Genomic DNA, 57,671 nt, shown 5'->3' on the forward strand with positions numbered 1-57,671 from the left:
TGACTCGAGAGGCTTAACCATACAACCCAGATGGGTTTTACGGACTTGAAGAAGTCGATACTTGATTGAAGTTTGAACTCAGGCTCTGAAGAAGAGCACAGCTTTCCAGATTACCAAATATGTCTGGTGACAATAGCATTGTGGTCCCACCTGATCCCATCCCGAACTCAGAAGTGAAACGCAATCGCGCCGATGGTAGTGTGGGGTCTCCCCATGTGAGAGTAGGTCATCGCCAGACGCCCAATTTTATTTTCACTTTTTAAAAAAAGTGGAGACAAAACAGTAACAAAAAAGCCCTAGCTAAATGCTAGGGCTTTTTTGTTTGTCTCGCTTCCAGCGAGAACGACTTAACATGCAGCCCCAAGCTGCTTACGCAGTGAGGGCCCCTCAGCTCGCAGCCAAGCTGCTTCGCGCTACAGCCATCTATCAAGCTGTGCTTGATGAGCAGATGTCTTTCGCCCCCATGTGAGATGGTGCTGTGGAGATATTGAGAATGGCTCGACCCGTTTGTTTGGTCAGATTTATCCAGTCTCTGGAGCACAAAGATTTCACCCAACCGGTATCCTCAATAAAGGTACTCGTGGCTTCTTTGGGTTTGGAACCTATGGATTTTGCTTAGCCCCACCCCATTGATCCTGCTCGTGATATCTACTACCCCTTATTCAGGCGAAAGCCGCTTTGGATTGTTTGCCCTTAGCATTCCCTGGTTGTTTAAGCTTCCTACCTGCATTACCTGGCAGCGTCTTTGAGCACGAAAACAATTTTGAAGTTAGACTCTTTGCCTGTAAGTTAATTTGCCGTTAGCATTAAGCGTTATGTGTGCCTTCTTGTCATGAGCATCAAGGATTTCATTTGTGAAGATGCCAAGGCCTGCCATGGCCTATGTTGTTCCTTTTTGTGTATTTTTTATTTATCTCTGTCTTGTTGCCGGGGAGTATTTCTATGAGCGTCAGTCGCTGGAGTCTGAGGCTGCTTCGGTTCAGATAGAACAGCTCAAGAAAGAGCTGTTCAGGATGCAGCATCTTGTTGAGAAGGCTGTAGGTAACCACAACCTGGATAGCGTGGCTGAAGAAATATCTCTGGCGGCAACCGACTTCAATATAATGGTGTATATCCTGCTTGATGACACCAGCCTTATTCGCCACGCCAATCATGTAGTCTGGCGCGACAGCCGGGCTTTGCAGGTTATCGATGGCTATTCTATGGAACTGCAGCGGCAAGTGGTCAACTCAGGTAAACCCTTGATATTTGCCAATCCGGATCGACTATCGATACAAGCCTATTACCCTATAGCTGCAGAAGCCCCCGTGGGCTTTGGTGAAAAGGTCGAGCTAATCTACCTGGAATATGATTTGTCACCGGCAATGGCTAAGGTGACAGATGCTCTTAATGTACGGTTTATGCGGGTTTGGGGCTTGGGAGCCTTGTTCGTTTTGGGCTTTATGCTGGTGTTGCACTTTATGCTGATCCGCCCTTTAAGAAGCTTGGTTTGGCAGGCCCGGAAAGGTGAGAGCAGCTCTTTTCATATAGATAGTCCGTGGCTTTTCAGCGAAGTACGGGTGCTGCAGGATTATTTACATCAGAGTCAACAGAAGTTGCAGCGAACCCTGAAACAATTGAGAGACAATGAGCAACGCTGGTTATTTGCGGTGGAAGGAACCCGCAATGGGATCTGGGATTGGAACATCGCCAGCGGCGAAGTTTTTCTGTCGGACCGCTGGAAAGAGATGATAGGTTATGGCCCTCATGAGCTTGAAGGGCTTTATTCTACTTGGGAAAGTCGACTTCATCCCGATGATAGAGAGGCGGTGCTGTCGTCTCTACAGGCCTACCTCAATGGTGAAACCGAGGCGTTTGAAAGTGTTCACCGTCTGCGCCATAAAGAGGGGCACTATATCTGGGTGCTGGACAGGGGAATGCTGGTTGAATGGGATGAGCAGGGGCGCCCTTGCAGGATTATCGGTACCCATGCTGATGTGTCGGATGATGTACGTAATCAGCAAGCTCTGGCCCATTTAGCCAATCATGATGCATTGACTAACTTGGCTAACCGTCGCGCCTTGATGGACGCCTTGTATGAGCAGCAAAAGCACTGTCACAACAGCTTGCAGTGTGCAGCGCTGTTTCTTATCGACTTGGATAATTTCAAAACCATTAATGACACTCTAGGACATCACTTGGGAGATCGGCTGTTGATACAACTGGCCGCTCGTTTCTCGGGCTATTTTACTGCCAATACTTTGGTTGCCAGGTTAGGGGGAGATGAGTTTGTTATCCTGGCAAAAGACCTGACCCAAGACAAAACCACTGCGGCAAGGCGGGCCTTGGCGTTGGCCAGTGAGATCAGACAGTTGGTTGCCAGACCCTTTAATATCAGTGACAAGCAGCTGCATGTGTCTGCCAGCATCGGTGTCTGCCTGTTCGATGATCAGGATGATATTGATGCCGAGGAGCTTTTGAAGCGAGCCGATATGGCTATGTTCCAGGCCAAGGAAGGCGGAAGAGATAACTGCATGATCTACAACTCCGAGATGGAGGTTAAGGCTCACCAGAATCTGCTGATCCAGAATGAGCTGCGCTATGCCATCGAGCGGCAACAACTCTCTTTGGTTTATCAGCCAATAGTTGATAGTCAGGGGCAATTGACAGGGGCAGAGGCGTTATTACGCTGGCAACATCCGCAGCAGGGGAATATTTCGCCGGCGGACTTCATTCCCATTGCTGAAGGCAGCGGCCTTATCAGTGAGATTGGCCATTGGGTCATTCTTGAAGTTTGTCGCTTCATTCGTGAGCAGCAGGCCAAAGGCATAAAAGTGCCTAAAATTGCCATTAACCTCAGTGCCAGGCAGTTTAACCAGCCTGAGTTTGTGGAACGCCTGATCGCCTTGTTGAAGGCCCAGGGGATTGCTACGGATGCATTGGAGCTGGAGTTGACTGAGTACGCCCTGTTGACCAACTTGTGCATCATGAATACCCGAATCGATCTGTTGAAGAAGGCCGGGATATCTGTGGCGATAGATGACTTTGGTACAGGTTACAGCTCGTTGAGTTATTTACAGAATCTGCCCCTATCCAGACTAAAGATAGATGCCTCTTTTGTGCAGAAGATAGGCTCGGGGCGTAGTGCCGATGCTATAGTCAGGGCCATAGTCGAAATGGCCCACAGCCTGGAGCTGAAAGTGGTTGCCGAAGGGGTTGAAACGGCTCAGCAAAGAGCCTTTTTGAACCAGCTCGGCTGTGACAGCTTCCAGGGATATCTGTTCAGTCAGCCTCTGTCTGAGACTGAGTTCGCGACTCTGTTGCATGCGCCGAAGCATGAGTTATTGTGTGCTGCGCCAGGAAGTTGAAAATAGTACTCAGCACCTGCTCGCGTATTGCATCGATTTCAATAAAGAGTTCATGCCTGGCTCCCGTGATCTTTTCCAGTATTACCTCGGGGCCAAGGGCTGCGATTTGCGCCTGGTTATCGACGATAGTGTCCTGCTCAGCTTGTAGAATGAGGATCGGGACCTTGGACTCTCTGGCTGCGGTGATAGTCTTCTCGCAAGCATCCAATGCTTCTATCAACCACTGATTGGTGGGCGAGCCCAGTTGGATCTCCGGACGTTGCCGGCATAAATCCAGTAAGGCCTGATACCGGCTTTCGCTGTGGGTCAATTGATTATCTTTAAACTCGAGTGGACGATAATCATGGCCGGATAACACGTAGTTGGGCTCGGTATGCGGGCCATAACTATTGAGTTTCCCCGCCAACCAACGTACGAAGTTGCGCGGCATTGGCAAACGGATCCCATACATGGGGGCAGAGAAGGCCGCGGCAGTAAATCTCTGGGGATATTGCTGCAAGTACAGAGTACCTATTGCCCCTCCCATGGAGTGGCCTACCAGAAAATACTGTTCATATTGGTTTGAAACTACTACTTGCTCAACGAAACAGTGCAAGTGATCAACATAGTCCTGAAACTTATCTATGTGCCCTTGGTGGGGATTGGCGGTTAGCCTGCTGGATAGCCCTTGTCCAATATGATCCAAGGCGTAGACACTAAAACCTTGCTGATAGAAGTCATGGATCAGCTCCCGATACTTGAGATAACTCTCAACCCGGCCATTGCTGATGACGACGGCCTGTTTCGCCTTTGGGTGGCAAATATAACCGTAGGCCAGCTCTTTACCGAATCCCACTGCCAGCTTGGCATGGGTGACACCTTGCCAGAAAGTCTCCAATTGAGACTGGGCTGAAGCGGGTTCTGCGTTGCGGGCCTGGGTCGTTACCATCCAATATTTCCTGATCTAAAAAAGCCAGTGCTCAAAGGCACTGGCCGAGTGTATCAGAAACAGGGCTTCATTGCTGTGAGGCGATAAAATCGGCTATCTGTTGTTCCAGCACAGACATGGGCACTGAGCCCTGTGCCAAAACTGCATCGTGGAATTGGCGGATATCGAACTTTTCCCCCAGGGCGTCTTCTGCTTGCTTTCGCAGACGTTTGATAGTCAGCTCGCCAATCTTGTAGGCCAGCGCCTGCCCAGGCCAGGAGATATATCTGTCTATCTCTGTGGTGACATTGTGCAGCGACAGAGCCGTATTACCGGCCATAAAGTCTATTGCCTGCTGACGGCTCCAGCCTTGGGTGTGCATACCTGTATCGACTACCAAGCGAGCGGCGCGCCACATCTCGTAAGTCAGGCGTCCAAAGTTGCTGTAGGGATCCTGATAAAAACCCCCTTCCAGCCCCAAATATTCACTGTATAGTCCCCATCCCTCGCCAAAGGCCGAGATATAGCTGTAGCGGCGAAAATCGGGCAGTTGCTCCAACTCCTGATTGAGGGAAATCTGCAGGTGGTGACCCGGAACAGCTTCATGCAGGGTGAGTGCTTCCAACTCATAGAGAGGGCGCTTATCCAAGGCATATGTGTTCACCCAATAAAAACCCGCCACAGTCTCCGAGTTGGAGCCGGAATAGCGCCCGGTTGTATATTTGGGGGCAATTTCTGCCGGTACAGGGGCTACGCCATAGGGTTTGCGTGGCAGCTTGCCAAAATAGCGTGGCAACATGGCGTCGGCTTTTTTGGCAATATAGGAGGCCTCTTTGAGCAGTTGCTCCGGCGTGTTCACATAAAAGCGTTTGTCGGTGCGCATAAAATGCAGAAACTCGGCAAAGCTGCCTTTAAAACCGGTTTGTTTGATGATCTGTTCCATCTCGGCGCGGATCCGTTTTACTTCACTCAGCCCCAGTTGATGGACTTGCTCAGGCGTCATGTCCAGAGTGGTGTAGTACTTGACCCTGTTTTCATAAAAGGCCCGACCATTGGGCAGAGCTGATGCGGCAATGCTCTGACGGGCGCCGGGGATATATTCCTCGGTCATAAAGTCGTAGAAGGCTTGATAACTCGGTAACACATGCTGCTCGACACTGACGTACCCGGCATGGCTCAGTTCCTGTTTAAGATTGGCAGAAAAGTGTTCTGGAAACGTCTCAAACGGCTTGAAATAGCTGCTTTGCTGCACTGGTACCATATAGGCCTGAATACTCTGTTCAAACCCTCTCAGCACAGATTGCGGCTGAGTGATGCCCTCGGCAAGCCCTTGGCGCATCCAGTGTATCTGTTGCTGGAAATAGCGCGGCAGAGATCGCAGCTTCTGCAGGTAATGACGGTAATCGGCTTCTGTCTTGAATGGCCCGGAGGCCATAGAAGCAATGTAAGCGTGGAAGCCACTCTCTGAGGTAATCGGCAGGTAATGGGCCTTGAACCTGAAGCTATCCACGCTCTCCTGCAATTGGTATTCGAGAATACTGGCATTGATGGCGGCTTCTTTGCTCAGCTGTTCTCTGGGTATGGCCTTTAGCCGTTGCAAAAGTGCTGAATTGGCCGCAGCATCGGCCGCCAGAGCTTCAGCTGACAAGTCTGCTAACTTACCCGCGGCCGAGTCATCGCCAAACTGGAAGGCCATCTGTGGGCTTTCTGCCAGCCTTTGCTGCCAGGCATCGGCTATTAACTGCTGGAGTTGGCTATCGGCTTGGGATAGTTGCTTGCCTATTTCTGGCGTGTTGGCTTCATGAGTAGGGTGTTGGCAGGCGCCCAAGAGTCCGGTGAGCAATAGGGGTAGCAGGAGTTTTTTCATTTGATTTTGTTCCTTTTTTATCCTTGAGAACGGATTATGCCTCAAGCTTGGTGGCAGCCCCAGCCATTCGAGCTCACCTTTTGGTAACAAAGCCTGTCTGCAGACTAAGAGGTGTTAACAAAAGGCGTGTTACACTTAAGCGTCCCCAGACCAAAAAATAACTAAATTGGCGGGGTAGTTCATACAGGGGTTATTTTTATGATTGATACTTCAATTCCGTTGGTCGATTTACATCGCCATCTGGACGGTAATGTTAGGGTTGAGACCATATGGGAACTGGGTCACCAACATGGCATTGCCTTGCCGGCGGCCTCGCTTGATGCCTTGGCACCTTATGTACAGATCCAGGGCAAAGAATCCAGCCTGGTGGCTTTCTTGAAAAAGCTGGACTGGATGGTTGCCGTGCTGGCCGATTTGGATGCGGTAAAGCGGGTGGCCTATGAAAATGTCGCCGATGCGGCATTGTCCGGGTTGGACTATGCCGAATTAAGGTTCAGCCCTTACTACATGGCAATGAATCACAAGCTGCCGATAGAAGGCGTGGTGGAAGCCGTTGTTGATGGCGTAAAAGCCGGGCTCAAGGACTATCAGGTTAAGATAAAACTGATAGGTATTCTGTCTCGCTCGTTTGGTCAGCAGGCTTGTACTCAGGAGTTGGATGGCTTGCTCGCGCACAGGGAGTCTCTGGTCGCGGTTGATTTGGCCGGTGATGAATTGGGTTTCCCCGGTGAGTTGTTTAACGAGCATTTCAAGCGGGTGCGTGATGCCGGACTTCAGATAACGGCTCACGCCGGAGAAGCCGCCGGTGCCCAAAGCATGTGGCAAGCCATCAAGGAGTTGGGGGCGACTCGCATAGGCCATGGGGTCAATGCTATTCATGATCCCAAATTGATGGAGTATCTGGTGGAACACAAGATAGGTATCGAGTCCTGTCCCACCAGTAATCTACATACTTCCACTGTGAGCAGCTATCAAGAGCATCCGCTGCGAACCTTTATGGAAGCCGGTGTGCTGGTTGGCTTGAATACCGATGATCCAGGCGTCAGTGCCATAGATATCAAGCATGAATATCGTGTGGTTAAGCAGGAGATGGGCTTCACCGACGCTGAGTTGGCCAAGCTGCAGCGTAATGGCGTGGAGATGGCCTTCCTCTCAGACAGCGAGCGCCGGGAACTTTACGCCGCTAAAGCATAAAAGTTTGGTTAAGACACAAAAAAAAGCCGATGAATGATTCATCGGCTTTTTTATTCTAGTCAGGGTTAAATTACCCGGGAGAACTGTTGCTGACGTGCCTTTTCTCGGAAGTAGACATCGAAACAGATACAGATATTACGGATCAACAGGCGCCCGGTTGGGCTGATGCTGATCTGACGGTTTTCAATGTTAACCAGTTTATCGTCGATAAAGGTTTGCAGCAGCTTGAGATCTTCGGCGAAGTACTCTTCAAACTGGATCCCCAGTTGTTGCTCCATCTTGGCCATATCAAGCTCAAAGTGGCAGATAAGCTGCTTGATCACCGCACGACGGATTTCATCATCACGATTGAGTTTACAGCCTTTCCACAGAGCGTGGCCCTGCTCATCTATGGCTTCATAGTAAGGGCGAATATCTTTTTGGTTCTGCGCATAACAGTCACCAATCTGACTGATGGATGACACCCCTAGTCCAAGGAGGTCACACTCTTCCTGGGTGGTATAACCTTGGAAGTTACGGTGCAATCGGCCTTCTCTTTGCAGCTTGGCCAGCTCGTCATCGGGTTTGGCGAAGTGATCCATGCCTATGTATTGATAGCCGGCGCCGGTCAGGGTCTCAATAGTCTGATGCAGCATGTCCAGCTTCTGTTGTGGGCTGGGCAGGTGCTCATCTTTGATTTTTCGCTGGGCCGCGAAGCGGGCCGGCAGGTGGGCATAGTTGAATACAGACAGACGGTCTGGAGACAGATCCAGAATTCGCTGAATGGTTTCGGCAAAGGTTTCCGGTGTTTGATGAGGCAAGCCGTAAATCAAATCGACATTGGTAGAGACAAAGCCCATCTCTTTGGCCTTTTTGATCAGCGCAAAGATGAAGTCTTCATCCTGTTCACGGTTAACTGCTACCTGAACCTCTTTATTGAAGTCCTGCACCCCAATGGATATACGGTTGAACCCTGCCTCTTTGAGGGCATCTAGCATAGACAGTTCGATTTCTCTAGGGTCGACTTCGATAGAGTATTCACCCTGTTCGGCAAAGTTGAAGTGACTCTTCAATAGTGACGATAACTTGATGATTTGCTCTGGGTTAAGGAAAGTCGGTGTGCCACCGCCCCAGTGCATCTGAGTCACAGTGTAGTGCTTGAACAGAGGCGCCCGCTTGACGATCTCGGCTGCCAGGTACTCTATGTACTGATCGGCTTTGTGCTGATGCCGGGTGATTACCTTGTTACAGCCGCAGTAGTAGCACAGCTTGGCGCAGAAAGGGATATGGATATACAGAGACAGTTTGTCGCTTTTGCTGCCGGCTATGGCCGACAATAGATCGCCTTCGGTGAATGAGTCGTCAAACTCCAGCGCCGTTGGGTAGGAAGTATAACGGGGACCGCTGTAGTTATATTTCTCGATCATTGATTGATCCCAGCTGATATGAGTGGGCTGCTTCAAGGCGTGTCCTCCGACAGTAAATTAGCAATGAGCGAAGTATGCAGGGTTATAGCTCAAATAACCTTGATCCAGGTTGTAAAAATTACATGTACACAACTGGACGTTAGGGAATATCCATGAAAACGCTTTCGATGTCTGTTGTCTTATTGAGGTTTTGTGCACCGACTCACGCCGGGGAAGGGATTCAGCGGGTGCGATAGCTACTCGGCTGAATAGATAGAGGGTTATTAACCCACTATCTATTAAACTGACATGTTTGGGCCAAGAAGGCCATATGGGCAGACGGTTTGAAGAGCGTTAGTGTAGAAAGCGCTGCCGACTGCTGAGAAGTAAGCCGGCAGTTGAAACCTTAGTGGGTTGGCTTTAGCTGAAACTCGGAGAGTTTCTTGGCATCGGCCAATATGCCTTGTTCCAGCTCGGCTTCAGACTTCATTCTGGCCAGGTCGAGCCGCATCCGTTCTTGCTTGGGTAACTGAGCCCTGGCCTCCAGAATTGGATGATCCTTGATGCGCTCAAAATGCATAAACACATCCGGGTAATCACCACTGACTCTCTCTGTCAGCGACAGCAGATCGAACAGTTTAACGATTCTGACCACTCCTTCAGACAACTCACAACGCTCTTCTGTCATTGCGGCAGCAATATAGCGAATATCGGCAAGCAGGGATGCCTGTTTAGCTTCCATAACCGCCTTTTGCTCAGCCATCGCCTGTTCTCTGGCTTGAGTTTGTTTCCTCAGACGCAGCAGCAACACTGTGGCATAGGCGCTGAGGCCTATGATGATCAACATGGCTAAGGTGATAAGGATAAACTGCATCCCGGCCTCCGTTAGTTGTCTTGGTATTGTTTCAGAAGCTCAGCACCGGATTCGAATTTCTCCAGCAATTCGTCATCGCTATGACTCTTGCTTGGGGCTTCATCGGCCTGATCCAAATCGGTAATGCCAAGTTTTTCCATCAACTTCTCTATCTTGGCCAATTGCCGCTCCAGCCATTGCTGGTCATCGGCGGCCAGTTCCCGTCCTTCTTCCAGCTGATCCAGCAGCTTATTCAGGCGCGGATCTTCCTCCAGTTGCAGCAGCAACTGTTCATCGGTCAGTTTGGGTTGTTTGGGCTGTGCAACCTTTTCTTTGATTATATCCAGAGCGACAGGCTTTTTACTGCCAAGGCGGATATCTTGTTTGTCAGAGCCTGCCCGCTTTTGCCCCTTTGGAGCAGCAGGGTTTTGGCGGCTGCCCGCCTTATTGCCTGAATCCTGTTTCTTACGGGCCGGAGCGCGCTCAGATTTCTTGGTTCTGGGGGCTAGTTTGGGGTTGTTCTCGCCGACTTTACGGGTCTTTTTACTACGGGACATAATTCTCTCGATAAAAAGTAGTTGGTTGCGTCCGAACCGTGCCGGGTTCAGTCTACAAGCGGCGGTTCTGCATCAAGGTCGCGTGTTATAGCAGATCCTGATGTTTTTTGCATCAAGATGAAGTCCTGCGCTGCAAATATTAGCTTAAATTTACCCAGAGATGCCAAGTAAGCAAAAGTCTGCTGCTGGTAGAAGCTGACATGAGTCGGATTGTTCTTGTAATGCCATTTGGCAAACGCCGTCAAAGATGTCAGTAGCGGAGTGGATATGGCCAGCCAACCCCCTGGTTTCAGCAGCGTTTCGATTAAGCTCCACTCTTTGGCTGGGGTTCTGAAGTGCTCGAACACCCGAAAACAACAGATAAAATCATATTGGTGGTGTAGTAGCTGGTGGTCTGCCGCAAAAAAGGGATCGAATTGTTGTAAATGGTGGCCGGCGTTGCTGATCTGCTGCAGTCCTTCTTCGCTTAGCACCCGGCCGAAGTTGAGACCAAATAGCGGCGCGGGTTGCAAAGATTGAAGTTGTTCCAACAATGGGTGGATAAAGCGTGCCAACTGCTTTTGCTTTCCTGCTTGGCGGGCTCTGCCGTAACGCTGTTTCTCGGCATCGGGTAACAAATAACTGCTGGAATCTGCAAACAACAGCCGACATTCGGGACAGAGATAAAAACCTCGTTTCTTATCCTGAAAGCTGAGTTCAGCATGATCGTTATGACACAGTGGGCAACGACGCATGGACTAATTAATATCTGCTCAACGGTGGTTAATAAATTATGCCATAAAAAAAGGCGGCAGTATGGCTGCCGCCTTATGATGGTGCTAACTAACACCTGATTCTGATTTCAAGTTTCCTTACTTGCTATGCGACTTTCCCGGTCGATATCCTTCTTTTTTTGACAGCTTTCCCTGCAGCTTTTCTCGTTATCGGTCTTCCAGACACTTTCTTGGGTTTCCTGCAAATAGCGATAGCCAAATTGGCTCATCATTATCCAGTCGTCTTCTGTGACGCCTAACAGACCATCCTTGTCTACTAAGTACCTTCCAGTGATAACAAGCTTCCAGCCAGTGCATCCAAAGCGCGTTGCTTCCTGTGCCAATGTTTGAGTCCTGCAAACATCTTCCTGTTGGAGCAAGTTCCCCTGTTAATTCGTAAGGACAATGCTAAAAAGCGGTTTGGCAAAATCGCCGGTTCCTTACTTTTATTGACCTGGATTTCAAACTGAAATCTCGACTCGTTATTATTATTTGCGAGTGGTCTTAGTAGTCTTATTGTTATTGGATTGCTTTATTCTTATATCTTGAATGTAAATCATACCGAAACCTGAATGTTGTTGGTAAAGTTTTTATACAAACAGATGGGTTTATCTCGGTACGGGCACATTAAACCTAAATCTGTGATCTGTGTCAAGCATTAATATTTTCAGTTTACGTAAACGTAAACTTTATGGCTTAAGAAAAGGGTGAAACGTCACCCCTTTCCAAGCTACAGCAAAAATTACTTCAGGCTGGAGATGTACTTGGCCAGCGCTTCAATGTCTGCATCATTCAGCTTTTTAGCTGTGTCCTGCATCATTCCGTTTAAGTCGTTATGACGGCTCTGATCACGGAACTTATTCAACTGGATCTTGATGTAGTTGGCGTGCTGCCCAGCAACTGCCGGGAAACCGGCCAGTTCACTGCCTTTGCCTTCAGGACCGTGACAAGCGGAACAAGCGGCTATGCCACGAGACATATCACCACCCTTGAACAGCTTCTCGCCGGCATCAGGAACATCCTTAACTTCAGCAACCTGCAATGTTTGGCTGGCAAAATAAGCTGCAACATCGGCAATATCCTGATCGCTCAAGGCTACCGCCATGCCGCCCATGATAGGATCCATACGGCCATCTTTGCCACCGGTTTGGGCTGCACTACGAAACTCCCGCAGCTGTTTTTGCAGATAGGTTGTGTGCTGACCAGCCAACTTGGGATACATGTCGATCATGCTGTTGCCATCAAGGCCATGGCAGGCAGAGCAGACAATGGCTTTGGTTTTTCCCGCTTCAGCATTACCTTCAGCAATCGCAGGTGAAGATATGGCGGCGACTACAGACAGCGCAAGGGCTAACTTTTTCATGGCGTTCCAACTTCTTTCGTTAAATTATTGTCCTGAGCTTACTAGGGTGACCCGCAAGCGTGGTAAAATACAAATAATGTGATCGGGCTAATATTTTACACGAAAACGTGGAAAAGTAAGCAAGTCTTCAATATTTATGCTATCACCCAGCAAAATTCCGGAGTCAGAAGTGACAGCAACTCGTATCGATTTTCGCAAGACAAAATTCCTTATCAGTGCGCCTGATATTGCCCATTTGGACAAGCACTTACCGGGCGACACCGGCGTGGAAATCGCCTTTGCCGGTCGCTCAAATGCCGGTAAATCAAGCGCTTTGAATGCTTTGACCGAGCAGAAAAACCTTGCAAGAACCAGTAAAACTCCAGGTCGTACTCAACTGATCAACGTGTTTGAGCTCGATGAGCAGCGCCGTTTGGTGGATTTACCCGGCTATGGTTTTGCTCAGGTACCACTGGCCATGAAGCTCAAATGGCAAGAGTCGCTGGGTGAGTATTTACAAAAGCGTGCTTGCCTGAGTGGTGTGGTGGTGCTGATGGATATTCGCCATCCGTTGAAAGACTTGGACTTGCAGATGATTGAATGGGCTGTTGCCAGTGAGATCCCTGTGCTGGCACTGCTGACCAAGGCTGATAAGCTGCCACAGAGTGCCAAGATGAAGACGGTCAATGAGGTACGTAAAGCGCTGGCTGACTTTGGTGATTGGGTCAGAGTCGAGCCTTTCTCATCACTTAAGGGAACCGGGAAACCTAAGGTTCTGGCGATTCTGGATGAGTGGTGCCATCCAGCCTGGTTGGAGCAAGAAGAGAACGAACAAGAGTGATGGACTCAAACTATGCAAACGGCAGCCATATAGGCTGCCGTTTTTGTATCTGCTGTGTGTGCCGGGAGAATTCAGGACAAAAAAAACCGGCGACTCAGTCACCGGTTAAATTAGCTCTTTTGGGGAGAAGCTAAAATTTCAACAAGACTCAAGTACCATCAAACTTGGACTTCGATGGCTCTCAATGGCGGTAGCATAACGCGAACTGAATCAGTTTTAAAGTAATTACTCTAAAAAATATTGCAGACGAAAAAAAGCCCCAGCAAATGATTGCTGGGGCGCCAGAATTTGGCTGATCACTAAAAGTGAAATAAAGGTCTGAAAGATAGAACATCTTAACCTCTGTACCCTACGCCGAGAATAATACTGTATTTATCTCTAATGGGAAAACTGTTTTTTCAAAAAGACGACAATAATGTGGAGTCGATCACAAGAATCGTTGGCTAGAAAAGCGCCTTTTGATCTTTAAATTACAAAAATGAGCTTAAAAAGCAGGCTTTTAGCGCTGGTTTGTCGATTTTTTGCCAAAAATTGTTGTTTTTAGTTCAGGTAGGGTAGCTAATGACGGGAGCAGATGCGGATAATCATAGCCTTGTGTTCAAAACACAAAAAAGCCATCCCGAAGGATGGCTCTTGATGGAATAGATAGATTATCAGTGAGCCTGATCCCAGCTGTCACCCAAGCCGGCTTCAGCCAGCAAAGGTACATCCAGGGTAGCGGCTTCAGCCATGAGTTTGCAGATCTGGTGTTGTAGCTCTTCGGCTTTCGCTTCATTGACTTCAAACACCAATTCATCGTGAACCTGCATGATCATGGTGATTTCCCCCTTGGTATCAGAGGCTATCCAGTCGGCAACTTTGATCATCGCCTTCTTGATGATGTCGGCTGCTGTTCCCTGCATAGGAGCGTTGATTGCAGCCCGTTCTGCGGCTTGACGCCGCATGGCATTGCGATCACGGATTTCCGGTAGATACAGGCGCCGACCAAAGAGTGTGGAGACATAACCTTGCTCGGCAGCGAGTGCCCTGGTCTCTTCCATATACTTGAGCACGCCGGGATAACGCTTGAAGTAGGTATCCATATAGCTTTGTGCTTCAGTGCGGGGAATATCCAGTTGGCGTGCCAAGCCAAAGGCGGACATGCCATAGATAAGACCGAAGTTAACCGCCTTGGCCCGTCGGCGCTGCTCTGGAGTGACAGTTTCAAAAGCCACATCAAAGACTTCAGCCGCCGTTGCTCTGTGAATATCTTTACCCTCGGCGAATGCCGCCAGCAGGCCGGCATCCTGGGACAGGTGAGCCATGATCCTGAGTTCAATCTGTGAGTAGTCGGCGGCCAGAATCTTGCGTCCTGAAGGTGCGATAAAGGCCTGACGAATTCTGCGCCCCTCTTCGGTGCGGATAGGAATATTCTGCAGGTTAGGGTCGCTGGACGACAAGCGGCCGGTGGCAGCGTTGGCTTGATGATAGCTGGTATGCACCCGGCCGGTTTTGCCATTGATCATCAGCGGTAACTTATCTGTATAAGTGCTCTTGAGCTTGGTCAGGCTGCGATGCTCGAGAATGATCTTTGGCAATGGATAATCCAGCGCCAACTCTATCAATACCTCCTCGGCGGTGGATGGCGCGCCTTTCGGCGTTTTCTTGATCACCGGATAACCCAGCTTTTCGAAGAATAGTGCCTGCAGCTGTTTGGGAGAACCCAGATTGAACTTCTCTCCGGCTATCTCATAGGCTTTTTGCTCCAGCGCATCTATCTTTTGTGCCAGCTCATCACTCTGCTGCGACAGTTGCATACTGTCGATCAACACTCCGTCGCGCTCCATCTGTGAGAGCACCTGAATAAGCGGCAACTCAAGTTCGGTGAAAACGTTGGCTAACTCTTGCTCCCGCTCAAGCCTTGGCCACAGGTGTTGGTGTAGCCTGAGTGTGATATCGGCATCTTCGGCGGCGTAAGGCGCCGCTGTTTCCAAAGGGATCTGGTTGAATGTCAGCTGCTTGGCGCCTTTACCGGCAATATCTTCGAAGCTGACACATTTGTGCCCCAGATACTTGAGCGCCAGGCCATCCATGTCGTGTCTGGATGCTACAGAATTGAATACATAGGATTCGAGCATGGTATCGAAGGCGACACCGGCCAGTTTGATACCGGCATTGGCCAGAATACTGATGTCATATTTTAGATTTTGACCGACTTTCTTTATCTCGGGATCTTCGAGAATAGGCTTGAGTTTGGCCAATACCCCTTCTCTAGGCAGCTGCTCGGGGGCATCCAAGTAATCGTGTCCCAGTGGCAGATAGGCGGCTTCTCCAGCCTTGACGGCAAAGGACAAACCCACCAGTTTGGCGTCCATATAGTTGAGGCTGGTGGTTTCAGTATCTACCGCCATCAGTTCGGCATCGGCCAGCTTTTTCAGCCATTTTTCCAGTGCGGCTTCTGTCAGTATGGTTTCGTATTCTGTCTCTATAGTGACTTGAGATGGGGGTTCTTCCTGAGTCTCTGGCGCTGCTGTGTTGGCCGCCTTGGGGTGCGGCATCTTGTTGTCCAGAACTTCTGCCAACCAACGCTTGAACTCCATCTCGCCGTAAAGCTGTGTCAGTTGGTCTTTATTGGGCTCGGTAATATTGAGTTGATGCCAATCCAGATCCAGCTCGCAATCTGTTTTGATAGTTGCCAGATCGTAGGATAGTTGCAGCATCTCGGCATTGTCGGTGATTTTCTTGGCCATGGTCTTGGCACCACGGAAGCCAAGTTCCGTGACACAATCCGGTTGCTGCAGTAGCTTGGCGACACCACCGGCCCCTGTCAGCATGGCCAACGCGGTTTTCTCACCCACACCAGGCAGTCCCGGGATGTTATCGGCCTTGTCGCCCATTAGGGCCAACAGGTCGATGATAAGCTCGGGGCCGACACCAAATTTACTGGTGACCTCTTCCGGTCCCATTATGGTGTCTGTCATTGTGTTGATCAGGGTGACATTGTCATCCACCAGTTGCGCCATATCCTTATCGCCTGTGCTGATCAGAATGGCACGGCCTTCCTTACTGGCCCTGGAGGCAAGAGTGCCTATCACGTCATCGGCTTCAACCCCGGGAATACAAAGGAGTGGCAGGCCAAGAGCCTCGATGATGGCATGCAGGGGGGCTATCTGACTTCGCAGATCATCAGGCATTGGTGGCCTGTGGGCCTTATACTCGGCGTACATCTCGTTACGAAACGTGGGACCCTTGGCATCAAAAACAACCGCCATCTGTTGTGGCTTGTATTTGCCCAGCAAGCTGCGCAACATATTGACTACGCCATAAACAGCCCCGGTAGCTTCACCCTTGGAATTGGTCAGGTGAGGTGGTGCATAGTAGGCCCGATAGAGGTAGGAAGAACCATCCACAAGGACGAGGGGGTTTTCTGCTATTGTTGGCATAGTTTTGTTTCAATCTAAGCTGTCTTAAGTGCTGCTAAGCATGCCATATCAAGGCATTTTCGGCCATGACAAAATCACCCACAGCCTGTGGATAAGTCTGTGAGTGAAAAAATCAACATAGAGAAAGGCGGTAGAGAACAACATAAAGTTGTTTTTATAACTTGTTGATATTTATTTGTTATTTGTTTTTTTGTGAGTCAGGTAAAAGTTTTACTAAATCTTATCGGTTGTGGATTTTTTAAATTCCTTTTCCTGATTCGCACCTTGGTAGCGGTAAAAATCGCCTCTTAGCAGAGACGATGAATTAAGTTAGCATGATTTTTAATCAGATCAACCAGTTTGTAACTGGTTTGTTAAACCCAAATGACATAAGAGGGAGTTTTTAATGAAAAAAATCGCAGTTCTTCTCAGTGGTTGCGGTGTCTTCGATGGCAGTGAAATCCATGAGGCGGTGTTGACCCTGCTGTCCCTGTCTCGTTCGGGCGCGGCTTACCAGTGTTTTGCCCCTGATATTCCTCAAATGCATGTGGTCAATCATCTCAAGGGTGAAGTCGTGGAGACTGAGCAGCGCAATGTGTTGGTGGAGGCTGCTCGAATTGCCAGGGGTGATATCAAGGCGACTTCTGAACTGAATGTGGCTGACTTCGACGGCCTGATCATTCCCGGAGGCTTCGGGGCCGCCAAAAACCTCTGTAACTTTGCCGTAAATGGCAGCAATAGTGAGATTGCCGCTCCGGTACGTGAATTTATCAGCCGTTTTATCAGTGCAGACAAGGTGGTGGGTTTTATCTGTATCGCGCCTGTGATGATCCCGAGCCTCTATGGTGAAGGGGCCAGAGGCACCATAGGGACGGACGCCGAAACCGCAGCGGCCTTTGTAGCCATGGGCGGTGAACATCAAAATGCCAAGGTAGATGAAATTGTGGTCGACAGTGAGCGCAAGATAGTCAGCACCCCGGCTTACATGCTGGCAGGTTCCATTGCCGAGGCCAATAGTGGCATTGAAAAGCTGGTGGCCAAGGTGTTGGAGCTGGCCTAAGCCCTGTCCAAGTTACTTTGAACCTATTCAAGAGGGAGCCTGAGCTCCCTCTTTTTACTGTTGCCGGCTGTGCAGAGTGACTTTGGCGTGTACAAACCTGAGCCACATAGGATTATTTTTTCCCGCGGTTGTCGAGCCAGCCTTGGGCCAGCCCGACCAAGAGTCCACCCAGATGCGCGCCGTTGGCTATCGAAAGGCCAAACACATCCATAAAGCCAAGTACCAGCCACAACAGCATAAAACCCATCAAGGCCGGTGGCAGACCTATGCCTTTCTCTGGGCTCATACGGCCGCTGACCCAGGTATAACCTACCAGGCCATACACAACCCCGGAAAGACCGCCGAAGTTGGGGCCACTGAGATAGAACTGCACTATATTGGGCAAAGTACCGGCGACCAACAGCAGAGTCAGTAAAGGAGCAAGACCGATACGGTTTTCTATTTTGCCACCCAAGACCCACCACCAGAGTAGGTTAAAGGTGATATGCAGCGCCGAGAAGTGCAGCAGGCTCGGGGTAAACAGGCGCCAGAATTGGCTGAAACCGGCATCCGAAGTGGCGCCGAAGAAGGCCAGGGCTTCGAATACCTGATTGCCGTAGCCCAGGTTCATGGCTGCGAAGATAGCTATGCAGACCAGTAGAATGATCAGCGTCAGCGGTCCGGCGCCGGTAATAAATTGACTCAGCAGTTGCAGCGATGGCGCGCCATAGTCAAAGCGGATTCGGTTGTCGCCATGCTCCCAAGAGGCCTGCAAGTACTTGGGGTTTAACGGATCTTGGACAAAGTCGAGAAATGCTTTGCGCCCCTTGGCTTGGTCTGTGTCCTCAATAACATGGATGGCCACCCCCTGTTCCAGATGTGTGATGCGACAGGGGATCCCTTCACCCTTGAGGTAGTCTACCAGCGCCTGGGCAGCACGTTCATTGGGGAGGCGGCCGATTTCCATGCCTCAGTCCCTCGGCCAGGCAGCGAAACCGCCATCCAGGCTGTAGACCTCATCGAATCCTTGATGTTGCAAATATTCCGCTGCGCTTTGGCTGCTGATGCCATGATAACAGCAGACAACCAAGGGCTTATCCATATCGGCGTCCCTTAGATAGTCGGCCAGATTGTCATTGCCGAGGCGGACGGCTCCTGGAATATGGGCCGTCTCGAAACTGGCAGGGTCGCGAATATCGACTATCTGCAGCTCGGCATCTTCGGCCATCATTTGCTGGAGTTGAACGACAGAAAGGTGTTGGTAACTGGACATACTTTGCCTGTAAAAGAGGTGATGCTTGTTAACAGTGTGCATCAGGGCGCTGCATGAGTACAGCGCCCTGTTTGATGATCAATCCCAGCTGAGAATGACCTTGCCGGATTGACCCGAACGCATGGCATCGAAGCCCTGCTGGAAGTCATCCACCTTGTAATGGTGGGTGATAATAGGTGCAATATCCAATCCTGACTGGATCAAACTGGCCATCTTGTACCAGGTTTCAAACATTTCCCGGCCATAGATGCCCTTTATCACCAACCCCTTGAAGATGACCTTGCTCCAGTCTATGGCCATATCGCCACCCGGGATCCCCAACATGGCAATTTTGCCACCGTGGTTCATGGTATCCAACATGGAGTGGAAGGCCGATGGCACACCGGACATTTCCAGGCCGACATCGAAGCCCTCTGTCATGCCGAGCTCACTCATCACATCTTCGAGTTTTTCCTTGGCCACATTGACGGCTCGGGTTGCTCCCAGCTTGCGCGCCAGTTCCAGACGGTATTCGTTGACATCTGTGACAACTACGTGGCGGGCACCGACATGGCGGCAAACCGCGGCGGCCATAATGCCTATGGGGCCGGCTCCGGTGATCAGCACATCTTCACCGACGAGATCAAACGACAGCGCAGTGTGTACCGCGTTGCCAAAGGGGTCGAAGATAGCGGCCAGATCGTCGCTGATATCATCGGGGATCTTGAAGGCGTTGAAGGCCGGGATCACCAGATATTCGGCGAAGGCGCCTTCGCGGTTAACCCCAACCCCCACTGTGTTACGGCACAAATGAGTGCGGCCACCACGGCAATTACGGCAGTGACCACAGGTGATATGACCTTCGCCTGACACTCGGTCACCAATATTAAAGCCACGAACTTCCTGACCCATATCTACCACTTCGCCGACATATTCATGGCCGACAACCATAGGAACCGGGATGGTCTTTTGTGACCACTCATCCCAGTTGTAGATATGCACATCGGTACCACAAATGGCGGTCTTGCGAATCTTGATCAGCAGATCGTTATGGCCCATTTCAGGTTTGGGCGCGTCTACCATCCAGATGCCTTGTTCAGGCTTGAGTTTACTCAGTGCTTTCATCATGTTACTCCATGGGATAGGTATCAGATGATACCCATCTCCTTACCGATTCGGGTGAAGGCTTCGATGGCCTTGTCCAGCTGTTCACGGCTGTGAGCCGCCGACATCTGGGTACGGATACGGGCCTGTCCCTTGGGTACTACCGGGAAGGAGAAGCCGATGACATAGATATTTTCCTGCAGCAGGCGGTTGGCGAAGTCACTGGCCAACTTGGCATCACCCAGCATGACCGGCACTATGGCGTGATCGGCACCGGCCAGGGTGAATCCGGCTGCAGCCATTTTTTCACGGAAATAACGGCTGTTTTCCCATACCGCTTCGCGCAGTTCCTGGCCCTCTTTGAGCATCTCCAGCACCCGAATCGAAGCGCTGACGATGGAAGGCGCCAGTGAGTTGGAGAACAGGTAAGGGCGTGAACGCTGACGCAGCCAATCGACAACTTCTTTGCGGGCCGCGGTGAAGCCGCCGGAAGCGCCGCCCAGCGCCTTACCCAGGGTGCCTGTGATGATGTCGATACGCCCCATCACATCGCAATATTCGTGGGTGCCGCGGCCGTTCTGGCCGATAAAGCCAACGGCGTGGGAGTCATCGACCATTACCATAGCGCCGTATTGGTCGGCGAGGTCACAGATACCCTTGAGGTTGGCAATAACCCCATCCATGGAAAACACCCCATCTGTCGCTATCAAGATATGGCGGGCACCGGCATCGCGGGCGGCGATCAGTTGGGTTTCCAGGTCGGCCATATCATTGTTGGCGTAGCGGAAACGCTTGGCCTTACACAGGCGGACACCGTCAATGATAGAAGCGTGGTTCAGGGCATCCGACACTATGGCATCTTCCGGGCCAAGCAGGGTTTCAAACAGACCGGCGTTGGCATCGAAGCAGGAGGAGTAGAGGATGGTATCTTCCATGCCGAGAAACTCGGACAGATTGGCTTCCAGCTGCTTGTGAATGTCCTGGGTTCCGCAAATAAAACGTACCGAGGCCATGCCGAAGCCATGGTCTGCCAACCCGGCCTGCGCCGCCTTGATCAATTCAGGGTGATTGGCCAGGCCCAGGTAGTTGTTGGCGCAGAAGTTGATAACTTCTGCTTCGTTGACGCGAATGGCCGGTTGCTGCGGAGAAACTATTACACGCTCGCTCTTGTACAGGCCTTCGGCCTTGACGTCGGCAAGCTGTTGGTTGATCTGATCGTAGAATGAGGTAGATGCCACCTTAAGTCTCCTTGATTGGATTATTCTGTTTATTGGAGTGGTGGCATTTTAACCCTAAAGCCAATGGCTCAACACTCTTTTTTAAGCTGAGCCGACAGGGATAAATCAGATTAGGGCTAGTGCTTGTTTCAGATGAGAAAAACTAAGGAAGTCGAGAAGGAGAAAGGCACCTGAATGACAGATGCCCAAGGCTGCAGCGCTAGTCTTGCTGGTGAGCCAAAGTTTGGTAGTGCTGCTCCAGGCGCTCGAAGGTCGAGGTGGAACTGGGAGTGGCGTAGGCCTTGAAGATCATCAGTACCCTGAGCAGGCCTTCATAGAGTGAAGACTTGGTAATATTGGCTATGCTGGATTGGGTCAGCTGATAGCTGATCCAGAAACTGACTATCATCTTAATGGTATCGGCCAGACTGGAGATCTTGTCTTGCTCCAGCTGTAGAAAGCCATCCTGACACAGTAGCTGCAGCACATGGCTAGAGCGGGTCAGCACCTTTTGCTGGGCTTCCAGATAGCGCTTTTTCAAGGCCTCATCGCGACTGAGGATGTCGGCCAGGTTGGCGTACATAAAGCGAAATTGCCACAGGGTATAGAACATGGCATCGAAATAGCCAATCAACAACTCGACATCGACTTGCCTGTCTTCATAGGGTTGAAACCCCAGTTCCAGATGATTTTCATACTGGGCGAAGATGCAGCGAATAATGTCTTCCTTGTTGCGGAAGTGGTAATAGAGATTGCCCGGGCTTATTCCCAGATGGGCCGCGATATGATTGGTGGTGATGGAGCGTTCGCCGTGTTCGTTGAAGAGTTCCAGACTGGCCTGGATGATTTTATCGCGGGTTTTCATCTGAGTCCTAAATGGTTGCGGCATCATCCGCAATCCGGCGAATGGCTCTTGGTTATGCTGCTTCGGGTATTATGCTAGCATTGTGACAATCCATCAGGCAAAACTCAATTATCCCGCCAATGAACCTTAGTCGTTACTCACTCTTGCTGTATCTGTTGTCACCACTCTTACTGCTGTATCTGGCATTTAGGGCCTTGAAAAGCCCGGATTACCGCGGCAGGTGGGGCGAGCGATTCGGCTTGTTCAAGGCCAAACCGACAGACCTGTTGATCCATACTGTTTCCATGGGGGAAACCCTGGCAGCAGTGCCGCTGATCAAGGCATTGATGCAAGCCAACCCTGACTTATCTGTCACGGTAACGACCACCAGCCCCACAGGTTCCCGCGAGGTGAATAAGGCATTTGGTGACACAGTGCAGCATTGTTACCTGCCGTTCGATCTTCCCTGGTGTGTGCGGCGTTTTCTGAACAGGCTCCAGCCTGCCAACCTGATAGTGATGGAAACTGAACTCTGGCCCAACTTACTGCATCAGGCCAAAAAACAGGGCGTCGGCATCATGCTGGCCAATGCCAGGTTGTCGGCCAAGTCGGCCGCCAAATACCAAAAGTGGGCCGGGCTTAGCCTGCCCATGTTGCAGCTACTGGATAAGGTAGCCGTACAGACCCAAGCCGAGGCCGAACGCTTTATCGCCCTCGGGGTTGCCGGCGACAAGCTGAGTGTTTGCGGCAGCCTCAAGTTCGACCTGCAGCTGGATCAGCACAAGATAACCAAGGCCAGAGGCGAAAGGCAGTTGTGGGGACGCGCCTCGTCCCCGGTATGGGTTGCCGGCAGTGTTCATCCTGGGGAATTTGCCGCCATGCTGGAGTGCCATAAACGCTTGTTGGCATTGTGGCCCGAGGCTTTATTGATCATGGTACCGAGACACCCGGAGCAGTTCGATAATGCCGCCACGGCCATCAAGCAGGCCGGGCTTGCCTATGTGCGGCGCAGCAGCGGCCACGAGCTAGCTGCCGAGACTCAGGTGCTGCTAGGGGATACCATGGGGGAGCTGCTGGGGTTATATGCCTGCGGCGATCTGGCCTTTGTCGGCGGCACCCTGATCACCAATGGCGGGCATAATCCGCTGGAGCCGGCAGCCTTGGGCTTACCGGTATTTGTTGGCCCTCATCATTGGGACTTTGCCGAGATAACCCGTCTGCTGCAAGATGCCGGAGCCTTGCAATTGGTTGAAGATGCTTCCTCACTGGCGAGTGGCATAACGGCACTGTTACAGGATAGCGATGCGAGACGCCGCGCCGCCCAAGCCGGCTTGGAAGTGGTTAGCAGCAACAGAGGAGCACTGCAGAAGCAATTGCAGTTGGCTCAGGCCTTGTTGTCAGGCACTCGCTGAGCCGCGGTAGCCTTCCAGCAGCCACTGCCAGTTCTCTTCAGTAAATTGCAGCTCGGGCTGTTTGCGTTTTTCCTTGTTGAAGGAGCGCAGCAGCCGACTGAGATTGGCCTGTTGCCAGCCATCGGCTGGGGTTCGCAGCTCACCTCGGTCAAAATCAATCAGATAAAAGCCCTGGTTGCTGCTGAGAATGTTTTTGGCGTTGAGATCGGCATGGTAGACACCGCGCTGATGAAAACGGCCAATCAAGGCGCCGAGTTGTTGCCACTGTGGGCGGGACATGGCCTGTTTTTGCAGCAGAGCCACCAGATCCTCGGCACCATGAATGCGGCGGATCAGAATGTCGGCCCGGTACCAGAGCCCGAAGCGTTCCACTTTGGCGGCAATGGGTTCGGGCACAGGTAAACCTTCTTCAAAGAGTTGCTCCAGCAGCGCCAGTTCTGCCATGGCGCGGGTCTTGGTGAGGCCTGTGAACAGGTAGGCGTCTTTGCTGAACTTTTCCATCAAGCCACCGCGCCAATAGTGGCGCAATACCCATTGCTGTTTCTCATGCTCAACAAACCAGGTGGTGTAACGCCCCTTGGATGAGCCGACAATCGCTTGCTGTTGCCGCCAAAAAGATTCGTCAAACCAGGTTTCATCCAGGGCTTGTGGGGCGGCAAGGCTCAGCGCCAGGCAACCCTTGGCGGTGTTTTTAATCTGCATCGGCTATTTGTTCGTTATAAGCGTGGAACCTGGGTCTATTCTACATTAAGATCTGGGGTTTGCACCCAAGAAGCCGATTCTGTCCATGAGCCTTGACCCCGCGAAAATTCAATCTCTCTGTTTGCTGCGCCTGTCGGCGATTGGCGATGTTTGTCATGCCGTAGCCATGGTGCAGGCGATTCAGCGCCAGTACCCGCAACTGGCCATCACCTGGGTGATAGGCAAGATAGAATATCAGCTGCTCAAGCACCTGCCCGGAGTTGAGTTTGTGGTGTTCGACAAAGGCCAAGGCTGGAAGAGTTATCTCAATCTGCGGCGGGCGCTCAAGGGGCGTCGTTTCGATGTGCTGTTGCACATGCAGGTGGCGCTGCGGGCTACCATAGCCTCATTGATGATCCCCGCCAAGGTGCGCATAGGTTTTGACCGGGCCAGAGCCAAAGAAGGGCAGTGGCTGGTGACCAATGAACAGGTGGCTCCGCTGGCAACGCCACACGTGCTGGAAGGTTTTATGGGTTTTGCCGCCAAATTGGGAGTAACAGATTTGAGCCCCAGCTGGCATATCCCGCTGCCGGAAGAGGACAAGGCGTTTGCTCGTCAGTGGGTCGCTGATGATGACAAGACTTTTATCATCTGCCCGGCGGCGAGTAAGGCCGAACGCAACTGGTTGCCGGAGCGGTATGCCGCCGTGGCCAACCATGCGTTTGAACGCGGGTTCAAGGTGTTGCTCTGCGGTGGCCCAAGTGCATTGGAAAAACAGCTGGCTGAGGACATCAGCGCCCAGTGTCAGCAGCCGCCAACTAACTTGATTGGCAAAACATCTCTGGTGCAGTTGCTGGCTATTCTGGAGCGGGCCAGCCTGGTGTTGGCTCCGGATACTGGTCCGGCGCATATGGCGGTGACCCAAGCGACGCCGGTTATCGGTCTCTATGCCCATTCCAACCCCGGGCGCACCGGGCCATACACTTGGAAGGAATATGTGGTGAGTGCCTATGAGCAAGCGATAGCGCAGCAGTTCCCGGGCCATCAGGTTCCCTGGGGCACACGAGCCAAAGGTGAGCATCTGATGGAGTTGATCTCTGTGGAGCAGGTGTGCAGCATGTTCGATCGCGTGGCCGCCGACTTTCGTCTTTGAAGTATCAGTCTATGAATAAGCCTATGACAGCCCAATCCGCAGTAAAGTTTTTGTTTGTGCCCGTGTCTTCTGCCGAAGGCATGGGTGAGTATATGCGCTCATTGATCATCGCCGATGAAGTGAAGCGGGTTTGGCCACAGGCGGATATTCGCTTTGTTCTCAGCCGGGAAGCTCCCTACGCCAAGACTTGTCCCTATCCGGCAGATTTGCTGGCCCGGACGCCCACCAAGGAGGTCAAGGCGGTCAACGGCATCATGGATGAGTTTGCTCCCGATGTGGTGCTGTTTGACGCCTCAGGCCGTAAGTCACAACTGAGCCATGCCCACAACTTGGGCGCCAAGGTGATCTTCTTCAGCCAGCACAAGCGCAAGCGCAGCCGGGGTATGAAAATAGGTCGCGCCAGGGTCACAGACAGCCACTTGGTCGTACAGCCTGAGTTTGTTATCGGCCCTATCAGCGCCTGGGAAAGTATCAAGCTAAAGCTAATTGGTAAGCCGGAACCTGTGTGTATCGGCCCTGTATTTACCCCGCCGGATGAAGCGCGGCAGCAGACTTTGCTGCAACAGTATGGCTTGAATGAGGGCGAATTTTTGCTGTTCAACGCCGGTTCCGGCGGCCATAAACTCAATGACAAGCTGGCAGCCGATTACTTCTTTGCCGCCGCCGAGGCTTGTTACCAAGCCTCGGGGATCCCTGTGGTGATGGTGTTTGGCCCCAATTATCCCAAGGATTTACCGCAGGCTCCCGGAGTTATAGCTATTTCCTCGTTGGCCAATGCCGACTTTATCAATCTGCTGGTGGCTTCGCGTGCGGCGGTTCTCAGTGGCGGTGATACCCTGCTGCAGGCCATAGCACTGCGTAAAAATACCCTGGCGGTTGCCGTGTCCAAAGATCAGCCTGCGCGAATTCGTGTCTGTTCAGACAAGGGGTTGGTGCTGCAGGCCGAGGCCGAACAGATGGGTTCGGCAGTACAGGCCCTGTTGTCGCCGGATATGGACCAGAAGCTGCAACAAGCCATGGCCGCAGAACCGGACATGAACGGGCTACAGCTCACTATAGATGCGCTTAAGGCGTTGCTGGAGAATCAAGCATGACAGGCAGAAGAATCGCCATTGCCATAGACAGTCTCGCCGGTGGCGGCGCCGAAAAAGTAATGCTGACGCTGGCCACAAGCTTGAAGCAGATGGGACACGAGCCTCATCTGCTGGTGCTGCATAATGACTGTCACCACGAAGTGCCCGCCGCCCTGGCGGTGCATTTCTGTTTCGATGCCAAAGAGCGCAATATCGACAGTTTCTGGCGCCTGAAATCATCGGTTGCCAGAGTGCAGAGCTGGATTGCACAACTACAGCAGCAATATGGCACATTCGAGTTGTTTCTCTCCAATCTGGACAAGACCAACCTGTTGATGACTCGCGCCTGTGTGGCGCCACTCTACTGCATAGTGCACAACTCGATTGAAGAGGAGTTGCAAAGGCAGCGCAAGTTGGGGCCATTTGCCTACCTGAGTATGCTCAAGGCCAAGAAGGCGCTCAATGGCCAGAAATTGGTGACGGTTTCCAAAGGGATCGCCGGGGAGATAACGCAAGTGGGCCGGATCAAGCCCGCTTCGGTGCAGACTATTTACAATCCGTTTGAGCTGGACAAGATCCAGGCCTTGTCACAACAAGTGCCAGCAGATATGCCGACAGGGGATTATATGATCCATGTCGGCCGTTTTGCCCGGCAGAAACGCCACGATGTGCTCTTTGCTGCCATGAAGCAGATGAAAAACCCTATGCCATTGGTATTGTTGTGTAACAACAAGAAGAAGGCACTCAAGGCGGCGCATAAGTTTGGGGTCAGCGACAGGGTGATCATCCCGGGATTCCAGACCAACCCCTACCCCTGGATCAAAAATGCCCGTCTGTTGGTGCTCAGTTCCGACTATGAAGGCCTGCCAACGGTATTGATTGAATCACTGGCAGTGGGAACCCCTGTGGTGAGCAGCGATTGTCGTCATGGCCCGAAAGAGATCTTAACCGGGGAGTTTAGCCGTTATCTGGTACCCCGTAGGGAACCTGCTGCGCTGGCCAAGGCCATGGATGCGGCGCTGAATGATTATCCGGACTGTGCTACGGCCGAGATACTGCAGCAGGTGGGTGCCAAGCGGGTTGCTGAGCAATATCTGGCATTACTCAACGGGCCGGACTCAGAGTAACAAAGATTAAAAAAGGGCTGATTCGGCCCTTTTTATTTAGGATTGTACGAACGAACCCGGCCTGCTCTCTGGCGTGCAAGGGCTATTTGCCGGAACCCGTTAACCGAGTCTGAACTTGAGGTAGCTGAAAGGCATTTTCAGCATGCGTCGCCATCCCAGAGTACTGAACAGGGCCAGTTTGGAAGCCGGAAACTTAGGGTCACAATAGTGCTGGTAGAGCAGTTGCCAGTCGAGATGACTCATCTCGTTGGGGCGCTTGTTCTTGGGGATAAAGCGCTTTATCAGACCAAGCCCAATCTGCTCAGGCTCCAGCACCAGTAGATTGGAAGCCATAAATCTATCCCACTGCTCATCCATAGCAGCATCAAAATGGTGCCTGTGCTCCAGCTTGGGCCATGCGGGATCCAGGCGTCTCAGCCAGATATCACAATAAATCTGCTCTGCATGGGGGCAGGTCAAAGGGGCGCCATGATATTGCGCCTGACCGCTTCTCGAAGGGTCGTATTCGAGATCGGCAAACAGTGGCAGGTCCCATATCTTCAACAGATCTTCCTTGAGCCCAAAGTGGAAAAAGTCACTCGGGTGCCTGACGACTCTCTGCCCTTCGGCATAACGCCGAAAGTAGCTGGTATTGACTACGACTCTTTCCTGGAAATAGCTGTCGGCGGCATTGCGAACGGGATACTTGCCCTGGGCTGCCACAAAACCGTTGCCGGTCAGGAAATTGTCCGAGCGCAGTTTGACGGCATAGCGGGTTTCTACCCGTTTAAGCCCTTCGGCGGATGAGACAATTTGGCGGTTGAAGTTGAGTTTTTGCGGTTTGCCGGCGGCATCATAGGCCACTATGTTGCCACCCGGGTCCTGATTGAGTAGCAGCAGATCCGGCTCCAGCCCACTGCAATCTTGCCCCTCCCAGGTGGAGAGAATAATCTTGGCACCGGGCAGGTGCTCTCTGATGCTTTGCAAACACTTATGGGTAATGCCTGTTTCCTGGGCCCTTTCCTGGTAGCTTTGAACCGGGCCTTGCACTACCACTGTGATATCGCTGAAATTGATTGCCATAATTAAGCGTCTGAATTGTCGTCGAAAGGAGCCTGGCTAATCGGCTTGTGCCAGCAGGGATAGATATTCTTCAGGAACACCACAAAAAATCACTTCATCGCGTTCAATCAGATGGTAATGGATCTGCTTACCCTGACTTATCAGGTAGTTGTATAAAGGCGCTATATACAGCTCCTGCTTTTGCCACTCGCTGGCGGGCTTGGCGGCCTCCTGGGTATAGGCTGTGCAAAAATCGGCGGCATGGCGAAAGTAGTACAGACCTGTACTGCACAGATCGGAAATCGGCCTTTTTTCTGCGGTTTCAACGACGAGCGTCGAATCTACAGCGGCAGGTTTGGCGTATGACCAGTTACTGCCTTCACCCTTGAACACTTCAAGATAGCCGTCGCAATGCTCTGTGATGGCAGGAAAGCTAAAGCCCGGGCGGAAAGTATCGATATTGAAGATGGTCAGCGGGGTTTGCGGGTCGACATCCGTTAACCCCAAATAGACGGTTTCGGCCTGTCCTCGAGTCGCTTCCGTGAGCGAGACGATACGGTAATCTTTGATCCCCAGTTGCCGGCAGCGCTTTTCAACAAACTCAGGAGTGTTATAGACATCGCGCACGATAAATAGAAACGGCATGGTCGCAAAATAGCGGCTGAAACTCAGCAGCGCATGGTCAAATAAAGGCTTGCCATGGGCCGGCAGCATATATTTGGGTTCCTGGTAGCCGGCTTTGAAGAAACGGGAACTGAGTCCGGCCATGGGGATGACTATCATAATTGGGCTCCTGTGCAGCTTTGCAGGCGATCATACAGGCGATAGGCATTGCCGATAAAGCCCAATTGTCTGTCGGGTCTGTCATTGTGCAGTGGCAGCATGGACAGAAATAGCTGGATCTGCATGGCGTAGAGCTGGCTCTCGCTGACACCGAATTCACTGGCCATCAGTTGGGTGAAGTCGGCCATGATCTGTTCCCGTCTCTCCGTCACCGCAATATCGAAGTTGAGAGCTTGACCATCGAGCTGCGCCCGAAAGTAGCCAGCGATAATGGAGTCGTACAGTCCCATCACAGAATGGGCCAGTTTGGCGATGTCGTAGAGGCTGTTGCCATATATAGTTTGCTGCTCGTCGCCGTCTATGCCGCGAGGATCTATCACCTTGATATTACAGGTGCGAAAGTCGTAGAGAATATTACTGAAGCAAAAATCACCGTGCAGCACATTGAGTTGACCACTGTCACCAGGAAGTTGCGCCTGAGTCGCTTCGGCCAGTTGATAGATGCTGGGCCTGAGTTGACCATTAAAAACGATGGGCTGGTGGAGATCCAGCGGCGTTTGCTTGGCAAACTCCTTGAGGCGTGAGCGGGTCTTGGCCATAAACAAGCCATCCAGGGTCGGCTTGGGTTGCGCCTTTTTATTGGCGGCATCCTTAATAAACTGGCTGCAGGCTCTGAGTATTTTACGCCAGGCAAAAGCCGGCAGTTGGCTGAAGACGTACAGCTCGTTGAGCGCCGTCAGATGCAGATATTCTATGCTGTAGCCAAAGGATTCAGTGGTTTCCTGGGTGCCGAGTAATTGTGGGATATAACTGCGCAGCGGCCCTGGTAGTTCAGTGTACCAGTTGGCCTCGGCAGCCAGTTTACGCTTTTTGTGGCTGTATTTACTGACCACCTGTCCCTGAATCGACATCTCATTGAAGGCTCTCTGGGTGGTCATTCGGCTCTTGGACTGATAGTAAGTATGACTGTGGCCGAAGTCATACCAATGCTCGAAGCGCTCGGGGGTGAGGCCTTTTTCGGCAATATAGCCGTTGAGTCCGGCGATAAAGTCCCACTTGCATTGGGTGATATGGCGGATCAGGGCTCTTGGTGCAGAAAAACTGAAAAAACCATTGGCGATCAATTCACTGGATGGTGGCTGATCACTATGGTGTTTATTGAGCATACCGGTATCCGGATTGAATTCGGCCCAATCATAGTTGTCTTCAACTTGACTCAGGCCGAGCAGATCCGGGGTCTGTGGCAGGGCATCGAACAAGGTGTCTCCATGCAGCACATACAAGGGCTCGGTTGTGGCAAATTCCAGCAGATTGAGGGCATAGACTATCGACTCCCCCAGACTCAAGTGAGTCGGCAGGTACAGGAGTTCTACCTGCTTTTCTGCCAATGTCTGGGTATCATAGGGTCCTGGAATAAAACCCTCTGGCAGTGTCATCACCACTCTCGCTCCCTCGGGAAGCAGGGCCAGTTGATGGTGAAACAGCCGTTTATTGCCTACCGGTAAAAAACAGGGCGGCAGTGGCCCGAATTCAGACTGGAGTTCAGATGCCACGAGTGCTGCAGAAGTTATCAGATACATGCTTGGCCCTATGCTTTGTCGTCCGCCAGTAACTCTTCTATCTGCTCCCGGCTCAACTTGGCAAATTCTGATGGTCTTATCGCCCGGTCATCAATATAGAAACCCTCATGACCACACCACGGCTTACCCACCAGAATTTCATCGTAGGGAACCTGGTGCTTATCGAGCCAAGCGGTGATCACCGGCAGGGTATGAATATTGATCTTGCCAACATTCCCCTCAAAGGTGCGCATATTGCGAGCGGTGGAGATAACAATGTCAAACCCCTGCGCCTGATATTCACGCAATTTGGCTATCACATCCAAGCGCGGTGACACCGCGCTGTAATCCTTGCTGTCACCTTGAGTGAGGGTGCCGTCAAGGTCGACTATGAGTCGTTTCATCTCTGCCCCAATAGGATAAAAACCTTATTGTACTGTGCGAGGCCAGGCTGAGCCAGTTGCATGCGGACTTTGCACTTGCCGGCTTTGGGACTTAAGTGCCCGTATCTCTTTGGACATATCTTGCTTGAACTTGTCCAGATGGTGCACCTTTTTGATGTAGGCAATGGCTTCCTTGGCCAGAGTCTGGCGTTTGGCTTCACTCTGCAGCAACTGCTCAATCCCTTCGATGAACAGCGGCAATTTGTCGAAGCCATCCCCCAAAACTTTGCCGGTATAAATGCCGAAGCGACTGGTCAATTCATCCGGGTTTTGACAACTGACCAATAAGGTTCCGTATGACAAGGCTTCGAGAAATGACACGGGCAAGGCTTCATGAATAGAGGTATTGACCAGCAGCTTGGCATCTTTCAACAGCTGATTTTTACGCTCGCCTTCAACGTGACCGACAAAGTGCAGGTTGGGTATGTCTTGATACTTGGCCATCACGGCGTTGTTCTCATCGGCCTGTCTATGTGCCTGCCCCAACATGTAGAATTGGTACTGCGGCATGGCTCGGGCAATTTCGGCAAACAACCAACCGCGTTTTACTGATTCTATTCGGCCAAGGAACAAAATATTGTCTTGTTTTTGATGATAATCCGGGTCGAAATTTTCATCTATTTCAATAGGGTTGGGCAGATACTGAATCTCGGTATCTGCCGGCAGGCGATACAAGTCTTTGGCTTTTTGGTCTAAACATCTGGCCTGACTGATAAAACGAATATTGCCCGTCTTAGCGTATTGATGTACAAAATCATAGACTTGTTGATCCCAATAGCAGGGTTCTGGAAACAGCTTGACGGTATTTATTTCATCCCATTCATAAGTGGGACGTGGATCCTGAATCCAAAACAGCAACTTCTTGTTTTTACCAGGGGCCTTGCTGAATATACGATATGAGTGAGTCGTCATTTCAATAGACAGGAAGACATCATATTGCTTTTTTTTCAAGAACAAATAGTTAATAAAATCGAAAGCCCTGGCGGCTAATTTATAGACTTTGATACCGTCTATCATATGGCATTTGGGAATGAGCCTGACTTTACCACAGTCTTTTTTTAGCAGCACTTCGACATCAATATCGTCGCCGGGCAGATATTTGGCAACCAAATGACGGGCAAGAAAACCATATCCCCCAAACTTTGTTTTGGCTCCACCAAAATACTCATCAACCAGAAGTGCTACTCTTAACTTACTCATCAGACCTGACCCAAACATATTGCTGAAGACGGCATTTTAGTTAGCCAAGACAACTAATTCAAAATTTATATCTGGAATAAAGTCTTGGTGTTTTTAATAAGATAATGATGTTGTTTTTTTATGTTTGTTGTTTGTTGTTTGTTGTTTTTTTTGGTTTGATTTTTGCCTTGTTTTTAGGGGCGTGAATACTGTAATTGTTGATTGGGTTTCGATGCTTTCTGTCATGGTAAAATACTTTTTATTATTCTCCATGGCCGAATGCTATTCCGGGTTAACTATATCGATAGTGGATTTCGGCGTTATTTGATGTAGTACACGTAGGAAGCATCGAGGACTTATTCGCACTTTCATGAATAATAAGTCATAGGTTCAGTGGCTTATATTTCAGTATTCCGCTCGTTACATCACTCTCAATTTTATGTAGTCATAAAGGGTTTCAGTGTATGGAAGCCTTAGGGAAGGTGCGAACAAGTCCTCGTGGCACTCTGGCTTACACCGCAACCGGTTCTCTGCGTTATCCGACTTAGGCAGGCTTTCAGTCAGATGCCTTGAACGCCAATGCTGTGCAAGCCACTCTCTACAAAAGAGAAGGCCACAAGGACGTTACCAAGCACAAAAGTTGGGTAGATCTCAGGTCGTAGAGGATTGACTGGGGTTGGCTTGAGCCGTAAGCCGTTATGTGGACGCCTAATACGTATTCACAAACACAGTGCGAGCGGTTAGGATCTGGCCTCTGTATTCGAGTAATATTACGTCGGTATCCTTATGCTCACACGCGCCATCTATCCCGGAACTTTTGATCCCGTTACCAATGGTCATGCGGATCTTATTCAACGTGCCGCGGCACTGTTTTCTCACTTGGTAATAGGCGTGGCAGCCAGTCCATCCAAGCAGCCTTGCTTCACTCTGGAAGAAAGGGTCGCCATGCTAAATGAGGTGACTGCGCACCTGGATAATGTGGAGGTGGTTGGTTTTACCGGGCTACTGGTAGATTTTGCCAAAGAACAAGGCGCCAATGTACTGGTTCGTGGGCTGCGCGCGGTTTCTGATTTCGAATATGAGTTTCAATTAGCCAATATGAATCGTCGGCTCCACCCAGAACTGGAGAGTGTCTTTTTGACTCCGGCGGAAGAAAACTCGTTTATTTCATCTACCCTGGTTAAAGAGGTCGCGCTGCATGGCGGCGATGTCAGCCAGTTTGTTCATCCGGATGTTGCCAAGGCTTTGGTTGCCCGAGTCAAAAAGCAAGGAAGTTAAAGTTAATGAGAAGTCTTTTGTACAAGAGCCTGATGCTGGCTGCAGGCCTGGGTATGAGCGCTGCGAGCCATGCGGCACCTTGGGTCGATAGTTCAGACATTTATTTGAGAGCCGATATTCAGGCGCTGGCTGATGCCGGGGTGATCACGGTTCCCGTTAATACTTACCCCTTGATGTGGGCCGGTATCGGTGCCGATTTGGCCAAGGTTGAGCCGGCAACCCTCACTCCTGCGTTGACTGATGCTTTTTCCAGAGTGAATTTTTACTATCGTCAGGCGATAGAAAATCGCGGCAATGCTGTTATCAAGGCGACGGCAGCCACGGATGCCGCCCGGTTTCAACATTTTGGCTCTGACTACCGTGAAAAGGGCCAACTGAGCGCCTCATATGAATATGTCGGAGAGCGTTTTGCCTTCAAGGCTGCGGGAACCGGCGCCTATGACGCCCAGGATGATGAGAGTGCACGTTTGGATGACTCCTACATGGCGCTGGTGCTGGGCAACTGGATAATGACTGCGGGTGCAGTGCAGCAGTGGTGGGGCCCTGGGTTTGATTCGGCTTTGCACAAGTCAAACAATGCCCGCCCTATGCCGTCAGTCATGCTCAGTCGTAATAATGCTGCGGGTTTTGAAACCCCTTGGCTATCCTGGATTGGCCCCTGGACCCTGACCGCAGGTGTCAGTTGGATGAATGACGACAGAGCCGTTGAAGACACACTGCTGTGGAACATGCGCGGCAGTGTCAGGCCCTTCAAACAGTTGGAAATAGGCCTTTCCTGGACCACACAATTCTGTGGAGAGGGACAGGATTGCGGCTTTGGTTCATTCTGGGATGCTATTTCCGGTGGAACCGAGTGTGCTGATGGTGACCCGAACTGCGACCCTTCAATGAATACCAAGATAGGTAACCAGATGGCAGGTTTCGACGTTCGTTATGCCGATACCCTGTTTAATGTGCCTTTTGGTCTCTATCTGGAGCGCACCTGTGAAGACTCCAGCGGTTCGGCGCCATGGCAGATTGCCGACTGCGCCGTGCTGGTGGGTGCCGATACCCGCTTCAACCTGGCGCAGCAGCAATATAAGCTGTTCTTTGAGTATACGGATACTCTGGTTGCCTGTGGCGGAGATCCCAATGTGTTCAACTGTTTCTATGAGCACAGCACTTATCTGAGTGGTTCCCGTTATTACAAACGTTCCTTGGGTTCTACCTATGACAGCGATGCCAAGGTCTACGTTCTGGGCTTGGTGGGTCAATTTGCCGACAGCCATGGTATTAACGCCTACCTGCGCTATGCTCAGCTCAACAAAGACGGTAAAAACCGAAATAATGGTTGGGCCCCCAAACCCGCCAAGGAAGATTTGCTGATGTTGGAACTCAGCTATCGTATGCCCTTGCTGAAGGGGATGATGACTTTTGGTGGCACAGCTTCCCGTTCAGAGTTTGAAACTTATAACGATAACGATGCCAGTTTGTTTGGTAGTTATGAGTACAGGTTCTGAGTGACAACTGCTTAACTAAGCTGGTATAGCCGGCTTTTTTAATCCCCGAGACAATGATGTTACCAAGTTTAGCCGGCCTAGCCGGCTTTTTTATGCTTGTAATAAAAATGTTACCAAATTTAAACAGAATGATTGCGTGAAAAACGGCATTGACGTAATTTGGCCTTAAGAAACTATAGCTATATTGCATCCAGACCTACTTCATGTGTAGGTTGTTTTTTAATCAGTTTCAAGTTTGGAACTCGGGAGCTTATTTTTGATTTCAGTCGTAATACCCGCCAAAGACGAAGCCGGCAATATAGGCCCTCTCATTAATGAGATCTGTCAGGCCTTGGCAACGACAACCCCTTTTGAAATTCTGGTTGTAGATGATGGCAGCAGCGATAGTACTGCCGACGAAGTGTTGCAAACTGCAAAGCAAAACAGCTGTGATGCCAGAGTTATTCGCCATAAACGCAGTACAGGCCAGAGCACGGCTATCTGCACAGGTGTGCGCGAGGCCAAGGGGGAATATATAGTGACCCTGGATGCCGATGGTCAAAATGATCCTGCCGACATTCCCGCCATGATCCGGCTGATCCCGGAAATGAACAGTGCTGATTTTTGCATCGCTGGTTATCGAAAGCACCGTAAAGATACGGCTTGGAAACGCTTTCAATCCCGTTTTGCCAACAGAGTACGCGATGCCTTATTGCACGATGGCGTTCCGGATACCGGCTGTGGTCTTAAGCTCTTTCCGCGAGCCAGTTTTCTGAAACTCCCCTATTTCAACCATATGCATAGGTATATTCCGGCGCTTATCCGACGTATGGGCGGTGATGTGCGTATTTCTGTGGTTAATCACAGAGACAGACAAGCCGGTATTTCCAAATATACCGCCTGGAATCGACTCTGGGTGGGAATCGTCGATATCCTCGGGGTGATGTGGTTGATTCGCCGGGCCAAAATTGCCGAGATAGACAGCATTGAATACAGCCGCCGGGACTAAACTGAAGCGCCTGCTAAAGACGCTGTTGTTGATCACCGTCTTGCTTGGGCTGATGTTGGCCGTTCAGGCCGGCTGGTTTGAGCATCTCACCGACAGTAACTGGGTCGCTAACTCTATTCACCGCCAAGGGCCTGCCGGAGTGGCGTTACTGTTTGCAGTGGGCGCTCTGTTTACCGCAGTGGGCGGCCCGAGGCAGATCATCGCATTTGTTTTCGGCTTCGCGCTTGGTGGTGCTGTGGGCGCCCTGTTTTCTACCTTTGCCGCCTTGGCGGGTTGTCTCCTCAGCTTTTATTGTGCCCGTTTGACGGTGCGCGAGTTTCTACAGAAGCGCTTTGGGTCGCGGCTGCAACGTTTTGAACGGCTGATCATTCATCGCACCTGGCTTAAAGTTTTAATGATCAGACTGTTACCTGTTGGCAGCAACCTGTTGACCAATCTCTTCGCCGGGGCAACCAGGGTGCCTGCAGGCGGGTTCTTAATCGGCAGTTTCATCGGCTACCTGCCGCAGATGCTGATCTTTGCCTATGCGGGAGCCGGCTTGGGCTTGTCTGATCAGTATCAACTCGGTATCAGCCTGGTGTTATTGCTGCTTTCCAGCGCCATAGGAACTTACCTTTACCGTAATCGTCTGAGCCGTCAGGTGGATGATTTGGTTACAGATAAACAGGGGCTTTGATGAATTGGCTGCGTAGCTACTTTGATAGTGATGATTACACAAAAGTGTTTTGGGCACTGTTCTGGCTGACCCTGTTTATTATGTTATTGGGAATAGGATTCCGCTCTCCCTGGCCTGCCGACGAGCCTAGATTTGTCGAAGTCGCCAGAGAAATGGTCAGCAGCGGTCAGTGGTTGTTTCCCAGCCGTGGTGGCGAATTCTATCCGGACAAACCGCCGGTTTTCATGTGGGCCATAGCACTTTGTTACGCCTTGATTGGAGACCTCAAGCTGGCTTTCTTACTGCCCAATGCCCTGTGTGGTTTGCTGACCGTGATGCTGGTCTACGATCTGGGCGCGAGGCTGTGGAATGTTCGCACCGGGCGCAACGCCGCTCTGCTACTGATGTTGGTGCCGCAGTTTTTGATGCAGGCCAAGAATGCCCAGATAGATGCCATGGTGATGTGCTGGATAACTTTAGGGTGCTATGGCTTGCTGCGCCATTTCCTCAAGGGACCCAGTTGGGGCTGGTATTTTGCCGCCTGGGGCTTTATGGGGCTGGGAGTTATCACCAAGGGAGTTGGTTTTCTGCCCTTGCTGCTGTTGTTGCCGTTGGGGGTGTACAGTTGGCAAAAGGGCTTGTGGCGAGAGAGTTGGCGCTGGCGAATAGTATTGGGGCCGGTTGTTATGCTGGCCGTAATTGCGCTCTGGTTGGTTCCCATGGTGCTGACGGTTCAAGCATCTGCCAGTCCGGAACACCTGGCATATATGAACAATATTCTGTTTAAGCAGACGGGTGAGCGTTACGTCAACGCCTGGCATCATATCAAGCCTTGGTATTTCTTTGTTTTCAGTGTCATTCCCTGGCTCTGGTTCCCGCTGCCCCTATTGGCATTGGCTTACGGAAAGCGACTCTGGGCAGCTATCAAGGCTGACCCAGGCATTGCCGTTTTGCTGTTATGGGTCTTGCTGGTGGTGGTGTTTTTCAGCATCAGCCCAGGTAAGCGTAATGTCTATATTTTGCCGGCACTGCCGATGGCCGCGCTGGCCATTGCAGCAGCGCTGCAGGGAGCACAGTTGTGTCTATGGTTTGAGCGCCTGGTTTCCGCCCTGTTGTGGTTGTTGGGTGTCTTGCTGCTGACTCTGGGCGTACTGGCATTGCTGCACCATCCCAAATTGCTCGAGAGACTGGCTGATTATACCGATGATCTCACAGGTATCGGTTATCTGTTTATGGTGCTCGGTTCCTCCTGGCTTATTTTGCTCTGGTGGTTAAGGAAACAGCCTTCGCTGCTCCGCTCCGGTGTGGTGACTATTCTTGGTTGGGCCTTGGTCAGTAGCTGGGGCTATCTGTTGCTCGACGAAATACGTACTCCCAAGGCCTTGATGCAGCACACTGCCGAGGTTATAGGTGAAGATGCCGAGCTTGGGCTGATCCGCTTTAAGGAGCAGTTTATTCTGTTTTCTCCCATGAGTATTACCCACTTCAGTTATCTGGCTTCCACCGCCGAGCAGGAGCGCAGGGCCTGGCAGTGGCTGCAACAAGGTAAGCAACGTTATCTCCTGGTTCCCGGTGAGATAACGCTTGAATGCTTTGATATGAACAAGGGCCAGAACATGGGCACGGCCCACAGAGAGGAGTGGTATTTACTTGGGGCTTCGGCGAGTTTGCCCGAGTGTCAGGCCCCCAAGACCATGGTCAGTTACCACACGCCGCACCCGGGACAGTGGATGCGGGAGTGATTGTGCTTCAGCGCGTTTGGCACAGGCTACAAAACACTGTGGTGCGTTGTCCCAGGCGTATTTCGGATAACAGATGGCCACATTGGGTACAGGTTTCCCCACCGCGGCCATAGACATGCAGCTTCTGGGCAAAGTAACCCGGTTTACCTTCGGCATTGGTGAAGTCTTTCAGTGTGGTGCCGCCCTGTTTGATGGCCTGGGCCAGGATCAGCTTTATCTCGGCGACCAGCACTGTCAGCCGCTCTTTATCCACTTTACCGGCCTCGGCCTGCGGGTGGATCCCTGCGGCAAACAGGGCTTCGTTGGCATAGATATTACCTACACCCACCACAATGGCATTGTCCATCAGACAGAGTTTTATCGCCTTCTTCTTGCCCTTGAGCGCCGCTTGCAGTTGCTCGACATTGAAGGCATCCGTTAAAGGTTCGGGCCCCAGTTTGGCCAGCAGCGGATGAGCCGTTTCCGGCAACTCGCACCAGAGCCAGGCACCGAATCTGCGCGGATCGTTGAACCTCAGCACCCGGCCGTTTTCCAATTCCAAATCTATATGATCGTGTTTCTCAGCTGGTGTGCTATGGGGCAAAATCCGCAGGCTGCCGGACATCCCAAGATGCACTATGCAGGTACCGGCATCTGTATCCAGCAGCAGGTATTTGGCGCGGCGACGCACGGCTCTGATGGTCTGTCCTATGATATTGCGGGCCGTTTCGGGTACCGGCCAACGCAGCGAAGGATTACGAACGATAAGGTTACTGACGGTCTGATCAACAAGATACGGCGCAACCCCGAGGCGGGTCACTTCCACTTCCGGCAATTCTGGCATAAGGCTCTCTGCTCTATCAGCTTGTGGATACACTCAGCAGAGGTATAACACCACTTCTGAGGCTAGGGGGAATAAGATACCAGTTCCCGGCGGCAGATTTAAGCAGTCCCTGATGGGGGTAGAACAGCCAAAGTTGTGGCTCGGCAGCGCCGCTGACTTTCAACAGCAACTCTCGTGGCCGCTCATCTTGGGTGAGTTCAGGCTTACTGGCTAATGGTGATACCCGAATACTGAGCCAGGCTTGACTCCAGTCGGCGCAATTGAGCACCTTGGGATCACACTGCCATTGGCCATTGGCGGCCTGTGCCAACCAGATCCCGCCCAGTTGCAGCTGCTGCAGTTCAGTATGGCTGTCAAACAGTTCGCGGGTATCGGGCACTGAGTTCATGCGTTTATCCAGCAAGGTCAGTACCGACACCATCAGGATGGAGGCCAGAATAATGATGTTATTCCACTGTTTGCGGGTCAGTGCCATGGGCAAAAATAGTTTGATTGAGGTCGAATCGCCAGTGTAGCACGGTGGCAGGTATCAGCCACCTGTGCTGTTCATAAACCTCAGGATCTGCACTTGATTGGGATCGTCGAAGTGATGCTCTTTGGGTTTGCGTTGAATCGCCTCGAAGATAGCCTGCTTCAATACGTCTATATCACCAGGATGGCTGCGGATGATCTGCTTCAGATCCAGTGAGTGTTCGTTCCCCAGGCACAGCAGCAAACGACCTTCGGCCGTGACTCTGACCCGGTTGCACTCATGGCAAAAGTTATGGCTGTGGGGTGAAATAAAACCTATATGGATAGGGCTGTCGGCCATACTGTAGTAACGTGCCGGGCCGCCGGTACGCTTGGATGACAGGCTCAGTGGCCAGCGTTGATTGATAATTTCCCTGACATCACTGCTGCTCATGTGCCTTGGCAGAGAACGCTCTTCCATCACACCCAGAGGCATCTCTTCGATAAAGGCGATGTCCAGCTGCTTTTGACGGCAATATTCCAACAGATCGATAATTTCGTTTTCGTTGCGTCCCTTGAGGATCACGGCGTTGATCTTGATCCTGTCAAAGCCGGCTGCTTTGGCGACATCTATGCCCTTGAGCACCCGCTCCAGTTTGCCGTTACGGGTTAGGGTGGTGAAGAGTTCGCTCTTTAGAGTATCCAGGCTGATATTAAGGCGGTTCAAGCCGGCGGCTTTCAGCGCCGGAGCCAGCTTGGCCAGCCTGGAGCCGTTGCTGGTCATGGAAAGATCCTTGAGCCCGGGTAGCGCCGCCAGCTGCGCCACCAAGCGGTCGCAATCACTGCGTACCAAGGGTTCGCCGCCGGTGAGGCGTATCTTGCTGACGCCAAGCTCGGTAAATGCGCGGCCGATAAAGGCCAGTTCCTCCAGGCTCAGTACCTGTTCCCGCTCCAGAAAACAGGGATCTTCACTCATGCAATAGATGCAGCGAAAATCACACCTGTCGGTAATGGAGAGGCGCAGATACTCTATTTTGCGGCCAAAGCCGTCACTCAGGCTGTTCAAGGGCAGCCTCAGAGCAGGTCTGCAAACGGGTGTACATAGACGGTTTCACCCGCCTCTATGCGTTCATCGGCCTCGCCGATGATCACCAAGCAGTTGGCCTTGACCATGGAGCTGAGCATGCCTGAGCCCTGGGCACCGGTCGTGCGTACGTGCAATTGACCGTCATCTCCCAGGGTCATGATGCCACGGCTGAATTCGGTGCGGCCACTGCGGCTGCGCATGGCTTCATCGGCAATCGCCGGCAATAGTCTTGGCTGCCAGCTTGGTTCGCCGGCCAGTTTACGCAATGCCGGTTGAACAAACATCAGGAAAGAGACCATCACGGCCACAGGGTTGCCGGGCAAGCCGAAGAACAATGTTTGGTCTATCTTACCGAACGCCAATGGGCGTCCCGGGCGCATATTGATACGCCAGAAGTTGATTTCCCCCAGCTGGGCCAGCACTGTCTTGATATAATCGGCATTGCCGACGGACACCCCGCCCGAGCTGATAATCACATCGGCCTGATTCGCCGCCTGGCTCAATGTTTGGCTCAGAACGGCTTCCGAGTCTTCGATGATCCCCAAGTCCAGCACTTCACAGCCAAGGCGTTTGGCCATCGCCTTGATGGTATAGCGGTTGGAGTCGTAGATGCAGTTGGCCCTGAGCTCAGTGCCGGGTTGGCTGACTTCATCGCCGGTGGAAAATACGGCAATTCTGGGGCGGCGTTTGAGGGGCATCTCAAACAGTCCCAGTGAAGCCAGCAGGCCTTGTTCGGCAGCGCCTAAACGTGTGCCACTGCCAAGGGCCACGGCACCTTGGGCTATATCTTCACCCGCCAGACGCACGTGCTGGCCGCGATAGATTTTGCCACTGAAGCTGACCTTGCCATCGGTTTCGGTGGCAAGCTCTCTGGGTTGAATGGTATCTGCGCCAAGAGGAACCGGCGCACCTGTCATAATTCGTACCGCTTCACCCGGCTGCAACTGGCCAGAATATTGATGACCGGCTAGCACTTCTCCTTTCAGTTCAAAGGATTGTGACATATTGTCTTGAAACGCGAAGGCGTAACCATCCATTGCCGAGTTGGTCTGCTGCGGTACGTTCACCGGTGATATGGCGTCCTGGGCCAGAATACGATTGTCGGCTTCATCGAGCGTCAACAGCTCTGTCTCTGTGACGGGTTTGACTTGCTCCAGGATATGGTCGATGCCCTGACGTACCGACAGATTCTGTTCACTGCCGAGCTCACAGGCGCTTAAGGGCAGGGCTCTTGCTGCAGAGGGCTTGGATTCGGGGCGATAATCGCGGACATACTGCTGCACAAAATCAGCAATTTGCGCCACATTGTTGAGATCCAGGCGGCGGATCTCTCCCGGCAGCTTGGTTTCATCACAGCAGGCTATTGCGAGGATATTGGGATCCTCGGTATGGATAAAGGGTTTGCCATGGGCGGCTCGGTGTAATTCAATTTTGGGCAGCGCCAGTTTCTTGAAGCCTTCCACCAACACCAGATCGGCCTTGTCCTGTTCCAACTGGCCGAGTAGATGCAGCAGGTCCGGATCTCTGTCCAGCGGATCTTCCGTCATCAAGGCCCAACGCACATGGGAGGCCACCAACATCTGTCTGGCGCCGGCCTTGCGCATTTCATAGCTATCTTTGCCCGGCTCATCAATATCAAAGTTGTGATGAGCGTGTTTGATCACTGCCAGTCTCAAACCACGACGATTCAGCTCAGGGATCAACTGCTTCAACAGTGTGGTCTTGCCTGTGCCGCTGTAGGCACAGAAGCCCAACACGGGAATGGACAGGGGATTGGTAAAGACAGTGCTCATAAAAACCTCTTAAGCTTGGGATATTTCCGCCGCGAGTTGTTGTTTTTGTTCGTTGGTATTGACGTTAATAAAGGCGCTGGGTTGATCGGCGAATGATTCAACCACTACCGGGTGTTCACTGTACCAGAGATCGATACGGCGCCTGCCGGAATCGAGAAAGGCCTGCATCGAATCCCTCACCGTCGGTTTGAGCAGCATAACCACCGGCTGCTCCCGCTCGCCGTCGGATGCCACGGCGAGATCCGCCTCTGACGCCTGCAGCTTTTGCGCCATACGCTCGACCAGGTCTTTGGGCAGCAAAGGGCAGTCGCAGGGCACCACCAACAGCAGATCGGCATCTGTCTTATCCAGGGCGCTGATCATTCCCGCCAACGGCCCGGGATAACCCTGTTCCAGGTCGGCAATGACAGGAAAACCGAACTCAGCATAACGTGTTTGATTGCGGTTGGCGTTGATCAGGATCTGATTCACCTGAGGTTTTACCCTGTCGATAACATGGGCAATCATGGGGCGCCCCAGCAGGTCCACCAGGCCTTTGTCTTCTCCGCCCATACGCCTTGCCATGCCTCCGGCGAGTATCACCGCATCAATGCGCTGCGACATAGTTGTTCTCCTGCAGTTCTTCCGTGGCCAGGGTCAAATTGGCTGAGGTTGTCAGTTGTTGTGATTCTATATGCCAATGTTGGTGACAAAGTGCCGTTAGTTCTGAGTGCTGGTGGCTACTGATAAGCAGTCCTGTGCCTTGTTGCTTCAATTCGGCAATCATAGCAAAAACGGTTTGCTGCGATGCCCTGTCCATATTGGATATGGGTTCATCGAGCATGAGTAACTTGGGTTTCAACAGCCAGGCTCTGGCCAGTGCCAGCCGTTGCCGTTCACCGCCGGACAGAGTTGAGGCGTTGGTCTTGAGCAGTTGCCCCAACTGGGCATGTTCTATCGCGCTTTGCATCCTAGTGTGCTGTTCGGTCTTATCCAGGCAGCTGTATTTCTGCGCCAGTTGCAGATTGTAGCTGACATTGCCTTCAAACAGGTACGGGTGCTGATGCAGGTAAATAGCCTTGCCGAGCAAGGTATCGCGTCGCCACCAGGGCGCAGCTGGAAATCCTTGGGTATAGATGGTACCGGCACTGGGTTTGAGTAAACCGGCCAGCAGCTTCATCAGAGTGGTTTTGCCGCAGCCATTATCACCTTGCAGATAGATGACCTCGCCCTGGCAAAACTCCAGTTGCCGGGTGCGAAATAACAGGCGTTCACCAAAACGCATCTCTAGATCTTGGGCTATCAGCTTTATCATCAAGCGTCCTAATGGCTTCTGGGATTGGCCCTGCCACGCAGAGTACCCAGAGCAAAATTCAGTATCAATGCCAGCACCAGCAGCACCAAGCCAAGGGCTATCGCCTGGGCAAAGTCGCCTTTACTGGTTTCCAGTGAAATCGCGGTGGGAATGTTACGGGTGACATGGGCTATGTTGCCACCAACCATCATGGAACAGCCGACTTCAGTAATGATACGGGAAAACGCGGCGATAATCGCCAGTAACAGAGGTACTCTCAGCTCGCGGCAAACCACCCAGATGGCAGAGGTCCAACTGGCGCCCAGAGTGCGGCTGGTTTCCCAGGCGCGGCGGTCGACACTGGTGAAGGCGGCATGGCTCATGGCTATCAGTACCGGGGCACAGATCATCATCTGCCCGAGGATCATCCCCTTCTGGGTAAAGAGCCAGCGAAGATCACCCAGGGCACCGTTACGGGTCAGCAGTAAATAGGCCAACAGGCCTACCACCACAGTGGGAATGGATTGCAGGGTTTGCACCAGATTGGTTACCAGCCAGCGGCCGGGGAATTGCACAAACGCCAGGGCGAACCCCAGTATCATGGACGGCAGTAAGGTGATCAGCAGCGCCGCGAAAGATACCGAGAAAGAGACGGAGATAATAGACCAGACTTCAGGGTCTCTGGAAAACAGCAGGCCTAGGGCCTGCTGTATAAGGGCTAACCAGCCTTCACTCATTTGCCGTAAGTTGCCTTGAACAGTTGTTCGCCTTGAACTTTATAGCTGTTGATCATGCTTTGTGCTTCTTTGCTAATCAACCAATCACTGAAGGCACGTGCACCTTTGTGATTCAGATCAGGGTATTTGGCAGGGTTGATCAGGATAACCTGGTAAGGGTTGGCCAAAGTGGCACCGCCGTCGAAGTCGATGCCCAGGTCCAGTTTGGCTTTGTAAGCCACGAAAGTACCACGGTCAGACAGGGTGTAACCTTGCAGTTCGTTGGCCATCAGCAGGGTTTTGCCCATACCTTGACCTACAGAGGTGTAACCTTTGAAGTCTGGAGTCACGTTGGCGGCTTTCCAGATGATCAGCTCTTTCTTGTGAGTACCTGAGTCATCACCACGGGATACGAAAGGTACACCTGACTTGGCGATTTTGGCGAAGGCTTCTTCGGCATTTTTGCTGTCACGGGCCTTGGCAGGGTCGTTCTTGGGGCCAAGGATAACAAAGTCGTTTTCCATGATGCCGCGAGGCTCAACACCGAAACCGTCGGCGACGAACTTGGCTTCTGCGCCAGGAGCGTGAGTCATCACCAGATCCACATCACCCTGAGAACCCAGTTTCAGAGCCTTACCTGTACCTGTGGCAATCACTTGTACCTTATAGCCTGATTCAGATTCAAATTTTGGCAGCAGGTAACCCAGCAGACCTGAGTTTTCAGTACTGGTGGTAGTGGCCAGCTTGATGGTTTCCTGAGCGGAAGCCGGGGCAGAGATCATCAGGCCTGCCGCAATGGCAAGACCCAGCAGTTGTTTCAAGTTCAACATTATTGCTCCTTGGCGTGATTTTAATAAGTGGGCCTAACCCATAAGCCTGCGGGCCACGGCCTTGTACTCGCACCCATTAAAGCAATTTGGGTGCCAAAAACGAATGTTTGCTATAAACCGATATTGAGGGATCCAATATGTGAACTGGATCCCAAGCTTGGTAAATAAGTATCAGACAAATTGTCCCAACCGGCTTTTTCTCTGGTTCATAGTGACCAATTTTTACCGTATCAATGATAGAATCTATTTCAATTGAGTCAAAATGTCCTGAAGCCGACAATATGAGCCAGATAGAAAAGCCACTTAAGTCTAAGCCAATGCCTTCTGCCGTGTCCGTGTTGATTGTCGACGACGAGCCCGGTATGCGCAGTTTCCTCAACAAAGCGCTGGCAAAGAAATTTGCCCTGGTAGAAACCGCTGCCAGCATAGAAGAAGCCGAACAACTGCGCAGCCGTTGTCACTTCGATCTGCTGATTGTGGATATACGTCTGCCCGGCCGCTCAGGTATTGAGTGGCGTGAGGCGCTGGATGATCAGGAGCGGCGCTCCGACATCATCTTTATGACTGGCTATGCCGATATGGAAGTGGCGATTCAGGCACTCAGGGCCGGCGCTTCCGACTTCATCATGAAGCCTTTCCATCTGGAGCAGATGATGAAGGCGGTCGATCGCTGCATCGAGCGGCGCTTGCTGAAGCGGGAAAACCTGATGCTGCGCCGGGAAGTGTCCAGCGGCTATTCCTCCACCATCATAGGCAACAGTGATGCCATGATGGAGGTCAAGCGGGTGATAGAGCGGGTGGCACCGACCAATGCCGTAGTGCTTATCGAAGGTGAGTCCGGCACGGGTAAGGAGCTGGTGGCCAGGCAACTTCACCTGCTCAGTGGTCGTCAGGGCCCGTTTGTGCCTGTTAACTGCGGCGCCATCGCTCCCGAGCTGCTGGAGAGTGAACTCTTTGGTCATACCGCTGGCTCTTTTACCGGTGCCAAAGGCAATCGCGAAGGTCTATTCAGCTTTGCCTCCGGAGGCACCATCTTCCTCGATGAGATCGGGGAGATGCCGCTGAAAATGCAGACGGCCTTGCTGCGGGTGTTGGAGCAAAAGGCGATTCGTCCGGTTGGCAGTGAAAAAGAAGTTAATATTGATGTCCGGGTGATAGCGGCAACCAACCGTAAGCTGGCCGATGAAGTGGAAGCCGGGCATTTCCGCCGCGACCTCTTCTACCGTCTCAATGTACTCGACATAGTTATCCCGCCATTACGGGAAAGACCGGATGATGTGGTGGAATTGACCCATCACTTTACCCGCCAGTTGGCTGCAGAGCTCGGGGTGAAAGAGGTGGTGTGGAGCCATGAAGACCTGCTCAAACTGCAGCAACATCAGTGGCCTGGGAATATCCGCGAATTGCGTAACATGATAGAGCGCTGCATTCTGCTCGGTAAGCCACCGGCGGAATACTGGAAAGAACAGCCCAAGGCCGAGCTGAATGCCCAGCCTGGCTATCCCCACGACTGGGCGCTCAAGGATGTGGAAAAAGACCATGTCACGGCCGTGGTTGACTCCCACGGCGGCAATAAGTCGGCGGCAGCCCGGGTGTTGGGAGTGTCTCGCAAAACACTGGATCGTAAATATAAAGAGTGGTTTGACTGCGAGTCGGAGGTCTGAGCTTGTCACTGTTCAAACGGCTCTTTGGCCTGAGCTGGCAGCAACTGCAGGCAAAGGTGCGTTATCGCATTCTGATCCTGACTCTGTTGCCCATCTTGCTGACGCTGGTGAGCCTGGTGTTTATCACCATTTACTGGAATATCAGCTACACGGGCAAACAGCTGTTTATGAAGGTCAAGGCCGACCTGACAGTGGCCAACAACACACTGGCCGCGGTGCAGGAGCGTCAGGAAAAGCAGCTGGAACATGTGATGCAGTCCTTCGATTTCCAGACCCATTTTCGTTCGATACTCGAAGGTGAACAGCAGAAGCAGAAAGATCTCAATGCTTTCCTGGATCAACAGCGCAAGGCGTTGGATCTCGATTTTCTGCGTCTGGTCAGAATTGCCGATGCTGCGGCCGATCCTGACTTGCGGCAGATGCTGCCCTTGGTTCAGGGGCAAAGCGCCTATTCAGGGCTGATGGTGCTCTCCTCCTCGCGGCTGGCACGAATCGATCCCGAGTTGGCCGAGCGTGCCAAGATCCCGGTGAAAATGACCTTAAGGGCACAAAATCCCGACAGAGAAGTGGAAGAGCGGGGCATGCTCAGCCGCAGCCTGCTGCCGGTAGCCGATGAAAACGGCAAGGTCGGCTGGTATCTGGATGGCGGGATCCTGTTTAATCGCAATACTCGCATCGTCGACCATATTCGCGATCTGGTCTATGACAAGGGCACACTGCCTGAGCGTTCCATAGGCACTGTGACCATCTTCCTCGACAATATCCGCATCAGCACCAATGTGCCTCTGCATTTCTTCCCCAAAGAGGATGAAAATCGTGGCCGGGCATTGGGCACTCTGGTGTCCGAGGAGGTGCGTCAGCAGGTGTTGGTCAAGGGCCAACTCTGGGTCGATAGAGCCTTTGTTTACAACGACTGGTTTATCTCGGCCTATGCGCCGCTGACTGATATTCGAGGCCAGCGGATAGGCATGATCTATTCCGGGTTTTCCGAGTCGCCTTTTATCCACAACTATCTGCTTAATATCATAGAGTTGGGCACCATTTTGATGTTGGTGTTGCTGGTTTCCGGGCTCTTGGTTTATCGCGGCGCCTACAGTTTGTTGCAGCCGATAGAGCGTATTCACCAAGTGGTTAAGGCGGTGCAGTCCGGGCGCAATCTGCGTATCGGCGAGCTGGGACTGGACAGAGACAATGAGCTGGCCAACCTGGCCGAGCAGTTCGACCGTATGCTCGATTTATTGCAGCGCCGCAATGCGCAAATTCAAGCGGCGGCCGAGCAACTGGAGATGAAGGTCGAGGAACGTACCCGTAGCCTGCAGGAAAAAACCGAAGAGCTGCAGCGCAACGTGCAATTATTGAACGAAACCCGTCAGCAGTTGGTGACCAATGAAAAGCTGACAGCCCTTGGGGAGTTGACTGCTGGGATTGCCCACGAGATCAACAACCCTACCGCCGTAATCCTTGGCAATATGGAACTGCTGCGGGTGGAGCTTGGGGATAACGCTGAGCTGGTCGAAGAGGAGATAGATCTCATCATCCAGCAGGTGGGGCGTATCAGCACTATTATCCGCAGCTTGCTGCAGTACAGCCGTCCCGGCGAGTTCAATGCGCCGCTGGAGATGCATCAAATCACACCTATTATCGAAGAGATGCAGCTGTTGGTACGTCACTCACTGGGTAAGCAGGAAGTGGTGTTGTTGCCTGAGCTGAACGCCAGTTATCCGGTGCAGGTAAATCGTCCGCAACTGCTGCAGGTGCTGATCAATCTGGTGGTCAACGCTGCTCATGCTATGGATGGCAAGGGGCGGATCTGGATCCGTACCTATGACTGGGTGGAACAGGACGAACCTGTGGGGATCAAGATAGAGATTGAAGATGAAGGTTCTGGGATCCCGCAAGAGCAGTTGAGTCGGATATTCGATCCCTTCTATACCACCCGTAAGGATGGTACCGGGCTGGGCTTGTCGCTGAGCTACGGTATTATCAAACGCATAGGTGGCACCATAGAGGTCAGTTCGACAGTAGGTAAGGGGACGCTGTTTACTGTCAGTATTTACCATATGGCCAAAGAGGATCAGTCAGGCCCCTATGATGGTTTGCTGTTCGGGTAGGCTCTTGGCTTGGCATGAAAAAACAAAAAAAGAGCCGGGTAATTAACCCGGCCACAAAGAGTGTGTGAGCAATGTCGTGCTTTGCAAACTCAGGAACACCATAACTCTCAGCGGGTACTGCGGGCCTAAAGCTAAGGATGAGTTTTGGAACGCAAGTTAACGATAATCGTTCTCATTTATGTTTGCAACTATTTTTTGACCTTTGGCGATAAAATTTTCCAGTGTTATTCCTCCTTTCTTGGATTTCCGACCAAAAAATCTACCTAAATTATTAATTTTAAATTAGTTTAAATCTAAGGTGCAGGCCGGTAGTCATTGGTAGTTTTGGGGCTTAATCCAGATGGCTGCACCTTCCTTAGTGCCTGATTCCCTCAATGTTGGTTTGTAGAGAGGGGCATCAAAATTTAAAAACAGCAGCGAGGGATGAAAATAGTTGGCGGAGAGGAGGAGCATAAAGCTCTGACAATAAGAATCAGCCAAAAAAAGGGCCGGGTAATTAACCCGGCCTAAAAGAGTGTGTGAGCAATGTCGTGCTTTGCAAACTCAGGAACACCATAACTTCAAGCAAATCTCAGTCGACTAGCGGTTAACTGACTCTCAGTTAAGGATGAGTTTTGGAACGCAGAACAAATGATAATGGTTCTCATTTTCGATTGCAACTGTTTTTTGTCTATATTCAAGACAAATTTATCTCAGGCCTCAGATACGATTGTCCCCGGTGCTACAAGCCAAGATACGGCTGATGGCGGCCATGCTCCTACCGCTGCTCTGCTGCCAATGATTGAATACAGCTTGTACCTGGGCCAGGCCGCTTTTTGAGCTGAAGCCTGCGTCCACCAGTTTGTGACTCTTGAGATAGTTTTGAACATCAGCGGTCAACAGGAAGCTGTCTTTACCTATGCCACGCAGAAAATAGGGGCCGGTATTGCCACCCAAGCGTGCACCACGGCGTTTGAGTTCCTGCCACAGTGAGGTGATCTCCTCCACCGGCCAGAGGGCGATATATCGGGCCAGGCTGCCGTGTTCTCTGGCAATATCCTGCACCATGAGCGCGTTATCATAAATGGCCTGGGTCTTTTTCTGGTGGCGAATGAGGCGACTGTCCTCACCTCTGGCCTGCAACTGCTCAGGGGAGAGCATCAACACTTTCATGGGTTCAAAGCCAAAGAAGGCCTCTTCATAGGCCGGCCATTTGTGTTCCACTACCTTCCAGACAAAGCCGCTCTGAAATACCTGTTTGCTGAGTGCTGAAAGCAACTCGGCATCTGTATATTCCAGCAATTCTTCCGTGGAACAGACTCTGGGTAACAGGCTCTCCAGTCGCTCGGCGCCGCCTTTGCGCTCGCAGGCTCTGGCATAGATGGTGGCAAAATCTTCCGGCTTGCTCATGTGCTTTCCCTTTTGATTCAATTACTGCTGCACCAGTGTAATACCAATCGGGATAAAGATGGGAGTGATCAATGATGATTAACCATCACAGCCCCTCCCAGGCAAAGGGAGGGACTGTGGCACGCGATATCGGGTATCAGGATTGAGTGAGGCTCTGTTCAAACAGGGCCTTAAGTGAATGCCCTGGGCGCCCCAGCAGACGTTCCAGATCTGCGCTTTGTTGCTGATATTCACCATCGGCTATCGCCTTGGAGTTGTTGGCAAACGCCTTGGCCATAAAACCGGGGAGGCCGATCCCGAGGAAAATCTGCTCCAGCTCTGCGACTGAAATGTTTTGCAGCCGAATGTTTTTGCCACTCACCTGCGACAGGTATTGTGCCACCTGGGCCTGGTTCAACAGTTCCGGGCCTGTCAGGGTATAGGTTTGCCCAAGATGGCTGCTTACAGGCGATTCCGATGAGAGAATGCCGGCGATGGCCTCTGCCAGATCGGCCTTCCACACAGGGGCAAACAAACCATTTTCACCGGCATTGAGCATGGTTTCTGTTGCCAGAGTGTGCTCCAACCCGGCCAACTGCAATTCGGCATAGGGACCGTTACGTACCAAGGTGTAAGGCACACCTGAGTGAACTATTGCAGCTTCTGTTGCCGCATGGGTGCGGGCAAAGTCGAATGCCGAGTCCAGGGTCGCCAATTGGAAACTGGTATAAACCAATTGTTCGACAGCGGCGGCCTTGGCGGCGCTGAGCACATTCATGTGCTGCTGCAGTCTCTGATCATTGGGTGTATCACCCGAGATCAATAACAGGCGTTTGACGCCCTGCATGGCTTTCGAGAGTGAAGCCGGGTCACTGTAATCGGCAAAGACCTTCTCTACATCAGCAAACTCGTTCAATTGTTCAGGGTGGCGACTTGCCAATCTCAACTGTTTGGCAGGAACCTTTGCCAATAAGGCTTGGCTGACCAGACGGCCCAATTGGCCGGATGCACCTAAGATAAGGATCATGTTTTTTACTCCAGTAGGTTTATGGCATCAGTGTATCCCCGTGGCAAAAATTGATAATGAGTGCTTTACTTATCACTTTGGTTATTGAAATTAAACAAAGGTGAGAGATGGATGCGGCACAACTCTATCGTATGTTGGTATTCGCCACTGTAGTGGAACAGGGATCGTTAACGGCGGCCGCAGAAGTGCTGGGGATCAGCCGCTCCATGGTGAGTCAACATTTGAAGAAACTGGAACAGCGTCTTGGCTGCCGTTTATTGCACAGAACCACGCGCAAGATAGGCTTGAGTGAAGATGGCCAGCAGTTCTATCACTATTGTGCCGAGTTGTTGCAGCTGGCCAAGCAAGCCGAGGCCGTGACTCGCCCCAGTGATGAACAGCTACATGGCAGTTTGCGGATCACGGCGCCGGTAGGGATAGGTGAGCTGTCACTGCTGCCCTTGATGGGGGCGTTTCACCAGCGTTTCCCCCATATCCGGCTGACACTGTTGCTGGAGGACAATAAGCTCAATCTGCTGGAGCATAAGATAGATATCGCCATTCAGGCCGGCTGGCCGGAAGACTCTGAATTCAAGGCGATAAAATTGGGCGACTTCGAAGAGTATCTGGTGGCTTCGCCCGAGTATCTCAGTCGCCACGGCAAGCCGCTGCATCCGGATAACCTGCATCATCACCAATGGCTGATGCATGCATCGAGTCATTTGCCTCGCAGCTGTACTTTGCACAATAGTCAGGGCGAACAGTTTCGTATTCGGGTTACCCCCTTTATCAGCTGCAACAGTACCAATGCCATCTCGGCTCTGGCTGCTCAGGGGCTTGGCATAGCCACCTTGCCGGATCATCTGTTGCAAAGGCAATTGGACTCGGGAGCGCTGGAACGTCTGTTACCGGATTATCATCTGCGTGAGGGCGGTATCTATGCCATTCACCCTTACCGTGAGGGGATGCCACCCAGAGTCCGGGTCATGTTGGACTTTCTCAAACAGAAGTTGGGTCAAACAGAGGGTGGATAATTCCTCGCAGCACTCATGGTAACTGTTCACGCCTTCCCTAAGCGGTAGCCAGCAACTAAAGTTAAAGTTGGTAACCATGGGGATCCCTGTCTATGGAGCTTTACTACCATCCATTGTCGCGTTATTCGCAAAAGGTGCTGCTGGCACTTTATGAAAAGCAGGCAAACTTCTTTCCCCGGGTAACGGATCTGCAGGATCCATTGGAGCGCCAACACTATCTGCATTTCTATCCATCCGGTAAGCTGCCACTCTTGGTGTGTCAGGACGGCAGCCTGTTGCCTGAATCCAGCATTATCATAGAGTATCTGGACAATAAAATGGACGCCGGCACCCGGCTGTTGCCCAAGGAGCCCGAGCTCAATCTGCAAGTGCGTCTCTATGACAGAATTGCCGATAACGACCTCAACAACAGTCTCTATCAGCTGGAGCAGCAATATAGCTTACCGGAAGAGCAGCAACTTCCTCTGGTGCAGCGTCAAATTGAAAACCGTCTCAGACTTTGCCTGCGAGCGTTGGACTTACGCCTGGTTGAGCATCATTGGCTTTGCGGAGATGGGTTCACTTTGGCCGATTGTGCCTTAATCCCTTGTCTTGGTTATCTGCAGCGCAGTTTCAACTTACTGGATTACCAGCATTTGGGGCGCTACTGGCTGCAGGCGCAATTGCGGGGTTCCTGGATGTTGGTGCAGGATGAAGTGACTCTGGCTCAGGAGGAGGCCAGCAGTGGGCTCAGGCCAATCCCCTGAACAAGAATTCAGCTGTTACGGGCCTTTTTGAGATCCAGGAACGACTTCCACTTGATGATCTCTGCCGGTAACTCGGGCGTGGTTTCATCGAACCCGGCTTCCGTCAACAGGTTTTCCGTGGGTACCGGCTTGCGTTTGCAGACGAACAAACCTCTGACATGCACTATGGCATGCAGGCCTCTGTCCGACAGGAAACGTTGCTCTATGTAGAAATACTTTTCATCCCAGCCAACCACGCGAGAAGCAATTTCAAACTGCTGTAATGGCCTGATATCCCTTACATAGGTGAACTCGGCAGCATTGACTATCGGCATCCATTTCAGTTTTAGAAAGCGCTTCAGCAAGCCCATTTCGGCCATCATATAAGTGCGGGCCAGATCCATAAATGCCGGGTAGCGGGAGTTGGTCAGGTGTAGGTTGATGTCACAGTCACTCGGTAAAGCCCGATAACGGATGCGGCTGGTGCCGAGAAAACCAATATCGTTTGCCCGGCGCACTCGCCAGAGCAGCAGCCAAAACAGGCGAAAGTAGAGGTTCATCAAAGGGTCCAAGAGTTGAGAGGAATTAAAGGCTATCAAAGGTCATACCAGACGGCAAGCGAGAACTGGCTCACAAAAAAGGCGCCCGCAGGCGCCTAATCAATTGCTTCTGCCTCAGGCTTGGATCCCTGAGTGACGCAGCAGTGCGTCTATGCTGGGCTCGCGGCCACGGAAGCGAGTAAATAGCACCATAGGCTCTTCACTGCCGCCCATCTCAAGTATGTTGTGCAGGAAGTCGCGTCCTGTGCTCTCGTTGAAAATACCTTCCTCCTCGAAGCGTGAGAAGGCATCGGCAGACAACACCTCGGCCCACTTGTAGCTGTAGTAGCCGGCGGCATAACCTCCGGCAAAGATATGGGCGAAACCGTTCTGGAAGCGGTTGAATTCAGGCGGTGTGACCACTGCCACCTGGCGTCGAACCTCATCCAACATCTGTTGAATATGGGCGCCCTTGGCCGGATCAAACTCCTGATGCAGGCGGAAGTCGAACAGAGAAAACTCCAGTTGCCGCAGCATCATCATGCCGGACTGGAAGTTCTTGGCGGCCAGCATCTTGTCCAGCATCGCCTTGGGCAGCGGCTCCCCGGTCTGATAATGGCCGGAGATCTCCGCCAGCGCCTCTTCGGCCCAGCACCAGTTCTCCATAAACTGGCTTGGCAGCTCCACGGCATCCCAAGGTACGCCGTTGATACCGGAAACCCCGCCGACATCGATGCGGGTCAGCATATGGTGAATACCATGACCAAATTCGTGGAACAGGGTAGTGACTTCGTCATGGGTAAACAGCGCCGGCTTGTCACCCACAGGGCGATTGAAGTTACAGGTGAGGTAGGCTACCGGCTTTTGCAGGCCTGTGGCCGTCATCCGCCGGGTTCGGCAATCATTCATCCAAGCGCCGCCCCGCTTGCCTTCACGGGCATAGAGGTCCAGATAGAAGCTGCCTCTGTGTTCGCCCTCGGTATCCAAGATGTGGAAGAAGCGCACATCTTTATGCCACTTGTCGAAATCCTGCTGCTCTTTGACATCCATACCGAACAAGCGCTTGATGGTGTAGAACAGGCCGCTGAGCACCTTGTCTTCGGGGAAGAAGGGACGTAGCTCTTCCTGAGATATCTCATACTTGTGTTGCTTGAGCTTTTCGCCGTAGTAACCCAGATCCCAGGCCGCCAACTCGGTTACACCATAATGCTCCTTGGCAAACTCCTTGAGTTCGGCCAGCTCGGCCTTGGCTTGAGACTTGGAGCGCAGCGCCAGCTCATTGAGGAAGGCGATAACCTGCTCGGGCGATTGCGCCATCTTGGTGGCCAGGGACTTATCGGCATAGGTATCAAAGCCCAGTAACTGTGCCAACTCATGGCGCAGGCTCAGGATCTCGTCCATCAGCGGGCCATTGTCGAACTCACCGGCATTGGGGCCTTGATCCGAAGCGCGGGTAACAAAGGCGCGGTAGCACTCTTCACGCAGACTGCGGTTGTCGCTGTAGGTCATGACCGGCAGATAGGATGGAAAATCCAGGGTGAATAGCCAACCTTGCTGTTCTTTGGCCTCGGCCATCGCCTTGGCGGCGGCAATGGCAGACTCTGGCAGACCGGCCAATTCGGCTTCATCGGTAACCAGCTTGCTCCAGGCATGTGTGGCATCCAGCAGTTGGTTGGAATAGGTGCTGCTGAGTTCGGACAGGCGCTTTACAATCTCTCCATAGCGGGCTTTTTGTTCATCATTGAGGCCTATTCCCGACAGTTCGAAGTCTCTCAGGCTATGTTCTATCACAGTCTGTTGCGCCTGGCTGAGCTGGGCAAATTCCGCCGATGCCTTGAGCTCTTTATAGGCCTGATACAGGCCCTGATGTTGGCCGACAAAGGTGCTGTACTCAGACAACAATGGCAGGCAGGCATCGTGCGCGGCGCGCCACTCTTCATTGCTGAGTACAGAATTCATATGGGAAATCGGCGACCAGATCTGGCTCAGCTCATCGTCCACCTGCTCCAGGGGGGCTACTAGGTTTTCCCAAGTGTAGGGGCCTCCTGCGGCCAGCACGGCTTCTATCTTATCGCGGCATTTGGCTATGGCCTGTTCGACCGCCGGTTGAATGTGCTCGGCCTTGATACTGGAAAAGGGCGGCAGCTCCTGTGCTGTCAGCAGCGGATTGGTCATTGTCTGTCCTCTCTTTGGGCGTGGGCCATAGGGCCTGCATTGGATGCCTGGTCTTGCCGCCATGGCGGCGAATATTCAGGGGCGTGGCTAATAGATAAGGGTTCCGCTTTGATTTATCAAGGTGATAAAAGCGATTGGTGCCATAGCTGTGGCACAGATGTGAAACATAGCAGTGAAACATAGCCGCCAAACTCGGCAGTGAAATACCCGTGAGTCACGAGTCACTGCTGCCGTGGATGAGAGCCTACCGTCAATGCACAAAAAAATCATAAATGATAACTGGATCTAAAACACGATTCGTTATCATTTACATATTGAGGTGGTGGAATAAAATAAACTTTACTTTGTAAGTTTGGTACGTTTTATGCGCTATCCGCTTTTGTTGCTGACACTCCTGTGCTGCAATCCATTATTGGCCGATGAGACCGCCGAAACCCAACTCATGCTGGGGTGGGACAGCCGCTATATTTCCGAGGGGCGTGACAACTTGTCTGCGGGCGGGATTGCCTGGAGTGGCATTCACCATAGCCGTGATGGCCTGGGGGCCTTCGTGTTGTTTGGCCGAGCCGACAGTGTGAACTACGCCGAGCTCAATGCCGGGGTGGAATACTGTTTCAACCCACTCGAATCAGTGGAAGCCGGTGTCGGCATGCAGCGACTGGAGTTTTACGGTGATGAGCGCGCCCATGACAATGAGGTGTACGCCTATCTCGCCTATCAGGGGCTGAGCTGGCTGACACCATCGATTAACTATACCTATGCTACTGAAGCCTCTGGTTATTTTGTTGAGTTGAGCCTGCACAGCCATTGGCAAGTGAACGAGCAACTGACTCTGACCCCCTATGTGACCCAGGGATTCGACTTTGGCTATGCCAGCCAGACCCATGATGGCCCCAATCATCTGCAGCTTGGTGTAGAGGCATGCTACTCATTAACCCCTTCTTTGGTGGCTTCCTTGCATTTGAGTCACAGCATAGCGGAGGATGATATCAAGCAGCAGGCGCAAGAGGAGGATTGGCATGGCGACCTGGATCAGTCTTATGCCGGCTTGCATCTGGAGTGGCAGTTTTAAACTGGCTAACATTCACCGCAGCTTCTAGACTCAGATGTGAAGACAAACAGCGTCGAAGGATCGATGCGGGAGTACAGGGAATGTTAACCTACAGAATCGGCAGGCTTTGCTGCCTGCTCCTTTGGTTGGGAGTCGCCCCATTGGCTGAATCCCAGGCCGAATCAAGCTCAGACCTGAATCCAGACCTGAATCTAGTGTCGAGTTCAGAGTCCTCAATAGATAAGCAACTCAGCAACCCGGACAAAGAGCCTGGTTCGCTCCCTCTGGGGTTAGCACTCGACAGCGAGGGCAATCTTATTGCCATTCCACAGCAGTTTGAAGCCGCACTTGAATATGAGTCTGCGCCCTTGCCCAAGGCCTCGCGCGACAGTAAACCAACGAAATCCCGAAAAAAGAAGGCATCCAAGCCTCGCCGCCAAGTCGCCGATGATCCCAGTTGTCGCTGGTTGGATAAGCGAATGAAAGAGCTGGAGCGGCGCCTCAGGCAGAA

At 51.9% G+C, this 57,671-nt stretch carries 51 protein-coding genes and 1 rRNA gene (1 of these 52 running past the window's edge); 20 read left to right on the forward strand and 32 right to left on the reverse strand.

Annotated features, from left to right (window positions below):
• The first annotated feature begins 122 nt into the window (after positions 1 to 122).
• Together rrf and ON072_RS00010 are read left to right on the forward strand one after the other, a co-directional pair.
• Positions 123 to 238: ribosomal RNA gene (gene rrf, locus ON072_RS00005) — 5S ribosomal RNA — on the forward strand.
• A gap of 622 nt (positions 239 to 860) precedes the next feature.
• Complete coding sequence (locus ON072_RS00010) at positions 861 to 3,347, forward strand: putative bifunctional diguanylate cyclase/phosphodiesterase (protein ID WP_037467712.1); 2,487 nt, start codon at positions 861 to 863, stop codon at positions 3,345 to 3,347.
• Here the strand turns inward: ON072_RS00010 and ON072_RS00015 are convergent.
• The gene (locus tag ON072_RS00015) at positions 3,262 to 4,275 is read right to left on the reverse strand and encodes an alpha/beta fold hydrolase (RefSeq protein WP_144218787.1); all 1,014 of its coding nucleotides are present in this window, start codon (positions 4,273 to 4,275) and stop codon (positions 3,262 to 3,264) included. The genes ON072_RS00010 and ON072_RS00015 overlap by 86 nt on opposite strands.
• A 67-nt stretch (positions 4,276 to 4,342) precedes the next feature.
• Positions 4,343 to 6,121, reverse strand: a complete 1,779-nt coding sequence (locus tag ON072_RS00020) for a DUF885 domain-containing protein (RefSeq protein ID WP_109247418.1) — start codon at positions 6,119 to 6,121, stop codon at positions 4,343 to 4,345.
• Positions 6,122 to 6,319: 198 nt separating this feature from the next.
• On the opposite strand from ON072_RS00020, the gene add reads away from it, so the two are divergent.
• A complete protein-coding gene (gene add / locus ON072_RS00025; protein WP_123115415.1) occupies positions 6,320 to 7,315 on the forward strand; it encodes an adenosine deaminase in 996 nt (331 codons plus the stop codon).
• Between the two features lie 65 nt (positions 7,316 to 7,380).
• On the opposite strand, the gene hemN is transcribed toward add, so the two are convergent.
• The 6 genes from hemN to ON072_RS00055 form a co-directional block, all read right to left on the reverse strand.
• Positions 7,381 to 8,757, reverse strand: coding sequence for an oxygen-independent coproporphyrinogen III oxidase (hemN, locus tag ON072_RS00030; RefSeq protein ID WP_081737146.1), 1,377 nt, complete (start codon positions 8,755 to 8,757; stop codon positions 7,381 to 7,383).
• A gap of 349 nt (positions 8,758 to 9,106) precedes the next feature.
• Positions 9,107 to 9,574, reverse strand: coding sequence for a DUF2489 domain-containing protein (locus ON072_RS00035; protein ID WP_025009062.1), 468 nt, complete (start codon positions 9,572 to 9,574; stop codon positions 9,107 to 9,109).
• An 11-nt stretch (positions 9,575 to 9,585) separates the two neighbouring features.
• Positions 9,586 to 10,110: a Der GTPase-activating protein YihI gene (gene yihI, locus ON072_RS00040; protein WP_208164466.1), complete on the reverse strand. Its 525-nt coding sequence runs from the start codon at positions 10,108 to 10,110 to the stop codon at positions 9,586 to 9,588.
• A 47-nt stretch (positions 10,111 to 10,157) separates the two neighbouring features.
• Positions 10,158 to 10,844, reverse strand: coding sequence for a methyltransferase domain-containing protein (locus ON072_RS00045; RefSeq protein WP_025888988.1), 687 nt, complete (start codon positions 10,842 to 10,844; stop codon positions 10,158 to 10,160).
• 107 nt (positions 10,845 to 10,951) lie between these two features.
• Positions 10,952 to 11,206 (reverse strand): hypothetical protein, encoded by a 255-nt coding sequence (locus tag ON072_RS00050; RefSeq protein WP_028780364.1) that lies wholly within the window; start codon positions 11,204 to 11,206, stop codon positions 10,952 to 10,954.
• A gap of 398 nt (positions 11,207 to 11,604) precedes the next feature.
• The gene (locus ON072_RS00055) at positions 11,605 to 12,225 is read right to left on the reverse strand and encodes a c-type cytochrome (RefSeq protein WP_025009066.1); all 621 of its coding nucleotides are present in this window, start codon (positions 12,223 to 12,225) and stop codon (positions 11,605 to 11,607) included.
• Between the two features lie 169 nt (positions 12,226 to 12,394).
• Here ON072_RS00055 and yihA point away from each other — a divergent pair, with 169 nt between their 5' ends.
• A complete protein-coding gene (gene yihA, locus ON072_RS00060; protein ID WP_025009067.1) occupies positions 12,395 to 13,045 on the forward strand; it encodes a ribosome biogenesis GTP-binding protein YihA/YsxC in 651 nt (216 codons plus the stop codon).
• 653 nt (positions 13,046 to 13,698) lie between these two features.
• Here the strand turns inward: yihA and polA are convergent.
• Entirely contained in the window at positions 13,699 to 16,467 is a 2,769-nt protein-coding gene (polA, locus tag ON072_RS00065; RefSeq protein ID WP_208142314.1) for a DNA polymerase I, read from the reverse strand.
• Positions 16,468 to 16,852: 385 nt separating this feature from the next.
• On the opposite strand from polA, the gene elbB reads away from it, so the two are divergent.
• Entirely contained in the window at positions 16,853 to 17,506 is a 654-nt protein-coding gene (elbB, locus tag ON072_RS00070) for an isoprenoid biosynthesis glyoxalase ElbB (protein WP_025009069.1), read from the forward strand.
• Positions 17,507 to 17,618: 112 nt separating this feature from the next.
• On the opposite strand, the gene glpG is transcribed toward elbB, so the two are convergent.
• The 5 genes from glpG to ON072_RS00095 all read right to left on the reverse strand — a co-directional run bounded on the left by glpG (position 17,619) and on the right by ON072_RS00095 (position 21,923).
• Positions 17,619 to 18,452, reverse strand: a complete 834-nt coding sequence (gene glpG / locus ON072_RS00075; RefSeq protein WP_208142313.1) for a rhomboid family intramembrane serine protease GlpG — start codon at positions 18,450 to 18,452, stop codon at positions 17,619 to 17,621.
• A 3-nt stretch (positions 18,453 to 18,455) separates the two neighbouring features.
• Entirely contained in the window at positions 18,456 to 18,758 is a 303-nt protein-coding gene (glpE, locus tag ON072_RS00080; RefSeq protein ID WP_025888989.1) for a thiosulfate sulfurtransferase GlpE, read from the reverse strand.
• Between the two features lie 78 nt (positions 18,759 to 18,836).
• Positions 18,837 to 19,862 carry an L-threonine 3-dehydrogenase gene (tdh, locus tag ON072_RS00085; protein ID WP_025888990.1) on the reverse strand — a complete coding sequence of 342 codons (1,026 nt, stop codon included), beginning with the start codon at positions 19,860 to 19,862 and terminating at the stop codon, positions 18,837 to 18,839.
• 23 nt (positions 19,863 to 19,885) lie between these two features.
• On the reverse strand, positions 19,886 to 21,079 hold the full coding sequence (locus tag ON072_RS00090) for a glycine C-acetyltransferase (protein ID WP_071238782.1): 1,194 nt from the start codon (positions 21,077 to 21,079) through the stop codon (positions 19,886 to 19,888).
• Positions 21,080 to 21,278: 199 nt separating this feature from the next.
• On the reverse strand, positions 21,279 to 21,923 hold the full coding sequence (locus ON072_RS00095) for a TetR/AcrR family transcriptional regulator (protein WP_025009072.1): 645 nt from the start codon (positions 21,921 to 21,923) through the stop codon (positions 21,279 to 21,281).
• Between the two features lie 119 nt (positions 21,924 to 22,042).
• On the opposite strand from ON072_RS00095, the gene waaA reads away from it, so the two are divergent.
• Positions 22,043 to 23,314, forward strand: a complete 1,272-nt coding sequence (gene waaA, locus ON072_RS00100) for a lipid IV(A) 3-deoxy-D-manno-octulosonic acid transferase (protein ID WP_208164465.1) — start codon at positions 22,043 to 22,045, stop codon at positions 23,312 to 23,314.
• On the opposite strand, the gene ON072_RS00105 is transcribed toward waaA, so the two are convergent.
• Complete coding sequence (locus ON072_RS00105; RefSeq protein ID WP_062793653.1) at positions 23,300 to 24,016, reverse strand: 3-deoxy-D-manno-octulosonic acid kinase; 717 nt, start codon at positions 24,014 to 24,016, stop codon at positions 23,300 to 23,302. The two genes, waaA and ON072_RS00105, sit on opposite strands and share 15 nt — an antisense overlap.
• Before the next feature lie 85 nt (positions 24,017 to 24,101).
• Here ON072_RS00105 and ON072_RS00110 point away from each other — a divergent pair, with 85 nt between their 5' ends.
• The 3 genes from ON072_RS00110 to ON072_RS00120 are packed head-to-tail and all read left to right on the forward strand — an operon-like array spanning position 24,102 to position 27,348.
• A complete protein-coding gene (locus tag ON072_RS00110; RefSeq protein WP_025009075.1) occupies positions 24,102 to 25,148 on the forward strand; it encodes a glycosyltransferase family 9 protein in 1,047 nt (348 codons plus the stop codon).
• A 23-nt stretch (positions 25,149 to 25,171) separates the two neighbouring features.
• Positions 25,172 to 26,242 (forward strand): hypothetical protein, encoded by a 1,071-nt coding sequence (locus tag ON072_RS00115; RefSeq protein WP_208164464.1) that lies wholly within the window; start codon positions 25,172 to 25,174, stop codon positions 26,240 to 26,242.
• Entirely contained in the window at positions 26,239 to 27,348 is a 1,110-nt protein-coding gene (locus ON072_RS00120) for a glycosyltransferase (RefSeq protein WP_093981680.1), read from the forward strand. The genes ON072_RS00115 and ON072_RS00120 overlap by 4 nt, the downstream gene beginning before the upstream one ends.
• 99 nt (positions 27,349 to 27,447) lie before the next feature.
• Here ON072_RS00120 and ON072_RS00125 read toward each other — a convergent pair whose 3' ends face one another.
• Genes ON072_RS00125 through ON072_RS00145 form a run of 5 tightly spaced genes read right to left on the reverse strand, consistent with a single transcriptional unit; the run spans position 27,448 to position 32,374 of the window.
• Positions 27,448 to 28,410: a WavE lipopolysaccharide synthesis family protein gene (locus tag ON072_RS00125; protein ID WP_208172860.1), complete on the reverse strand. Its 963-nt coding sequence runs from the start codon at positions 28,408 to 28,410 to the stop codon at positions 27,448 to 27,450.
• A 36-nt stretch (positions 28,411 to 28,446) separates the two neighbouring features.
• Entirely contained in the window at positions 28,447 to 29,172 is a 726-nt protein-coding gene (locus ON072_RS00130; RefSeq protein ID WP_025009076.1) for a glycosyltransferase family 2 protein, read from the reverse strand.
• Positions 29,169 to 30,725, reverse strand: a complete 1,557-nt coding sequence (locus ON072_RS00135; protein WP_208128807.1) for a phosphotransferase — start codon at positions 30,723 to 30,725, stop codon at positions 29,169 to 29,171. The genes ON072_RS00130 and ON072_RS00135 overlap by 4 nt, the downstream gene beginning before the upstream one ends.
• Positions 30,726 to 30,760: 35 nt before the next feature.
• Positions 30,761 to 31,135, reverse strand: a complete 375-nt coding sequence (locus ON072_RS00140) for an HAD hydrolase family protein (protein WP_025888998.1) — start codon at positions 31,133 to 31,135, stop codon at positions 30,761 to 30,763.
• A 24-nt stretch (positions 31,136 to 31,159) separates the two neighbouring features.
• Positions 31,160 to 32,374, reverse strand: coding sequence for a glycosyltransferase family 4 protein (locus tag ON072_RS00145; RefSeq protein WP_144158265.1), 1,215 nt, complete (start codon positions 32,372 to 32,374; stop codon positions 31,160 to 31,162).
• Between the two features lie 765 nt (positions 32,375 to 33,139).
• Between ON072_RS00145 and coaD the strand changes: the two genes are divergently transcribed.
• The 5 genes from coaD (at position 33,140) to ON072_RS00170 (ending at position 38,515) form a co-directional block, all read left to right on the forward strand.
• A complete protein-coding gene (gene coaD / locus ON072_RS00150) occupies positions 33,140 to 33,631 on the forward strand; it encodes a pantetheine-phosphate adenylyltransferase (protein ID WP_025009078.1) in 492 nt (163 codons plus the stop codon).
• Positions 33,632 to 33,636: 5 nt separating this feature from the next.
• Positions 33,637 to 35,130 (forward strand): capsule assembly Wzi family protein, encoded by a 1,494-nt coding sequence (locus ON072_RS00155; RefSeq protein WP_107006321.1) that lies wholly within the window; start codon positions 33,637 to 33,639, stop codon positions 35,128 to 35,130.
• A gap of 256 nt (positions 35,131 to 35,386) precedes the next feature.
• Positions 35,387 to 36,118 (forward strand): glycosyltransferase family 2 protein, encoded by a 732-nt coding sequence (locus tag ON072_RS00160; protein WP_025009080.1) that lies wholly within the window; start codon positions 35,387 to 35,389, stop codon positions 36,116 to 36,118.
• A gap of 1 nt (position 36,119) precedes the next feature.
• Positions 36,120 to 36,794 carry a TVP38/TMEM64 family protein gene (locus ON072_RS00165; protein ID WP_208164467.1) on the forward strand — a complete coding sequence of 225 codons (675 nt, stop codon included), beginning with the start codon at positions 36,120 to 36,122 and terminating at the stop codon, positions 36,792 to 36,794.
• Positions 36,794 to 38,515 (forward strand): ArnT family glycosyltransferase, encoded by a 1,722-nt coding sequence (locus tag ON072_RS00170; protein ID WP_208164463.1) that lies wholly within the window; start codon positions 36,794 to 36,796, stop codon positions 38,513 to 38,515. The genes ON072_RS00165 and ON072_RS00170 overlap by 1 nt, the downstream gene beginning before the upstream one ends.
• A gap of 7 nt (positions 38,516 to 38,522) precedes the next feature.
• Here the strand turns inward: ON072_RS00170 and mutM are convergent, their stop codons facing one another.
• Genes mutM through ON072_RS00210 form a run of 8 tightly spaced genes read right to left on the reverse strand, consistent with a single transcriptional unit; the run spans position 38,523 to position 45,487 of the window.
• Positions 38,523 to 39,338 (reverse strand): bifunctional DNA-formamidopyrimidine glycosylase/DNA-(apurinic or apyrimidinic site) lyase, encoded by an 816-nt coding sequence (gene mutM, locus ON072_RS00175; protein WP_208164462.1) that lies wholly within the window; start codon positions 39,336 to 39,338, stop codon positions 38,523 to 38,525.
• Between the two features lie 16 nt (positions 39,339 to 39,354).
• The gene (locus ON072_RS00180; RefSeq protein WP_101053244.1) at positions 39,355 to 39,813 is read right to left on the reverse strand and encodes a hypothetical protein; all 459 of its coding nucleotides are present in this window, start codon (positions 39,811 to 39,813) and stop codon (positions 39,355 to 39,357) included.
• A gap of 54 nt (positions 39,814 to 39,867) precedes the next feature.
• Complete coding sequence (gene moaA, locus ON072_RS00185) at positions 39,868 to 40,854, reverse strand: GTP 3',8-cyclase MoaA (protein ID WP_208143357.1); 987 nt, start codon at positions 40,852 to 40,854, stop codon at positions 39,868 to 39,870.
• Between the two features lie 8 nt (positions 40,855 to 40,862).
• Positions 40,863 to 42,668: a bifunctional molybdopterin-guanine dinucleotide biosynthesis adaptor protein MobB/molybdopterin molybdotransferase MoeA gene (locus ON072_RS00190; protein WP_261752881.1), complete on the reverse strand. Its 1,806-nt coding sequence runs from the start codon at positions 42,666 to 42,668 to the stop codon at positions 40,863 to 40,865.
• A gap of 9 nt (positions 42,669 to 42,677) precedes the next feature.
• Positions 42,678 to 43,271, reverse strand: a complete 594-nt coding sequence (mobA, locus tag ON072_RS00195; protein ID WP_025009084.1) for a molybdenum cofactor guanylyltransferase MobA — start codon at positions 43,269 to 43,271, stop codon at positions 42,678 to 42,680.
• A complete protein-coding gene (locus ON072_RS00200; RefSeq protein WP_208164460.1) occupies positions 43,255 to 43,962 on the reverse strand; it encodes an ABC transporter ATP-binding protein in 708 nt (235 codons plus the stop codon). Before ON072_RS00200 ends, mobA begins: the two co-directional genes overlap by 17 nt.
• A gap of 8 nt (positions 43,963 to 43,970) precedes the next feature.
• A complete protein-coding gene (locus tag ON072_RS00205) occupies positions 43,971 to 44,678 on the reverse strand; it encodes an ABC transporter permease (protein WP_025009085.1) in 708 nt (235 codons plus the stop codon).
• Positions 44,675 to 45,487 (reverse strand): substrate-binding domain-containing protein, encoded by an 813-nt coding sequence (locus ON072_RS00210; RefSeq protein WP_045283803.1) that lies wholly within the window; start codon positions 45,485 to 45,487, stop codon positions 44,675 to 44,677. Before ON072_RS00210 ends, ON072_RS00205 begins: the two co-directional genes overlap by 4 nt.
• Before the next feature lie 281 nt (positions 45,488 to 45,768).
• Between ON072_RS00210 and ON072_RS00215 the strand changes: the two genes are divergently transcribed.
• Both ON072_RS00215 and ON072_RS00220 read left to right on the forward strand, forming a co-directional pair.
• Complete coding sequence (locus ON072_RS00215; protein WP_025009087.1) at positions 45,769 to 47,151, forward strand: sigma-54-dependent transcriptional regulator; 1,383 nt, start codon at positions 45,769 to 45,771, stop codon at positions 47,149 to 47,151.
• A gap of 2 nt (positions 47,152 to 47,153) precedes the next feature.
• Positions 47,154 to 49,262: a sensor histidine kinase gene (locus ON072_RS00220; protein ID WP_028780388.1), complete on the forward strand. Its 2,109-nt coding sequence runs from the start codon at positions 47,154 to 47,156 to the stop codon at positions 49,260 to 49,262.
• A gap of 699 nt (positions 49,263 to 49,961) precedes the next feature.
• Here ON072_RS00220 and ON072_RS00225 read toward each other — a convergent pair.
• Both ON072_RS00225 and ON072_RS00230 read right to left on the reverse strand, forming a co-directional pair.
• The gene (locus ON072_RS00225) at positions 49,962 to 50,651 is read right to left on the reverse strand and encodes a DNA-3-methyladenine glycosylase I (RefSeq protein ID WP_025889011.1); all 690 of its coding nucleotides are present in this window, start codon (positions 50,649 to 50,651) and stop codon (positions 49,962 to 49,964) included.
• A gap of 136 nt (positions 50,652 to 50,787) precedes the next feature.
• Entirely contained in the window at positions 50,788 to 51,657 is an 870-nt protein-coding gene (locus ON072_RS00230; RefSeq protein ID WP_144224128.1) for an NAD(P)H-binding protein, read from the reverse strand.
• Between the two features lie 107 nt (positions 51,658 to 51,764).
• On the opposite strand from ON072_RS00230, the gene ON072_RS00235 reads away from it, so the two are divergent.
• Together ON072_RS00235 and ON072_RS00240 are read left to right on the forward strand one after the other, a co-directional pair.
• A complete protein-coding gene (locus ON072_RS00235; protein WP_221059241.1) occupies positions 51,765 to 52,670 on the forward strand; it encodes a LysR family transcriptional regulator in 906 nt (301 codons plus the stop codon).
• A gap of 92 nt (positions 52,671 to 52,762) precedes the next feature.
• Positions 52,763 to 53,416, forward strand: coding sequence for a glutathione S-transferase family protein (locus ON072_RS00240; protein WP_025009091.1), 654 nt, complete (start codon positions 52,763 to 52,765; stop codon positions 53,414 to 53,416).
• Positions 53,417 to 53,424: 8 nt separating this feature from the next.
• On the opposite strand, the gene ON072_RS00245 is transcribed toward ON072_RS00240, so the two are convergent.
• Together ON072_RS00245 and prlC are read right to left on the reverse strand one after the other, a co-directional pair.
• Entirely contained in the window at positions 53,425 to 53,955 is a 531-nt protein-coding gene (locus ON072_RS00245; protein WP_025009092.1) for a thioesterase family protein, read from the reverse strand.
• A gap of 114 nt (positions 53,956 to 54,069) precedes the next feature.
• Positions 54,070 to 56,109, reverse strand: coding sequence for an oligopeptidase A (gene prlC / locus ON072_RS00250; RefSeq protein ID WP_208128813.1), 2,040 nt, complete (start codon positions 56,107 to 56,109; stop codon positions 54,070 to 54,072).
• A gap of 364 nt (positions 56,110 to 56,473) precedes the next feature.
• Here prlC and ON072_RS00255 point away from each other — a divergent pair, with 364 nt between their 5' ends.
• Positions 56,474 to 57,181, forward strand: a complete 708-nt coding sequence (locus ON072_RS00255; protein ID WP_221059239.1) for a hypothetical protein — start codon at positions 56,474 to 56,476, stop codon at positions 57,179 to 57,181.
• Positions 57,182 to 57,261: 80 nt separating this feature from the next.
• Positions 57,262 to 57,671 carry the 5' portion of a hypothetical protein gene (locus tag ON072_RS00260; protein WP_221059238.1) on the forward strand. It continues 127 nt past the right edge of the window, so 410 of the gene's 537 nt are visible here — the first part of the coding sequence; it begins with the start codon at positions 57,262 to 57,264; its stop codon lies off the right edge, out of view.

The organism is Shewanella sp. K8 (assembly GCF_028823715.1).
Taxonomy (GTDB): Bacteria; Pseudomonadota; Gammaproteobacteria; order Enterobacterales; family Shewanellaceae; genus Shewanella; species Shewanella algae.

Coding starts and splice junctions, on each gene's coding strand:
- ON072_RS00095 (WP_025009072.1), bottom strand. CDS start 21,923: ATGAAAACCCGCGATAAAATCATCCAGGCCAGTCTGGAACTCTTCAAC.
- ON072_RS00125 (WP_208172860.1), bottom strand. CDS start 28,410: ATGGCAATCAATTTCAGCGATATCACAGTGGTAGTGCAAGGCCCGGTT.
- ON072_RS00170 (WP_208164463.1), top strand. CDS start 36,794: ATGAATTGGCTGCGTAGCTACTTTGATAGTGATGATTACACAAAAGTG.
- ON072_RS00105 (WP_062793653.1), bottom strand. CDS start 24,016: ATGCAGATTAAAAACACCGCCAAGGGTTGCCTGGCGCTGAGCCTTGCC.
- ON072_RS00215 (WP_025009087.1), top strand. CDS start 45,769: ATGAGCCAGATAGAAAAGCCACTTAAGTCTAAGCCAATGCCTTCTGCC.
- ON072_RS00045 (WP_025888988.1), bottom strand. CDS start 10,844: ATGCGTCGTTGCCCACTGTGTCATAACGATCATGCTGAACTCAGCTTT.
- ON072_RS00240 (WP_025009091.1), top strand. CDS start 52,763: ATGGAGCTTTACTACCATCCATTGTCGCGTTATTCGCAAAAGGTGCTG.
- ON072_RS00210 (WP_045283803.1), bottom strand. CDS start 45,487: ATGTTGAACTTGAAACAACTGCTGGGTCTTGCCATTGCGGCAGGCCTG.
- ON072_RS00205 (WP_025009085.1), bottom strand. CDS start 44,678: ATGAGTGAAGGCTGGTTAGCCCTTATACAGCAGGCCCTAGGCCTGCTG.
- ON072_RS00010 (WP_037467712.1), top strand. CDS start 861: ATGCCAAGGCCTGCCATGGCCTATGTTGTTCCTTTTTGTGTATTTTTT.
- elbB (WP_025009069.1), top strand. CDS start 16,853: ATGAAAAAAATCGCAGTTCTTCTCAGTGGTTGCGGTGTCTTCGATGGC.
- glpG (WP_208142313.1), bottom strand. CDS start 18,452: ATGGAAATCGGCCGCCTCCCCAATGAACGTGCTGCCCAGGCGCTGGTA.
- mutM (WP_208164462.1), bottom strand. CDS start 39,338: ATGCCAGAATTGCCGGAAGTGGAAGTGACCCGCCTCGGGGTTGCGCCG.
- ON072_RS00190 (WP_261752881.1), bottom strand. CDS start 42,668: ATGAGCACTGTCTTTACCAATCCCCTGTCCATTCCCGTGTTGGGCTTC.
- ON072_RS00120 (WP_093981680.1), top strand. CDS start 26,239: ATGACAGGCAGAAGAATCGCCATTGCCATAGACAGTCTCGCCGGTGGC.
- glpE (WP_025888989.1), bottom strand. CDS start 18,758: ATGTCCAGTTACCAACACCTTTCTGTCGTTCAACTCCAGCAAATGATG.
- ON072_RS00225 (WP_025889011.1), bottom strand. CDS start 50,651: ATGAGCAAGCCGGAAGATTTTGCCACCATCTATGCCAGAGCCTGCGAG.
- ON072_RS00115 (WP_208164464.1), top strand. CDS start 25,172: ATGACAGCCCAATCCGCAGTAAAGTTTTTGTTTGTGCCCGTGTCTTCT.
- ON072_RS00020 (WP_109247418.1), bottom strand. CDS start 6,121: ATGAAAAAACTCCTGCTACCCCTATTGCTCACCGGACTCTTGGGCGCC.
- ON072_RS00140 (WP_025888998.1), bottom strand. CDS start 31,135: ATGAAACGACTCATAGTCGACCTTGACGGCACCCTCACTCAAGGTGAC.
- ON072_RS00230 (WP_144224128.1), bottom strand. CDS start 51,657: ATGATCCTTATCTTAGGTGCATCCGGCCAATTGGGCCGTCTGGTCAGC.
- ON072_RS00035 (WP_025009062.1), bottom strand. CDS start 9,574: ATGCAGTTTATCCTTATCACCTTAGCCATGTTGATCATCATAGGCCTC.
- ON072_RS00130 (WP_025009076.1), bottom strand. CDS start 29,172: ATGATAGTCATCCCCATGGCCGGACTCAGTTCCCGTTTCTTCAAAGCC.
- ON072_RS00145 (WP_144158265.1), bottom strand. CDS start 32,374: ATGAGTAAGTTAAGAGTAGCACTTCTGGTTGATGAGTATTTTGGTGGA.
- ON072_RS00015 (WP_144218787.1), bottom strand. CDS start 4,275: ATGGTAACGACCCAGGCCCGCAACGCAGAACCCGCTTCAGCCCAGTCT.
- mobA (WP_025009084.1), bottom strand. CDS start 43,271: ATGTCGCAGCGCATTGATGCGGTGATACTCGCCGGAGGCATGGCAAGG.
- coaD (WP_025009078.1), top strand. CDS start 33,140: ATGCTCACACGCGCCATCTATCCCGGAACTTTTGATCCCGTTACCAAT.
- ON072_RS00245 (WP_025009092.1), bottom strand. CDS start 53,955: ATGAACCTCTACTTTCGCCTGTTTTGGCTGCTGCTCTGGCGAGTGCGC.
- yihI (WP_208164466.1), bottom strand. CDS start 10,110: ATGTCCCGTAGTAAAAAGACCCGTAAAGTCGGCGAGAACAACCCCAAA.
- ON072_RS00110 (WP_025009075.1), top strand. CDS start 24,102: ATGAGCCTTGACCCCGCGAAAATTCAATCTCTCTGTTTGCTGCGCCTG.
- add (WP_123115415.1), top strand. CDS start 6,320: ATGATTGATACTTCAATTCCGTTGGTCGATTTACATCGCCATCTGGAC.
- ON072_RS00235 (WP_221059241.1), top strand. CDS start 51,765: ATGGATGCGGCACAACTCTATCGTATGTTGGTATTCGCCACTGTAGTG.
- waaA (WP_208164465.1), top strand. CDS start 22,043: ATGAACCTTAGTCGTTACTCACTCTTGCTGTATCTGTTGTCACCACTC.
- ON072_RS00255 (WP_221059239.1), top strand. CDS start 56,474: ATGCGCTATCCGCTTTTGTTGCTGACACTCCTGTGCTGCAATCCATTA.
- prlC (WP_208128813.1), bottom strand. CDS start 56,109: ATGACCAATCCGCTGCTGACAGCACAGGAGCTGCCGCCCTTTTCCAGT.
- ON072_RS00180 (WP_101053244.1), bottom strand. CDS start 39,813: ATGGCACTGACCCGCAAACAGTGGAATAACATCATTATTCTGGCCTCC.
- ON072_RS00155 (WP_107006321.1), top strand. CDS start 33,637: ATGAGAAGTCTTTTGTACAAGAGCCTGATGCTGGCTGCAGGCCTGGGT.
- tdh (WP_025888990.1), bottom strand. CDS start 19,862: ATGAAAGCACTGAGTAAACTCAAGCCTGAACAAGGCATCTGGATGGTA.
- ON072_RS00200 (WP_208164460.1), bottom strand. CDS start 43,962: ATGATAAAGCTGATAGCCCAAGATCTAGAGATGCGTTTTGGTGAACGC.
- polA (WP_208142314.1), bottom strand. CDS start 16,467: ATGCCAACAATAGCAGAAAACCCCCTCGTCCTTGTGGATGGTTCTTCC.
- ON072_RS00055 (WP_025009066.1), bottom strand. CDS start 12,225: ATGAAAAAGTTAGCCCTTGCGCTGTCTGTAGTCGCCGCCATATCTTCA.